Annotated in this window: 52 protein-coding genes (1 of these 52 only partly in view); 37 read left to right on the forward strand and 15 right to left on the reverse strand. The window is 61.3% G+C overall.

Annotated elements, in window-relative coordinates; all coding sequences use genetic code 11:
- Positions 1 to 216: 216 nt before the first annotated feature.
- The 8 genes from ACN0SC_RS07050 to ACN0SC_RS07085 all read left to right on the forward strand — a co-directional run bounded on the left by ACN0SC_RS07050 (position 217) and on the right by ACN0SC_RS07085 (position 10895).
- Positions 217 to 2439, forward strand: coding sequence for a choice-of-anchor F family protein (locus ACN0SC_RS07050; RefSeq protein ID WP_417248962.1), 2223 nt, complete (start codon positions 217 to 219; stop codon positions 2437 to 2439).
- Positions 2440 to 3021: 582 nt separating this feature from the next.
- Entirely contained in the window at positions 3022 to 3918 is an 897-nt protein-coding gene (locus ACN0SC_RS07055) for a hypothetical protein (RefSeq protein WP_417248963.1), read from the forward strand.
- Between the two features lie 203 nt (positions 3919 to 4121).
- The gene (locus tag ACN0SC_RS07060; protein WP_417248964.1) at positions 4122 to 5057 is read left to right on the forward strand and encodes a D-2-hydroxyacid dehydrogenase; all 936 of its coding nucleotides are present in this window, start codon (positions 4122 to 4124) and stop codon (positions 5055 to 5057) included.
- A gap of 241 nt (positions 5058 to 5298) precedes the next feature.
- On the forward strand, positions 5299 to 6246 hold the full coding sequence (locus tag ACN0SC_RS07065) for a hypothetical protein (protein WP_417248965.1): 948 nt from the start codon (positions 5299 to 5301) through the stop codon (positions 6244 to 6246).
- Between the two features lie 5 nt (positions 6247 to 6251).
- Positions 6252 to 7346, forward strand: a complete 1095-nt coding sequence (locus tag ACN0SC_RS07070; RefSeq protein ID WP_417249235.1) for a rhamnan synthesis F family protein — start codon at positions 6252 to 6254, stop codon at positions 7344 to 7346.
- 41 nt (positions 7347 to 7387) lie between these two features.
- Complete coding sequence (locus tag ACN0SC_RS07075; protein ID WP_417248966.1) at positions 7388 to 7870, forward strand: Lrp/AsnC family transcriptional regulator; 483 nt, start codon at positions 7388 to 7390, stop codon at positions 7868 to 7870.
- A 99-nt stretch (positions 7871 to 7969) separates the two neighbouring features.
- On the forward strand, positions 7970 to 9445 hold the full coding sequence (locus ACN0SC_RS07080; protein WP_417248967.1) for an NAD-dependent succinate-semialdehyde dehydrogenase: 1476 nt from the start codon (positions 7970 to 7972) through the stop codon (positions 9443 to 9445).
- A gap of 79 nt (positions 9446 to 9524) precedes the next feature.
- Positions 9525 to 10895, forward strand: coding sequence for an aspartate aminotransferase family protein (locus tag ACN0SC_RS07085; RefSeq protein ID WP_417248968.1), 1371 nt, complete (start codon positions 9525 to 9527; stop codon positions 10893 to 10895).
- 102 nt (positions 10896 to 10997) lie between these two features.
- Here ACN0SC_RS07085 and ACN0SC_RS07090 read toward each other — a convergent pair whose 3' ends face one another.
- The 5 genes from ACN0SC_RS07090 to ACN0SC_RS07110 all read right to left on the reverse strand — a co-directional run bounded on the left by ACN0SC_RS07090 (position 10998) and on the right by ACN0SC_RS07110 (position 16180).
- The gene (locus tag ACN0SC_RS07090; RefSeq protein ID WP_417248969.1) at positions 10998 to 11438 is read right to left on the reverse strand and encodes a universal stress protein; all 441 of its coding nucleotides are present in this window, start codon (positions 11436 to 11438) and stop codon (positions 10998 to 11000) included.
- A gap of 11 nt (positions 11439 to 11449) precedes the next feature.
- Positions 11450 to 12736, reverse strand: a complete 1287-nt coding sequence (locus tag ACN0SC_RS07095; RefSeq protein ID WP_417248970.1) for a TRAP transporter large permease — start codon at positions 12734 to 12736, stop codon at positions 11450 to 11452.
- A gap of 3 nt (positions 12737 to 12739) precedes the next feature.
- Positions 12740 to 13411, reverse strand: coding sequence for a TRAP transporter small permease (locus ACN0SC_RS07100; protein ID WP_417248971.1), 672 nt, complete (start codon positions 13409 to 13411; stop codon positions 12740 to 12742).
- 203 nt (positions 13412 to 13614) lie between these two features.
- A complete protein-coding gene (gene dctP, locus ACN0SC_RS07105) occupies positions 13615 to 14625 on the reverse strand; it encodes a TRAP transporter substrate-binding protein DctP (RefSeq protein ID WP_417248972.1) in 1011 nt (336 codons plus the stop codon).
- A 136-nt stretch (positions 14626 to 14761) separates the two neighbouring features.
- On the reverse strand, positions 14762 to 16180 hold the full coding sequence (locus ACN0SC_RS07110; RefSeq protein ID WP_417248973.1) for a PLP-dependent aminotransferase family protein: 1419 nt from the start codon (positions 16178 to 16180) through the stop codon (positions 14762 to 14764).
- Positions 16181 to 16227: 47 nt separating this feature from the next.
- Here ACN0SC_RS07110 and ACN0SC_RS07115 point away from each other — a divergent pair, with 47 nt between their 5' ends.
- Positions 16228 to 17208 carry an SDR family oxidoreductase gene (locus ACN0SC_RS07115; protein WP_417248974.1) on the forward strand — a complete coding sequence of 327 codons (981 nt, stop codon included), beginning with the start codon at positions 16228 to 16230 and terminating at the stop codon, positions 17206 to 17208.
- 3 nt (positions 17209 to 17211) lie between these two features.
- Here the strand turns inward: ACN0SC_RS07115 and ACN0SC_RS07120 are convergent, their stop codons facing one another.
- The 3 genes from ACN0SC_RS07120 to ACN0SC_RS07130 are packed head-to-tail and all read right to left on the reverse strand — an operon-like array spanning position 17212 to position 20292.
- Complete coding sequence (locus ACN0SC_RS07120; protein WP_417248975.1) at positions 17212 to 17922, reverse strand: GntR family transcriptional regulator; 711 nt, start codon at positions 17920 to 17922, stop codon at positions 17212 to 17214.
- Positions 17919 to 19091: an acetylornithine deacetylase gene (argE, locus tag ACN0SC_RS07125; RefSeq protein ID WP_417248976.1), complete on the reverse strand. Its 1173-nt coding sequence runs from the start codon at positions 19089 to 19091 to the stop codon at positions 17919 to 17921. The genes ACN0SC_RS07120 and argE overlap by 4 nt, the downstream gene beginning before the upstream one ends.
- 16 nt (positions 19092 to 19107) lie before the next feature.
- Complete coding sequence (locus ACN0SC_RS07130) at positions 19108 to 20292, reverse strand: M24 family metallopeptidase (RefSeq protein ID WP_417248977.1); 1185 nt, start codon at positions 20290 to 20292, stop codon at positions 19108 to 19110.
- Positions 20293 to 20716: 424 nt separating this feature from the next.
- On the opposite strand from ACN0SC_RS07130, the gene ACN0SC_RS07135 reads away from it, so the two are divergent.
- The 4 genes from ACN0SC_RS07135 to ACN0SC_RS07150 all read left to right on the forward strand — a co-directional run bounded on the left by ACN0SC_RS07135 (position 20717) and on the right by ACN0SC_RS07150 (position 25007).
- Positions 20717 to 21874 (forward strand): cytochrome-c peroxidase, encoded by a 1158-nt coding sequence (locus ACN0SC_RS07135; RefSeq protein ID WP_417248978.1) that lies wholly within the window; start codon positions 20717 to 20719, stop codon positions 21872 to 21874.
- A 189-nt stretch (positions 21875 to 22063) separates the two neighbouring features.
- Positions 22064 to 23245 carry a pyridoxal phosphate-dependent aminotransferase gene (locus ACN0SC_RS07140; RefSeq protein WP_417248979.1) on the forward strand — a complete coding sequence of 394 codons (1182 nt, stop codon included), beginning with the start codon at positions 22064 to 22066 and terminating at the stop codon, positions 23243 to 23245.
- A gap of 37 nt (positions 23246 to 23282) precedes the next feature.
- A complete protein-coding gene (locus ACN0SC_RS07145; protein ID WP_417248980.1) occupies positions 23283 to 24230 on the forward strand; it encodes a 2-hydroxyacid dehydrogenase in 948 nt (315 codons plus the stop codon).
- 12 nt (positions 24231 to 24242) lie between these two features.
- A complete protein-coding gene (locus ACN0SC_RS07150) occupies positions 24243 to 25007 on the forward strand; it encodes an HpcH/HpaI aldolase family protein (RefSeq protein WP_417248981.1) in 765 nt (254 codons plus the stop codon).
- A gap of 131 nt (positions 25008 to 25138) precedes the next feature.
- Here ACN0SC_RS07150 and ACN0SC_RS07155 read toward each other — a convergent pair whose 3' ends face one another.
- Positions 25139 to 26290, reverse strand: coding sequence for a fumarylacetoacetate hydrolase family protein (locus ACN0SC_RS07155; RefSeq protein ID WP_417248982.1), 1152 nt, complete (start codon positions 26288 to 26290; stop codon positions 25139 to 25141).
- A 329-nt stretch (positions 26291 to 26619) separates the two neighbouring features.
- Here ACN0SC_RS07155 and ACN0SC_RS07160 point away from each other — a divergent pair, with 329 nt between their 5' ends.
- Entirely contained in the window at positions 26620 to 28404 is a 1785-nt protein-coding gene (locus ACN0SC_RS07160) for an IlvD/Edd family dehydratase (protein ID WP_417248983.1), read from the forward strand.
- Positions 28405 to 28521: 117 nt separating this feature from the next.
- Entirely contained in the window at positions 28522 to 29259 is a 738-nt protein-coding gene (locus ACN0SC_RS07165; protein WP_417248984.1) for an SDR family oxidoreductase, read from the forward strand.
- A 61-nt stretch (positions 29260 to 29320) separates the two neighbouring features.
- On the opposite strand, the gene ACN0SC_RS07170 is transcribed toward ACN0SC_RS07165, so the two are convergent.
- Positions 29321 to 30850, reverse strand: a complete 1530-nt coding sequence (locus tag ACN0SC_RS07170) for a UxaA family hydrolase (RefSeq protein ID WP_417248985.1) — start codon at positions 30848 to 30850, stop codon at positions 29321 to 29323.
- Between the two features lie 167 nt (positions 30851 to 31017).
- Here ACN0SC_RS07170 and ACN0SC_RS07175 point away from each other — a divergent pair, with 167 nt between their 5' ends.
- The 16 genes from ACN0SC_RS07175 to ACN0SC_RS07250 all read left to right on the forward strand — a co-directional run bounded on the left by ACN0SC_RS07175 (position 31018) and on the right by ACN0SC_RS07250 (position 45492).
- A complete protein-coding gene (locus ACN0SC_RS07175; protein ID WP_417248986.1) occupies positions 31018 to 31737 on the forward strand; it encodes a GntR family transcriptional regulator in 720 nt (239 codons plus the stop codon).
- 163 nt (positions 31738 to 31900) lie between these two features.
- On the forward strand, positions 31901 to 32602 hold the full coding sequence (locus ACN0SC_RS07180; protein WP_417248987.1) for a TetR/AcrR family transcriptional regulator: 702 nt from the start codon (positions 31901 to 31903) through the stop codon (positions 32600 to 32602).
- Position 32603: 1 nt separating this feature from the next.
- Positions 32604 to 33578, forward strand: coding sequence for an HlyD family secretion protein (locus ACN0SC_RS07185; RefSeq protein ID WP_417248988.1), 975 nt, complete (start codon positions 32604 to 32606; stop codon positions 33576 to 33578).
- A gap of 1 nt (position 33579) precedes the next feature.
- Complete coding sequence (locus ACN0SC_RS07190; protein ID WP_417248989.1) at positions 33580 to 34530, forward strand: ABC transporter ATP-binding protein; 951 nt, start codon at positions 33580 to 33582, stop codon at positions 34528 to 34530.
- Positions 34527 to 35672, forward strand: coding sequence for an ABC transporter permease (locus tag ACN0SC_RS07195; RefSeq protein WP_417248990.1), 1146 nt, complete (start codon positions 34527 to 34529; stop codon positions 35670 to 35672). The genes ACN0SC_RS07190 and ACN0SC_RS07195 overlap by 4 nt, the downstream gene beginning before the upstream one ends.
- 171 nt (positions 35673 to 35843) lie before the next feature.
- Complete coding sequence (locus ACN0SC_RS07200; protein WP_417248991.1) at positions 35844 to 37121, forward strand: imelysin family protein; 1278 nt, start codon at positions 35844 to 35846, stop codon at positions 37119 to 37121.
- Between the two features lie 6 nt (positions 37122 to 37127).
- Positions 37128 to 38378: a di-heme oxidoredictase family protein gene (locus tag ACN0SC_RS07205; RefSeq protein WP_417249236.1), complete on the forward strand. Its 1251-nt coding sequence runs from the start codon at positions 37128 to 37130 to the stop codon at positions 38376 to 38378.
- A 5-nt stretch (positions 38379 to 38383) separates the two neighbouring features.
- Positions 38384 to 39451 carry an imelysin family protein gene (locus ACN0SC_RS07210; protein ID WP_417248992.1) on the forward strand — a complete coding sequence of 356 codons (1068 nt, stop codon included), beginning with the start codon at positions 38384 to 38386 and terminating at the stop codon, positions 39449 to 39451.
- Between the two features lie 4 nt (positions 39452 to 39455).
- On the forward strand, positions 39456 to 40565 hold the full coding sequence (locus tag ACN0SC_RS07215) for a DUF1513 domain-containing protein (RefSeq protein WP_417248993.1): 1110 nt from the start codon (positions 39456 to 39458) through the stop codon (positions 40563 to 40565).
- A 9-nt stretch (positions 40566 to 40574) separates the two neighbouring features.
- Entirely contained in the window at positions 40575 to 40844 is a 270-nt protein-coding gene (locus ACN0SC_RS07220; protein WP_417248994.1) for a hypothetical protein, read from the forward strand.
- Between the two features lie 259 nt (positions 40845 to 41103).
- Positions 41104 to 41724 carry an ATP-dependent Clp protease proteolytic subunit gene (locus ACN0SC_RS07225; protein WP_417248995.1) on the forward strand — a complete coding sequence of 207 codons (621 nt, stop codon included), beginning with the start codon at positions 41104 to 41106 and terminating at the stop codon, positions 41722 to 41724.
- 315 nt (positions 41725 to 42039) lie between these two features.
- Entirely contained in the window at positions 42040 to 43305 is a 1266-nt protein-coding gene (clpX, locus tag ACN0SC_RS07230; RefSeq protein WP_417248996.1) for an ATP-dependent Clp protease ATP-binding subunit ClpX, read from the forward strand.
- 248 nt (positions 43306 to 43553) lie between these two features.
- Positions 43554 to 43946, forward strand: a complete 393-nt coding sequence (locus ACN0SC_RS07235) for a RidA family protein (RefSeq protein ID WP_417248997.1) — start codon at positions 43554 to 43556, stop codon at positions 43944 to 43946.
- A gap of 123 nt (positions 43947 to 44069) precedes the next feature.
- Positions 44070 to 44453: an NADH:ubiquinone oxidoreductase subunit NDUFA12 gene (locus ACN0SC_RS07240; protein ID WP_417248998.1), complete on the forward strand. Its 384-nt coding sequence runs from the start codon at positions 44070 to 44072 to the stop codon at positions 44451 to 44453.
- A 29-nt stretch (positions 44454 to 44482) separates the two neighbouring features.
- The gene (gene mlaD / locus ACN0SC_RS07245; protein WP_417248999.1) at positions 44483 to 44935 is read left to right on the forward strand and encodes an outer membrane lipid asymmetry maintenance protein MlaD; all 453 of its coding nucleotides are present in this window, start codon (positions 44483 to 44485) and stop codon (positions 44933 to 44935) included.
- A gap of 5 nt (positions 44936 to 44940) precedes the next feature.
- Positions 44941 to 45492 (forward strand): DUF2155 domain-containing protein, encoded by a 552-nt coding sequence (locus ACN0SC_RS07250; RefSeq protein ID WP_417249000.1) that lies wholly within the window; start codon positions 44941 to 44943, stop codon positions 45490 to 45492.
- Here the strand turns inward: ACN0SC_RS07250 and aat are convergent.
- The 3 genes from aat to accB form a co-directional block, all read right to left on the reverse strand.
- Positions 45456 to 46100 carry a leucyl/phenylalanyl-tRNA--protein transferase gene (gene aat / locus ACN0SC_RS07255; RefSeq protein ID WP_417249001.1) on the reverse strand — a complete coding sequence of 215 codons (645 nt, stop codon included), beginning with the start codon at positions 46098 to 46100 and terminating at the stop codon, positions 45456 to 45458. The genes ACN0SC_RS07250 and aat overlap by 37 nt on opposite strands.
- A gap of 80 nt (positions 46101 to 46180) precedes the next feature.
- Positions 46181 to 47530 carry an acetyl-CoA carboxylase biotin carboxylase subunit gene (accC, locus tag ACN0SC_RS07260; protein ID WP_417249002.1) on the reverse strand — a complete coding sequence of 450 codons (1350 nt, stop codon included), beginning with the start codon at positions 47528 to 47530 and terminating at the stop codon, positions 46181 to 46183.
- Between the two features lie 12 nt (positions 47531 to 47542).
- A complete protein-coding gene (gene accB, locus ACN0SC_RS07265; protein WP_417249003.1) occupies positions 47543 to 48031 on the reverse strand; it encodes an acetyl-CoA carboxylase biotin carboxyl carrier protein in 489 nt (162 codons plus the stop codon).
- A 303-nt stretch (positions 48032 to 48334) separates the two neighbouring features.
- On the opposite strand from accB, the gene ACN0SC_RS07270 reads away from it, so the two are divergent.
- On the forward strand, positions 48335 to 49681 hold the full coding sequence (locus ACN0SC_RS07270) for an NAD(P)-dependent oxidoreductase (RefSeq protein WP_417249004.1): 1347 nt from the start codon (positions 48335 to 48337) through the stop codon (positions 49679 to 49681).
- Between the two features lie 3 nt (positions 49682 to 49684).
- Positions 49685 to 50983 (forward strand): NAD-dependent dihydropyrimidine dehydrogenase subunit PreA, encoded by a 1299-nt coding sequence (preA, locus tag ACN0SC_RS07275; RefSeq protein ID WP_417249005.1) that lies wholly within the window; start codon positions 49685 to 49687, stop codon positions 50981 to 50983.
- 283 nt (positions 50984 to 51266) lie between these two features.
- Here the strand turns inward: preA and ACN0SC_RS07280 are convergent, their stop codons facing one another.
- Together ACN0SC_RS07280 and ACN0SC_RS07285 are read right to left on the reverse strand one after the other, a co-directional pair.
- Positions 51267 to 51926 carry a hypothetical protein gene (locus ACN0SC_RS07280; protein WP_417249006.1) on the reverse strand — a complete coding sequence of 220 codons (660 nt, stop codon included), beginning with the start codon at positions 51924 to 51926 and terminating at the stop codon, positions 51267 to 51269.
- 125 nt (positions 51927 to 52051) lie between these two features.
- Positions 52052 to 52666, reverse strand: coding sequence for a TetR family transcriptional regulator C-terminal domain-containing protein (locus ACN0SC_RS07285; protein WP_417249007.1), 615 nt, complete (start codon positions 52664 to 52666; stop codon positions 52052 to 52054).
- 193 nt (positions 52667 to 52859) lie between these two features.
- On the opposite strand from ACN0SC_RS07285, the gene ACN0SC_RS07290 reads away from it, so the two are divergent.
- From ACN0SC_RS07290 to hydA, 4 genes are all read left to right on the forward strand, one after another.
- Positions 52860 to 53066: a hypothetical protein gene (locus ACN0SC_RS07290; protein ID WP_417249247.1), complete on the forward strand. Its 207-nt coding sequence runs from the start codon at positions 52860 to 52862 to the stop codon at positions 53064 to 53066.
- Positions 52990 to 54318, forward strand: a complete 1329-nt coding sequence (locus ACN0SC_RS07295) for an aspartate aminotransferase family protein (protein WP_417249008.1) — start codon at positions 52990 to 52992, stop codon at positions 54316 to 54318. The genes ACN0SC_RS07290 and ACN0SC_RS07295 overlap by 77 nt, the downstream gene beginning before the upstream one ends.
- 15 nt (positions 54319 to 54333) lie before the next feature.
- Complete coding sequence (locus ACN0SC_RS07300; RefSeq protein ID WP_417249009.1) at positions 54334 to 55581, forward strand: Zn-dependent hydrolase; 1248 nt, start codon at positions 54334 to 54336, stop codon at positions 55579 to 55581.
- A gap of 138 nt (positions 55582 to 55719) precedes the next feature.
- Positions 55720 to 56640 carry the 5' portion of a dihydropyrimidinase gene (gene hydA / locus ACN0SC_RS07305; protein ID WP_417249010.1) on the forward strand. 534 nt of this gene lie beyond the right edge of the window, so only the first 921 of its 1455 coding nucleotides appear in the window; the start codon lies at positions 55720 to 55722; its stop codon lies beyond the right edge, outside the window.

Raw genomic sequence — 56640 nt, forward strand, 5'->3', positions numbered from 1 at the left:
TTTTGCTCATTATGGATCGTCTCGTTCGTTATGCGATCCACCTTAAACAATGGTCCGAATTTACGCGACCACCTCTCGACAGTACTTCATAAAAGTCACGGCATGACTTGGATCATATCTCCTCGAGAAAACACATGATAACATTTGAATACGTAATCAGGTGATTGCGTTGTTTCCTGCGCCCCGCATTCGGGGCATTTCTCGGGGAGGGAAAATATGTCTCTTAAAACACTTAAACTTCAAAGCTGCGCACCGATTGCAATTTTTGCGCTGATGGCGACGCCGGCGTTTGCTGGCGCATTCGACGAAATTCCAGTGATTGGCGTCACGGGGGATGGCTATGTTTTTGCCGATCCTGCGGAAGGTATTCTTGAGCCGGGTATCAAGTCATTCACAGACGCACCTAATGTGACATACGAAAACACTTCCAGCCCGAACGGCATCGCCAATTGCCTTATGGCCAATAATCCCGCCCTTGAAGGATGCGATGCGGAGCGCGGCTCTGGCAAGCGGGTCAAGACCCGTCTCACAGGCGCAGATGGCATGGACATCAGCCTGAGCACGCAAAGCACCGGAGATATCACCGAGTATTACGTCTACGGCAAAACCTCGAACCTCACGGGCGCGCGGATGGTTGGCTATACCCTCGAACTGGGCACGGGGACGGGTGATGATTTCACCGCCTTTGATGCAAGCGACCCTGCCTATCAGGCCTTGTTCGATCTCCAATTTGACGGCGGAAAATTCAACCTGCCCGACGGGCTGTTCGGCAATGGCGGGAACGAAGGGGACACCGGCTTTTTTGATGGCGGCGATAAAGCCGTGATGAACACAGTTCAATTTGAAGACGCGCTCATCAAGCTTGGCGAGATGACCGGCAATGCCACGTATGACCAATTGTTCGGGAACGGTTTCCTTGATGACAGTCAGGTGCCTGACGGGTTCTTCTTTGATATGTCGAGCTTTGACGAAGAGGCAGATGAGCCTAAACTCGTTGCGTGGCATAACGTCAGCACCGGAGCGTGGGTTTATGGCACGCTGGGTCTTGCGGGGGACGAACTCGACGAGAAACTGCAAAACCTTGCCGATACGCTTGGCGTTGATCTCGGTAGCCTCGACTATATTCCTGGGGACGACGTTCCCGAAGAGATCGTCGCGCTCATGGAAAGCAATGACCTTTTGAGTGTCGATATCATCGAAGACCTGCGGAACATGAACCTGAACTTCATGATCAGTCTGGGCGATGTCGATGGCGATCAAGTGACCCTGCGCCTCGCGCCGATCTTCGCGGAAATTGTCGCGGATGCCGCCACCGAGTATCAGTTCAAAGTCGCAGGCATGCTGGATGGCGCCGCCCAAGTGCCCTATCTCGATATGGGAAATGCGGGAACCTATGAGGCCGCAGTCGAAGAGATTCTCGACATCGAGGATGACGCAGAGCGGCATGCTGCCTTGGAAAGCGTTGGTTTCAGTTTCTTGGGAAGCTACAGCTCACTGTCCTATGAACTGGGGAGCGCAATGACGGCGGCTCTACCCGAAGTGGGGACTGTGCGAGGCGCGTCAGGAGCTACCCTGTCCACGAAAGGCCTGCCCAACGGTTGGGCGATCGGAGAGGATGCCACTGGGTTTGTCTCCATACAGGGCGAAACAGCGAGCTATGATCGCACGACTGATGGCGCAGGCTATGACATTGACAGCTATTCCTTTGCCGCAGGTGCGGAATGGCGGCTAGATCCGACATTGGGCTTTGGTGTCATGATCGGCGCAGGCACGGGATCGGCTGATGCGCAGGGCGATTTGGGGTCTGTTGACACGGATGCGCTGTCCATCGCCGTATTTGGTCGGAAAGCCTTCGGGAATGGCGGCAGTATCAGCGCCATGCTCGGCTATCAGGACCTGTCCTTTGAAAGCACCCGCAATGTGATGGGCGAGATTGCAAAGGGCAAAACTGACGGCTCTCAGGTCTTCGCAGCCCTCAATGCGCAATACATGTTCCAAAGCGGTGCATTCACCTACGGTCCGCGCGCGTCGCTTGAGTATTACAAACAAAAGGTTGGCGGCTTCGATGAAACAGGTGCTGGTGCGTGGAACCTCTCCATTGGCGATCAAAGCGGTGAAGTCACCATCGCATCGGTCGGTATCGAGGGCTCGTACACCCTGCCGCAGTCCAGAGGGGAGACTGTTCTGACAGGCGCTCTGTCGCTGACGAATGCCTCGGGAGACGATCAGCTGATCGAGACAGGCTTTGTCGGCCTTCCCACGACATCTGTTCCCGTGGACGAGTTTGATGACCAATGGGTTGATCTTGAACTGGGTTTCTCCACCACGCTCGGTGCGACATCCACATCGAAGACAACCCTGCAGGGCGGCTATCGTGGGGCCTTCGGTGAGAACCATTCAAGCCATGCCCTTCAGGCCGTAATTCGGTTTGAATTCTAAGCCCGCCATGAAGTCGTAAAAGTAAAACAGCGCCTGAATTCAGGCGCTGTTTTGATTGCGAAACCACAAGCCTGTGGAGCCAGATCATAGACCAAGCATCTGGGAGAGGTTCTGGGTGATGCAGCCAGATTACACGCTTGGGGCGTTCAGCGTCGTGAATGACCGCGTAACTTATGCTGAGGGGCCAATGAATGCTGACCCTTGTTGACCAATGCCGTGACATGCACAAATGAGCGCTCTTAAATTCGGGGTGTTACTCCGCCGCAAAGCAGGTGTATTCCTCGCGCCATGTTGAACGCTCTTATTCTCGCAACGGTCACATTAACAGGGGCAGTATTGATCTGGCCTCGGCTCTCTAATGCGAGAAGCTGGCGGGCGACCGTCACCCCTTTGGCGTCGATAATTGGGAGCGGCTTTCTGGTTTTGGGGCCCATCCTTGATGTCAGCTTCGGAGGCTATGCTCCGCTCGTGATGATTGGCCTATGTGCGGTGGCGTATCTTTTTGGCAGTGCGATCAGATTCAACATTGCGGACATGGACCGGAAGCCACCTTCGTCGCGCGTTGTGAGTGCGCTTGAAACGATGTCGTCCTGTGTCCTTGCTTTCGCTTACGTGGTTTCCGTCGCTTACTATCTCAACCTGTTCGGGGCGTTTGGCGTGAGCTTGACGCAGCTGAACGACGCCTTTCACGCCAACATGCTGACCAGTTCGGTATTTCTGCTGATCCTGTTTACAGGCGTGACGCGCGGCTTTGCAGCGCTTGAGCGAATGGAGCAGGTTGCGGTTGGTTTGAAGCTCGCCATCATTGCAGGTCTCTTATGTGGCCTTTCAGTTCACTTCTACGACGTCTCCGCGCAACAGGAATTAAAGTTTGGCTCACCGCAGGTCACAGGTTGGGCGGGCCTCACACTTATGGCTGGTTTGATCGTCACCGTCCAAGGGTTCGAGACATCGCGCTATCTTGGCGCAACATATGACGCCGCCATGCGTGTCAGGTCCATGCGCATGGCCCAGTTACTGTCCACCGGCATTTACTGTCTGTATATTGTGTTGCTGTCCTACGCATTCGAGTCCGATCCTTTGTCTTTGGACGAAACCGCGATCATCGACCTGATGCAGATCGTTGCTCCAATCCTGCCACTGCTTTTGGTCGTGGCGGCATTGAGCGCCCAGTTCAGCGCCGCCATTGCGGATACAAATGGATCAGGCGGCTTGTTTGCCGAGGTGAGCAGGGGGCTTGTGTCCGAAAAGCTGGCCTATACCTTTCTGGTCGGTATCGGACTTTTGCTCACGTGGACGGCCAATATCTTCGAAATCATCAGCTATGCGTCGCGGGCCTTCGCCCTTTACTACGCGTTACAATCCGCCATTGCCGCGGTGCGGGCCGCACGGTCAGGCTATCCTGCGCGAACGACCCTCTTTACCCTTCTGGCTTTGCTCGGGGTCGCTATCGCAGCGTTTGGCACACCTGTCGAATGACAAGCAGGACGGGCTGCTTCGGGCGGGCATGACTTGCGCGAAGGTGTGAAATGCGTGGACGGCCGAGGTTGTGGATGTGCTCGTGCGCGAGGGCGATTATAGTTTTCTCGACAGGGCGGGCTTTCGATCTCAGGGCTGGCCCCTACGGATGCGAATGACTGTCGTGCGACGCTTGTTTTGGCCGATTGGGGAGGGCTATTGCCATGAAAATCGTATTTCTTGATCGTGCAACTCTTGCCGAGAGCGTGGCCTTGCGCAGACCCGCATTTGATCACACGTGGACCGACTATGCGCAAACCGCGCCCGATCAGGTGTTGGAGCGTCTCGGGGAGGCCGATATCGCCGTTGTGAACAAGGTGAAGCTGCCGCGCGACATCCTGTGCGCCCTACCCAAGTTGAAGATGATCGCCGTCACGGCCACGGGAACCGACAATGTCGATCTCGACACCTGCCGTGAGCGGGGCATCGAGGTCAGGAATGTTGCGGGCTATGCAAAGGATACCGTGGCGGAGCATACCTTTGCCCTCATTCTCGCCCTGCGTCGCGCCATTCCGGGCTATATGGCGGATGTCGCGAAGGGGGCTTGGCAGGCTTCGGGCCAGTTCTGCATCCACACCCACCCGATCAAAGAGCTGCGCGGGAGCAGGATCGCAATTGTCGGAAGTGGCGCGATTGGACAGGCGGTAGCCAATATCGCCCGTGCATTCGGTATGAAAGTTGCCTTTACGGGCCGCAAAGGGGCCACGCAGGTTCCTGAGGGGCGGATGCCCTTTGAGGAGGCGCTTGGTTGGTGCGACGTGCTCACCCTGCATTGCCCCTTGGAGCACTCGAATGTCGGGCTGCTCGGACGGGCCGAGTTCGAGAAAATGGACCGCGCGCCGATTGTCATCAACACCGCGCGGGGCGGATTGATTGTCGAAGACGACCTTGCCGCGGCGCTGCGCGAGGGGCTGATTTCTGGCGCGGGCGTCGATGCCGCATCCGCCGAACCGCCCGCCGCCGACCACCCCTTCATGACGCTCCTCGACAGGCCCGATTTCATCCTCACACCCCATGTCGCATGGGCGGGTGAGGCGGCGATGCAGACGGTTGCCGACAGCGTGATTGCATCAATCGAAGCCTTTGTGGAGGCTGGATAGCTTCAAGGTTTCATGAGGTTGAAAGAGATGGCGCGCGGGCTTGATCGCTGCGCTGTTTTCTGTGACCTTGCCTCCGGCGTTCTTTGGCCTATCCCCGTAGTCCGAAAAGAACGTTCTCAGTGCGATGTCCAGGGCAATAGCAATTGCATTGGCGTGAGGTGGCGTTAACCTTTGTCTGTTGCTGGGCGTTTGCGTGCCTTCGTAAGACTGTTTGAGACAAGGATACGGGGAGCGAAATCCGATGACGCCTATCATTTTCAACATTGATGTCGAGCCTGCGCAGCGATTGGTGAAGGGGAAACCTGACGATTGGGCGGGGTTTTCGGAGCTGGTTGCGCTGATGATGGAGCGACGGCGGGGCCTTGAGGACGCCAGCGGGGCACCTGTCTCCTTTAACTGGAATCTGCGCATGGACCCCCAAATCGAAATCGCCTACGGGCGGGCCGATTGGATATTCGCCAATTTCGAGCAGGAGATCGCGCAGATCCTTGATACGAATGATACGCTTGGCGTGCATATCCATACGTGGCGGCCCGTGCGCAAGTTTTTCCGCGATACATGGCTGGCCGAGTTTGCCGATGAAGAGTGGATTTCGCATTGTGTGCACCAGTCGCTCGACACCTTCCGTGCCAACGTCGGGCGTGCGCCGACCGCAATGTCTTTGGGGGACAGCTTCATGCACTCTTGCGCCATAGCGATCATGGAAGAGCACAACGTGCGCGCCGATTTCACCATGACGCCAGGACGCGCGCCGAAAGGGGCAAATGGCAAGGGCGAGTTGGCGAATGGCACCACGCCCGACTATCGCAACACGCCGCGATATCCGTTTAAACCTTCGGCCGCTGACTTTACCCGCGAGGGGCCGAGCAATTACGGGCTTTGGGAGTTTCCCATCACGGGTGGTGTGGTCGGAAAAACGCGCAAGGGTGAGGACCGCTATAATAAATTGCTGTTTGGCACCAACCCCGAGTGGGTCGATACCCTGATCACGCGGGCCCTCGCCGAAGGTGCGCCCGTCATAGCAGGCGACTGCCGGACCGATGTGCTGACCCATCCCAAGACCCGCGAGCGATTCCTCTGGGCGCTGGATTATCTGGAGGGCAAGGCTCGCACCGATGGGCTGACGTTCCTCAACTTGGCGCTCTTGTGTGACCGGCTCGATGAAAAGCCTCTTGAGGTTGCGCAGTGATCCCGATGTGGAAGCTGCGTCGCGAAGCCCTTCGTATCTGGCGACAGTTCACCTTCGCCTCGATGCACTTCGTTGAACAAGCGTGGTTTCGCCTCTATCGGGCACGGCACGGAGACGGGATTTGGCTGGATGGGGAGGGGCCTCAAACCGACAAGGTGGCGATCTTTCTGGTCTATCAACCCGATGGTCTCGGCGCGAGCGCGGGCATCACCTGTGCGCATCTGGCGGCCAAGGGATATTCGGTGCATCTGGTGTCCAACGCGCCGCTGTCCGAGAACGATCTCGACATGGTGCGCCCCCATTGCGCGCGCATCCTCCAGCGGCCAAACCACGGATATGATTTCGGCGGCTACCAGAAAGCGATCCTTGACCTCCTTGAGAGTGGCGTATCCCCGTCGCGTCTGTTGCTGCTTAACGACTCCATCTGGTTCCCGCTGTTCGGAGATTGCGATCTCCTCAATCGTCTTGAGGCGATGGAGGCCGATCTGGCGGGCCCCGTTTACTACGCACACCGCAGCCCCCATCTGCGGCATCTGCAATCCTACATGATGTTATTCTCGCGCAGGGCGGTGGAGAGCGCGGCCTTCGTGCACTTCTGGCGATGCTACAAGATGTCGAACAACAAGCTGCGCACGGTGCGCAATGGCGAGATGCGGCTGACCGAGGCCTGTGTAAGAGGCGGGCTAGCGATGTCGACCCTGCGCACCGCGCGCGAGGCCGCCGATCTAAGCAAGCTGTCGCCACAGGCGCGCGATGCCGTCGCCGCCTATGAGGGGCCGCGCGGGAAGTATAGTGACGACACGCCCGATGGTGCGGATGGGCCTCGCGTCGGGCGTTATATCCTGACCAATCATCCCTTGGTCAATCTGGAGCTGTTCAAGCTCGGTTTTGTCAAGAAAGACGGTGCCCCGAATTACCTGTGCCAGCGTTCCGCGCTTTTTGATCCGCCGTGTCGGGATATTCTTGCGCAGATGCTCCCCGAGATACGCGATGAAATCAAAGCGGACCTCGTGCGGCGGGGGCAGGGGGTGCGCCTGCCTCGAGACTCTGCCGAACGATCTGGCGCGGCTGGACTGCGCCGTGGCGTTTGGCGTGTCTGATTGGGGATGCAGGCGGTGGGATTTCCGCGTAAGCTCTTGAAATGATCAAACTCGACGCCCGCGATATCGATATTCTGCGCGTGCTTTCCCGCGAGGGGCGCGTCTCGAAAGCCCGTTTGGCCGAGGCCATCGGCCTGTCGCCCACGCCCGCGTGGCAGCGGTTCAAGAAGCTGGAGAAGGCGGGGCTGATCGAGGGGTATCGCGCCGAGATCAACCTGCGCAAACTTGGGCCGTCGGTTACGGTCTTTGTCGCGGCCGAACTGGCCGATCATACGCAGGCCTCATTCCAGACTTTTGAAGCCTCCCTTCAGGCGCATGAGGAGATCGTGGGCTGCTGGGCTTTGGGGGGCGGCTTCGACTATCTGTTGCAGATCGTCGCTCGCGATATCGACGCCTATCAGCGCCTGATCGACACGCTTTTGGACGCCCGCATCGGGATTGCGCGCTATTTCACCTACATCGTCACGAAGCAGGTCAAGGGCGGCCCGCTGCCCTTGGGATTGCTCCTAGACCAAATGGACTAGTGGTGCGCGGATTTTAGGCCGAATTGGCCGATCATCTGCGCGATTTGGTCTCTTTCTCCTGTCCTGTCTTGGCACAGTGGGGGTGAAAGGAGACTGCCCATGTTCGAGACCACCATGTCCGTGCGCCCCGATATCGAGGATAAAAGCCTGCTGCGTGCCTTCTCCTATGTGAATGGCAAATGGGTCGGCGGCAGCGATGGCGCGAGTGTGACCGTGAGCGATCCCGCCTCTGGTGCGCCATTGGGCGAGGTTGCAGCGATGAGTGCCGATCAGGCCCGCGAGGCTGTGGATGCGGCCGATGCAGCCTTCCCCGATTGGGCCGATACCCTGCCGCAAGAGCGCTCCGCGATCCTGCGCCGCTGGTTCGATCTGGTGATTGCGGCCAAGGAAGACTTGGCGCGGATCATGGTGCTGGAACAGGGCAAGCCGCTCTCCGAGGCGCGTGGCGAAATCGACTATGCCGCCTCCTTTCTTGAGTATTACGCCGAAGAGGCCAAACGACCCAATATCGAGGGCGTGACCTCGCATCTGGCCGATGCCGAGATGGAACTGTGGTATGAGCCGATGGGGGTTGTGGCGCTCATCACCCCGTGGAATTTTCCCTCCGCCATGCTGACGCGCAAGGCCGCCGCAGCACTTGCCGCGGGCTGCACCGTGGTCGCACACCCCTCGCAGGAGACGCCCTATAGCGCGCTGGCGCTGGCCGAACTGGCCGAGCGGGCGGGGGTGCCTGCGGGTGTGTTCAACGTCATCACGGGCGATGCGCCGACCATCGTGACGCCGTGGTGCGACGACAACCGCGTGCGCGCGCTTTCCTTCACTGGCTCGACCGAAGTGGGGCGGCTTCTCTATCGCCAGTCGGCGGAGACGGTGAAAAAGCTGGTGCTGGAACTTGGGGGACACGCGCCGGTTCTGGTCTTCAAAGGGGCCGATATCGACCGCGCCGTGGATGAGGTTATCAAGGCGAAGTTTGCCACCTCCGGACAGGATTGCCTCGGAGCCAACCGCATCTACGTCGAGCGGCCTGTCTATGACGACTTCTGTGCGAAATTCGTGGAGGCGACCAAGGCTCTGACCCTCGGCAACGGCATGGACGATCCCGACATCGGCCCGCTGATGAATGCGGGTGCCGTGGCCAAGCAGGTCGAGCAGGTCGAGGATGCTGTGGCCAAGGGCGCGCAGTTGGCCTGTGGCGGGGCTGTGTCCGATCTGGGGCCGCTGTTCTATCATCCGACCGTGCTGACAGATGTGCCCGATACGGCGAAGATCATGCGCGAGGAGACTTTCGGTCCTGTCGCCCCGATCACGCCCTTTGACAGCGAAGAGGAGGTCGTCGCGCGGGCCAATGACAGCGAATACGGCCTGATCGCTTACGTCCACACCCACGATCCGCGCCGCATCTACCGCCTGTCGCGGGCGCTGCAATACGGCATGGTTGCGGTTAACCGCACCAAGGTCACGGGCGCGCCGATCCCCTTTGGCGGGGTCAAGCAATCGGGCCTTGGCCGCGAGGGCGCACGCGCGGGGATGCAGGAGTTCATGGAGGTCAAATACGTCTGCCGCGACTGGGCCTGAGGTCCGACGCGTTGCCCGACAGATGTCCGACGGAAATCCGACAGTAATCCGACACACAACCGACAAGGAAAAACAGCATATGTTGACGAATGACCAACTCTCGAAATGGGACCGCGAAAACTTCTTTCACCCCTCCACCCATCTGGCGCAACACGCGCGGGGCGAGGCGCCCCAGCGTGTCGTGACGGGCGGCTCTGGTGTCCATATCGAGGATCGTGACGGCAACCGCCTGCTCGACGCATTCGCGGGGCTTTACTGTGTCAACGTCGGCTATGGCCAGACCGAGATCGCCGATGCCATCGCCGAGCAGGCGCGCGAGTTGGCATACTACCACGCCTACGTGGGTCACGGCACGGAAGCCTCCATCACGCTGGCCAAGATGATCCTCGACCGTGCGCCGGATCATATGTCGAAGGTCTACTTTGGCCTGTCAGGCTCGGACGCCAACGAGACCAACATCAAATTGGTATGGTATTACAACAACATACTCGGTCGCCCAGAGAAGAAGAAGATCATCTCCCGCTGGCGTGGCTATCACGGGTCGGGGTTGATGACGGGGTCGCTGACGGGGCTGGAGCTGTTCCACAAGAAGTTCGATCTGCCGCTGTCCCAAGTGGTCCACACCTCCGCGCCTTACTACTTCCGCCGCGAGGATGCCGCGCAATCCGAGGCCGATTTCGTCGCGCAATGTGTGGCCAATCTGGAGGCGACGATTGAGCGGGAAGGGGCCGATACGATTGCCGCGATGATCGGGGAGCCAGTGCTTGGTACAGGCGGGATCGTGCCGCCGCCTGCGGGCTATTGGAAGGCCATTCAGGCTGTTCTGGACAAGCACGACATTCTGCTCATTGCCGACGAAGTGGTGACGGGCTTCGGACGTCTGGGGTCGATGTTCGGCTCTGAACACTACGGCATCAAACCCGACCTCATCACCATCGCCAAAGGCCTGACCTCCGCCTATGCGCCGCTGTCTGGTTCCATCGTGTCGGAGAAGATGTGGAAGGTGCTGGAGCAGGGGACAGATGAGAACGGCCCCATCGGTCACGGCTGGACCTATTCGGCGCACCCGATCTGCGCCGCCGCCGGGGTGGCCAACCTCGAACTGATCGACAAGCTCGATCTGGTGACGAATGCGGGTGCGACAGGGAAGTATTTCCGCGACGGGTTGCAAGACGCCGTAGGTGGTCACGCCAATGTGGGCGAGGTGCGCGGCGAAGGTTTGATGGCGGCCGTGGAGTTTGTCGCCGACCGCGATGACCGTCGTTTCTTCGATGCTTCCGAGAAGGTGGGCTACCGGATCGCGGGGGCGCTTTTGGAGCGCGGCGTGATCGGGCGGGCCATGCCGCAGGGCGATATCCTCGGCTTTGCGCCGCCCTTCGTGATGACGCGCGAAGAGGCCGATACGGTGATCGAAGCGACCCGCGATGCCGTGACGGAAGTGCTCGGCTGACGCGAGAACGAAACCGCGAGAAAATTGAAGGGGGCGCCGTTGAGCGCCCCCTTCTTCCTGTTCACATTTGGGATGGTCAGGAATTCTGTTGCTTCGCGCGCCTTAGGTCACGAGGACGGGCATGGGCGCGATGCTTGTCACCTTGTGGCTCACAGAGCCCAGCATATAGCCCTCTTCGGAACCAAGTCCGCGCGAGCCAACCACGATCAGATCGCAGCCCTTTTCCTTGGCGAAAGCCACGATAGTACGTGCCGACTGGCCGCCCTTGATGAAGGCATGCACCTTTTCCACGCCCTTGTCGCGCGCATAGGCTTTGGCGGATTCGGCGGCTTCGCGGGAGACAGTGCGCATGGTGTCGTCGAGGTTCTCTGTCTTGAGATCCCCGCGCACCATCGACAGGGACGCCTCAAGGATCGAATGGTGGCGGTAGACCGTGATGACGTAAAGTTCCGCTCCTGCGAGCAGGGCCAGCGCAGTGGCCTTTTCAAGCGCCGCAAATGCGCCGTTGGAGCCGTCACAGGCGATCAGGATTTTGGTAAACATCGCGCGCCCTCCTATTTCGAGAATGCCAGATCACGCAGGAACAAGGCGATCTGCGGGAAGAAGATGAGCAACACCGCCACCGAGAGCAGCATGAAGATGAAGGGCGGGGTGCCTTTGACCACCTCTGCATAGGGGCGCTTGAACACGGCGATGGCGGTGAAGATGTCACAGCCGAAGGGTGGCGTGGCGCTGCCGATGGCGACTTGCAGGGTGATGATGGTGCCGACCAGAACGGGGTCGAGGCCGATGGCATTCACCACGGGGGCGAAGATCGGCACGAGGATCAGGATCACCACGATCGGATCGACGAACATACACCCGACAAAGAAGGCGATCGAGATCGTGAACAGCACCCCGTAAGCGCCCATCTCGTCGATGCCGATGGCACCGAGCACCTGTTGGGGTATCTGCGCAAAGGAGATCACGTAGGAGAAGGCCGCGCCGGCGCCCACGAGGATAAAGACAACGGCCGTGATCAGCCCCGTCGATTTCGCTGTGGCATAGAGCTGCTTGACGCTCATCTCGCGGAACACGCCCATTTCAAGGATCAACGCGTAGAGAACACAGGCGGCTGCGGCTTCGGTGGGGGAGAAGATCCCGCCATAGATGCCGCCGACGATGATGACGGGAAAGCCCAGTGGCCACAGCGCACGCTTCATCGCGCGGGCACGTTCTCCCCATGTGGCGCGCGGCTCGGTGGGGACGTTGTGGCGGATGGCGTAGATGTAGGAGTAGATGGAGAAGAGCATCAGGATCAGAAGCCCAGGCCCGATGCCCGCGATGAAGAGTTCGGAAATCGAGGTGCCTGAAACGACGCCGTAGATGATCATGCCGATGGAGGGCGGGATCAGGAAGGCGATGTCGGAAGCATTCACGATCAGCGCCAGAGCAAAGCTGTCCTTGTAGCCCGCCTTGAGCATACGGGGACGCAGGGGGCCACCGACGGCGACCACGGTGGCTTGGGTGGAGCCGGAGACCGCGCCGAAAAGCGTGCAGGCGGCGGCCGTTGAGACGGCCAGTCCGCCCTTGAGGTGGCCCACGAAAGACATCACGAGGTCAATGAGGCGGTTGGCCGATTGCCCGCGCGTCATGATATCGGCGGCGAAGATGAACATCGGTACCGCGATAAGGCTGGCGGGGCGGATGCCGCCAAGGATTTGCTGCACCATCGTGTCCAACTGGCCGAAGCCTTGGAACAGGGTGACGAAACCGATCAACGAACCCGCGATCAGCGGGATCATCATGGGAAATCCGAGAAGGAGAAGCACGATCATCGTGCCAAAGATTGCCATTGCCATGTCTCAGACCTCCTCTTCGCCAGTGTCGTCATAGCCCTCAAGGGTGCTTGTCGAGAGCCAGATATCTTTGTGAATCATGTTTTTGATTGCGGTCAGCGCGTATTGCAGCCCCGTGAGGAAGAACCCCAAGGGTGCCCAGACGATGATCCACCAAACAGGAATTTGCAGCGCGGGCATGAGGCGGCCGCGGCTCGCCTGTGTCATGACGTAATCGAGCGCATACCACGCCAGCATGAACATCGCGGCGGAGGTCACGAGCGAGATTACGATCATCAAAACCTTGCGCAGTGGGGGCGGAGTGGCGTCGAAAAAGGCGGACATGCGGATGTGGCGACCGTGACGCGCGGCGTAGGAAATACCTGCGAATGTGATCAGCACGATGAGTGCCTGATTGACCTCCTCGGAGAAGAAGATGCTCTTACCCACGATGAAGCGCCCAACCACGTTGGCCATGGTATTGAGCGCCATGAGCAACACGCCGAGCGCGAGCAGAACCGCTTCGATACGGGCGATGGCAACGTCGATTACGCCGAGAAATCCAGGCAGGCCAGACACATAGGCGGAATCGTCGATGTCATCGTCGGTGGCGGTCGGTGGAATGGCAGCGAGGCTGTCGGGGTCGAGCGCAGGATCATGCGCGGGATCGGGCGTTACGCCGTCATCTTCTGGCTTCATGGCCGCTGTCCTTTGAGCGTGTGCGTTCTTGTCACGGGACGGTGCGCGCGCCTGCGCACTGTCTCTTTTTCGGGGTCGGCCAAGGGAGGGTATGTGGTGCCCATTACCCAAGGCCGACGCCGTTGATTTTGGAGCGCGAGTGCGCGGGGCGGCGTGAGGGGTGGGGGCGCGATTGGCCCCGTTTCCCGTTTCGCCACCTGCGCTTACATGCCCTGCGCGGCGGCCAGATCTTCCTTGAGCTGGGTGAGGATGGCCTCGGCCTGATCCCCGCCGATCTCAAGGTAGGTGGCTTCCACCGAAGCTGCGGTTTCCTTGAACGGCGCGCGCTGTTCTTCGGTCAACGTGGTGATCGTGATCTCGGGCTTGGCTTCTTTCACCTTGGCCAGTGAGGCTTCGGTCAAACCGTCCTGATAGTCGATGATGTAATCGAAAGCGGTCGCGATGGCGTTTTCGACCAGTTCCTGATCCTCGGCGGACAGACCGTCGAAGAAGTCCTTGTTCGCCATCACAGCGGTGGTGAAGTTGTTGTGACCTGTGCGGGTGATGTGATCCGTCACCTCATACATCTTGGTGGACTCGATGTAGAAGCCCGGGTTTTCCTGACCTTGGATAATGCCGGTCTGAAGCGCGCCGTAGACTTCACCCCATGGCAGCGGCGTAGGCGTCGCGCCAAAGGCCTTGTAGCTTTCGACCAGAAGCGGGTTGGTCATGACGCGGAATTTCACCTCGTCAAGATCGGCAGGCCCCGTGATCGGCTCCTTGGTTGTCATCATGACCTCGCCCTCGGGGAACATGGTCAGAAGCTCAAGCCCCTGCTCGGCGTAGAGCGGCGGGAACATCTCGTTGATGGCTTTCGATTCCTTGAAGAAGGTTGCCAACGTCGCGGTGTCTTGGGGCAGCAGGTAGGGCACGAAGAAAACCTGTGCCTCTGGGATCGATGCGCCCGTAAAGCCCGGCGATTGGTCGACGAATTGCAGGATGCCCGATTGGGTCTGCTCAAGGATGCTGTCCGATTCGCCCAGGGTGCCAAAGGGGAAAAGCTGGACCTCGTGGTCGGAATTGGCTTCGATTTCGGCTTTGAACTTCTGGGCGAATTTACCCTGAACTTCTTCCATTGCTTCTTCGAATGCATAGCGCCATGTGTCGGCGCTGGCCGTCGTGGCCCCAAGCATAAGCGCAAGAGCACTGGCAGCGGTGAGCGTTTTATAGGTCATTTCAAACCCCCTGTGTTGGATTGCCCGTGACGCTCATCCAGTCGTCGCGGGCGTGGTTGCAGGCAGCGGTATTCTGGCCGCGTTAACTCTCTGCACACTTGAAGCGTGGGGTTGTCATGTCAATGACTACATTAAATCATGACAATTTGGATCGTGACAATTCGCTCTTTGGCACGTCGGAGGGGGATGGTGTGGGCAAAAAAGATGCGATGGTGCGCAAGCCTTGGGCCACGTCTGCGCGGCTCGGGCCGCCGAGGCAAATGCGCACGGCGGGCACGGGGTCGCTGACGGAGAATGTTGACCCAGCGGCAACGGCGACATTGTTTTTCAGGGCAAGATCGAGCATTGCCTCTTCGCGCATTCCATCAGGCAGGGGAAGCCAGCGGTGCAACCCGTGCAATGTGCCCAGTGCCGCCGCCCCAAGCTCGCGCATCGCCATCCTGTTGCGCGCGGCGAGTTCGGCGCGCTGTGCGGCGATCACCGTGTCTGCTGTGCCGCTGTCGATCCAGTCGGTTGCGATCTCCGCCATCATCGGTGTGGCCGTCCACGAGACCGTCAGGTGACGGTCGCGGGTGCGTTGCGCATGGGATTTAGGCATCACCAGAAAGCCGAGCCGCAGTCCGGGAGAGAGGCATTTGCTCATCCCTGTGAGGTAGAAGGACCGATCGGGGGCGAAGCTTGTCACGGGCGGCGGGCGGCGCGGGGCCAGCGGGCCGAAGGGGTCGCTTTCGATGATCACGATCCCCGCTTCCTCGGCAGCTTTTGCTAGGGCGGCACGGCGGTCGCGGGGCATGATATAGGCGTGGGGCCCCGATGCGGTTGGCAGGAGATAGACGGCTTTCATCGTGCCTTTGGCGGCCTTCGCGGCCTCGACCAGCGCTTCAGGGATCATCCCTTGGTCGTCCTCTTCGATCCCTTGAAGGCGCAGCATCAGATGGCGCGCAACGGGTTTGAGCGGGTGGCCCGTGGCGCTCTGCGTGGCGATCACATCTCCTGGTGTGGCAGCCGCCGAGAGTGCGACGAACATCGCGGGTGTCACGCCATTGGTCAGCAGGATGCGGTCGGCAGGCACCACCATCCCGCAACGCGCCACCCAGTTCGATGCCATCCCGCCATAGCGTGCGGCGACCTGCGCGGGGCGCAGCGCATACATCGCCTCGGGCGGCAGTTTCTCGGCCACGCGGACCAGCGAATTGCGCCACGCCTGTTCGATCTCAGGCAGGCGCACGGGCGACATATTGGACATGTCGATGGGCGCTTTTCGGTGGCCATCTGTGTCACGATGCCATGGCACATCCGCAGGCCCGCCTTGTCGCGCCTTAACGAATGTGCCGCGCCCGACTTCGCCCGTAATCAGGTCTTCGCGGATCAACTCCTCATAGGCACGGCTGACGGTCTGGACCGAGAGATTGAGTTTCCACGCCAGTTCGCGGTGCGTCGGCAGCTGCGTTCCCGCACTAAGCGCGCCCGATGCAATCGCGGCAGAAATGCCCTGCGCCAGTGAGCGATAGGCGGGGCGTGTGATATCGTCGGGAGTGAGAGGCCAATGGGACATGATGCTGCCAGCCTAGATGTTGGGTCGCGCATGTCTAGGGGTGGCCAATGGGTGCGTGCGAAATCCTGCCCTTCGCCGTGACTGTGGTGGCGGTGGCAGCGATTGCGTCCTACATAGGGCATCTGGCGGGATGTCCCGCACTGGAGGCCCGCCGATCCTTCGCGGCATTCCGCACGGGTTCATCGCCCGAAATGGTGACGGCAGTGCGGGAATTCGGTAGGATCGTGACACGGGTCGCACATCGAAATCGGAGACACTTCATGGAATTGACAGGCAAAACCATTGTCATCACGGGCGCGAGCCGTGGCATCGGCGAGGCGGCGGCACGCCATTTTGCGAGCCACGGCGGCACGGTCGTTCTTGCAGCGCGTTCGGGCGGGCGGATCGAGGAGATCGCGCAGGAGATCAAGGCGGAAGGTGGCGAGGCCATGGCCATCCCTTGCGACGTGGCCGATGCGCAGGCGGTTCAGGCGATGGTGGATGCGGCGGTCTCGCGCACGGGACGGCTCGACATTCTGATCAACAACGCGGGGCTCATCGACCCGATTGCCCGCATCGGCGAGAGCGATATCGAGGCGTGGGGCAAGGTGATCGATGTTAACGTCAAGGGCGTCTACCACGGGCTGCGCTACGCGATCCCCGTTATGGTGAAACAGGGTGCAGGCACGATTATCAACATCTCTTCGGGGGCGGCTACGGGTGCGCTTGAGGGATGGAGCCACTATTGCGCGTCGAAGGCGGCGGTGCTGTCATTGACCAAGGTGGCCGACGCCGAATACCGCGAACACGGTATCCGCGTGTGCGGCCTCTCGCCGGGAACGGTGGCAACCCAGATGCAAAAGGAAATCCGCGCATCGGGCATCAATCCTGTGAGCCAGATCGACTGGTCGCAGCACATTCCGCCCGAATGGGTGGCCAAGGGACTGGCGTGGCTGGCGACCGAAGGGGCGGACGGCTATCTCGGCACGGATTTCTCGCTCAAGACGCCTGAGGGCCGCGCCGCTGTCGGACTGCCGTCTGCGGGTTGACCTTTACGCGAGATGCGGCTGGAGCCGCTGGAAACTCATGGAGATATGTGCACGTTGCAAATCCGCGGCGGCCTGTAGGTCGCCCACGGAGAGGGCGGCGCGCACATCGACCAATTCACGGTGAAAAAGCGCAAACTCCATGTCGAGGTCGAGTTTGGCGGCAATAGCGGCGGCGAGCCAAATACGCTTGGTCTGGTAGTAGAGTTGCGCGTTGATCCTGCGCAGGGGCAGGTTTCCGATAAGCCCGTTGAGATGCTCGAAGGTGTCGATATCCAGACGGGTGAAGGCGCGCGGGTCATGGGCGGATTGCACTTCCCTTGCGCGGGCGATCAGCGTGTCGAGCCTGTCCAGAAAGGCGGGCGTCGGGGGTAGGGGATCGAGCCGCCCTGATAGCGAGATCAACTCCAGCCGAAGGTGGTAGACCTGCGTCAACTCCCCCCGATCCAGATCGGTAACAATGGTGCCGACTCCATGCAACGAGCGTACCAACCCCTCATCCTCCAACCGCGCCAGAACGCGCCTAAGCGGCGTGCGGGAGGTGCCGAATTCCTCGGCCAGTTCGGTCTCTGAAAGCCGCATCGTGGGGGGGTAATCGAGCAGGCAAATGCGTTCGCGGATCACATGATGCATCGCGTCATGACGGTCGCGCGCGGACGGTGTGTCGCCCGTGCTGCCCTTTGCCATTTCGCTGTATGTCGTACGATCCTTGCTCATGCTGTCCCGTTTCCTGCCAGTTTCGGGCACAGGCCTTCTAGCATGGTCAGGCAGTGCTGTAACTGGGAGGTGGCGATGAATTCGTCGGGTTTGTGCGCTTGTTCAATGGAGCCTGGGCCACAGACCACGACATCCATTCCGAGGTTCTGGTAGATGCCCGCTTCCGTGCCGAAAGAGACCAGTTCGGGATCATCGTCCCCCGTCAACTCCATCAGGATGTCGCGCGCTTCGTTCTCGCTGGTGGGCTCGAACCCGTCGACCTCGCCGATTACCTCCGTGACGATCCGCGCGTCTGGGCAGGTCGCGTGCATTTCGGGCAGGAGGTGTTCGTGGACGTAGCGGCGCATTTCCTCGCGCACGAAGGCCCCGTCGCTGTTCTGCACTGGCCGCATTTCCCATTGCACTTCCGCGTGGTCGGCGATCACGTTATGGGCCACGCCCCCGCTAAGACGCCCCGTGTTGATCGTTGTGTAGGGGGGGACGAAGCGGCTGTTCGTGGGCGCGCGGGCCATGAGGGGGCGGCGCAATTCCATCAGGCGCGAGACGTAGCGCACGGCAAACTCAACCGCGTTCACCCCGTTGTCTGGCGTTGAACCATGACCTGCCAGCCCCTCGAACCGTGTTGTGTATTCGCAGCAGCCCTTGTGCCCCTCGATTACCCGCATCATCGTCGGTTCGCCGATAATCGCGACCGCAGGCTTGAGGCCGCGTGAGGAGAGGACATCGGCAAGGTTGGCCGCGCCGACGCATCCCACTTCCTCGTCATGGGTGAAAGCGAAGTGGAGCGGACGGTCGCGCACCGCGTTGGCAAGCAGCGGGGCCATGGCGACCGTGGCCGCGATAAATCCCTTCATGTCACAGGTGCCGCGTCCGTAGAGCAGCCCGTCGCGTTCAACCATCTCGAAGGGATCATTGGTCCATTCCTCGCCCTGCGCGGGCACCACATCAGTGTGCCCTGACAGGACAATACCGCCGTCGGTCTTGGGTCCGATTGTGGCGAAGAGATTTCCCTTCGTGCCGCTTTCGTCGTGGAAAATCTCCACCTCTGCACCGGCATGTTCCAGCCAGCCGCCAAGGTTATCAAGCAGCGCGAGGTTGCTCTCGGAGGAGACGGTGGGGAAGGCGATCAACTCGCGCAGGAGTTCCACGGTGTCGATGAGTTTGGTCATGGTCTCGATCTTTCCCTTAATCCTTCACGAAGAGTTGGCGTGGCACGGAACACAGCAGTTCGGGACCGCCATCCTCGGTGATCACGATGCTCTCGGTGGTCTCCAACCCCCAGCCGTCCATCCAAAGCCCAGGCATGAAGTGGAAACACATGCCCGGCTTCAGGATGGTCTCGTCGGTGGTGCGCAGCGATACCGTGCGTTCGCCCCAGTCGGGCGGGTAGCTCAAGCCGATGGGATAGCCGCAACGCGCCCCGCGATTGTATCCCGCCGCTTCCAGCGTTTCGGCCAGAGCAATCGCCACATCCGCCGCGCGATTGCCCGCGCGTGCCTGTTCCAGAGCCTTGTCCATTCCTTCGAGCAGCACCTCGTTGGCAGTGGCGATCTCCTCGGGTGGGGTGCCGAAAAACACCGTACGGCACAGCGGTGCGTGGTAGCGGCGGAAACAGCCCGACAGTTCGAAGAACGTGCCTTCACCGTGTTTGAGCTCGGTGCCGTTCCACGTCAGATGCGGCGCGGTGGCATCAGGCCCCGAGGGAAGCATAGGCACGATGGCGGGGTAGTCGCCCCAATTGTCGCCCGCGCCACGGATCAGCGCATCGTAGATCTCGGCCACCAGCGCGTTTTTCGCCAAGCCCGGTTCGGCAAGGTCCAGCGCGCGGGTCACAGCGGCGTCCGTTATGGTCGCGGCGCGGCGCATGAATTCCAGTTCCTCATTGGATTTCACCAGCCTTTGCCAGTTCACCAATGCTGTGGCGTCGACCACTTCAGCCTTTGTAAGCTGGCCGCAGAAAACCGCGTGCGCCTTGGCCGAATAATAGTAGTTCTCCATCTCGACGCCGACGCGGCCCGTATCGATCCCGCGCTCGGCCAGTTCTCCCGCGAGGTGTTCCATCGGGTGATACTCGGTCGATTGCACGAAGAAGTCGGGGTAGCCCACGATGTCCTCGGGTTTCATCCAGACCGTGCGCATCGCTCCGTTGGCATCCATCGCACGGCCCCACCACAGCGGCGCGCCCTCGTGGCTGAGGATTACGGCCTGATGGGTGTAGAAAGACCACCCGTCATAGCCCGTGAGCCATGCGATGTTGGAGGGATCGGTGACGATCAGGACATCAAGGCCCTGCTTGTCCATTGCAGCGCGGGTCAGGTCGACGCGCCGATTGTACTCAAGAGCGCTAAAGGGGGCGCGGAAACTGTCCACAGGGCACACTCCTTTCGGCCACTCGCTGGGCCGTTGTATACAAATATGAAGAAACACCACGCCGATGACCGATTTTGCTGCGATAACCGCCCTCCTCGGAGAGTTGTTACGCGGTGTTGTGCACATCATAGGAGAGGTGAAATCTTTCCCCGTCAATCGAAATTTTCACCGCGCGATAAAATTTGCTGTCAGACAGGACGCTTGTTGCCTGAATTTTCAGCGCATAGGGCGGCGGAAATCTCCGTGTGGGGAGGGGGGAGTGGCGTGTGGTGATCGAAAGGCGGCGCAATTGGTCGCAGGCAAACCTGACTATTTTACTTTGCCATTTGTCGGGCCGTGTCCTATAGCCACGGGTGAAACGCGCAGGTCGCTATGTTCATGGCGCAGGCCCCCAAGTGAATGGCCTGAGAAGGAGCGGATTTCTATGGCGAATACAGGTTGGGCATCGCGGACGTTTGGTGTGGCTCTGGGCGCAGTTTGCGTGTCCGTGGGCGTGGTTGGGAGCGCGGGGGCGCAAGACAGTTTCACTCCGCTAGAAACCCTTGGCGAGGCACTTTTTCACGACGTGAACCTGTCGCAAAGCCGCAGCCAGTCTTGCGCCACCTGTCATGATCCCGAAAGCGGCTTTGCCGATCCGCGCGGCATGGCGTCGCCCAGCCATGATTTCGAAGCTATCGGGACGCGCAATGCGCCAACCGCGAGCTACGCCGCGCTCTCTCCCGACTTCCACCGCAATGCGGACGGTCAATGGGTTGGGGGGCAATTTCTCGACGGGCGCGCAATCACGCTTGAGGAGCAGGCAGGCGGCCCGCCAGTCAATCCCGTTGAAATGGCGATGGCGGATGAGGCGACGGTTGTTGCACGCCTTGAAGAGAACCCCGCCTATGTCACCGCCTTCCACGAACTCTTCGGCGCGGATGTTTTCGATGCGGCGGATAGGGCCTATGAGGCGATGACACAGGCGCTCGCCGCCTACGAGCGCACTGAGGTTTTCGCGCCCTTCGACAGCAAATACGACCGCTATCTGGCGGGGGAGGCGGAGTTGTCGCGCGAGGAGCAGTTGGGCGAGGCGCTGTTTTTCTCGCCGCAGTTCACCAACTGTCACCTGTGTCACCAGATCAACACCCGCCCTGGTGCGCCGCGTGAGACCTTCACCAACTACGAGTATTTCAACATCGGCGTGCCCGTGAATCCCGATTTGCGCGCGATGAACGGCACGGAGGGCGCGCCCGCTGATGCGGGGCTGGCCGAGAACCCTCTGGCGCAGGGCGACGAAAACCAGGGCAGGTTCAAGGTGCCGACCCTGCGCAATGTCGCGGTGACGGGGCCTTATATGCACAACGGTGTTTTCGAGGACTTGCGCACTGTGGTGCTGTTCTACAACCGCTACAACACCAATGCCGACGCCGCGCAGATCAATCCCGAGACGGGTGAGCCATGGGGCGCGATCCCGTATGAGCACACCCTCGCCAATGAGGAGTTGACCGAGGGGGACGCGCTGAGCGACCGCGAGATCGATGCGCTTGTGGCCTTTATGAAAACACTGACCGACGCGCGCTACGAGTATCTTCTCGACGAATAATGTGGGGCCCAAAGGCCCTGTCTGCATGGGCCACTCCCGCAGCGGCGCAAAACCCCTGTTCGTGCGGAGGTGGGCATTCCCTGCTTCCCTCCGTGCTGCCTCTGGTATACCAGATAATGCGAGAATTCGGCCCGCCGCCTGTGAGACGGAGCGGGCGTGACGCTGATATTGGCGTGCGGGAGAGGCAAGATGGCAGACACGACAACCACCCTGAAATTCGCGCAAAGCCTGTCACGGTTGGGCACCGAAAGCGCCTTTGTCGTGTTGGCGCGCGCGGGGCAACTGGCCGCCGAAGGTCGCGATATTATCAACCTCGGTATCGGCCAGCCAGACTTCTCCACGCCCGACCATATTGTCGAGGCGGGGATCAAGGCGCTGCGTGACGGGCATCACGGTTACACACCCGCCAATGGCATCCCCGCGCTGCGCGAGGCCGTTGCCGCCGATCTCAACCGTCGCCATGGTGTCGAGGTGAACCCCGATCACGTGGTTGTCGTGCCCGGCGGCAAGCCGACGATGTTCTTCGCGGTGATGATGTTCGGCGAGGCGGGAGCGGAGATCATGTATCCCAATCCTGGTTTTCCAATCTACGAGAGCGTTATCAAGTATTCGGGGGCAACGGCGGTGCCCTATGCGCTTGAGGAGAAAAACGGTTTTGCCTTTTCCGCCGAGGATGTTCTGTCGAAGATCACCGAGCGCACGCGGCTTATCATCATCAACTCGCCCGCCAACCCTACAGGCGGCGTGACGCCGAAGGAGGAAATCGACAAGCTGGTTAAGGGGTTGCTCGATCATCCTCATGTGGCGCTGATGTCCGACGAGATTTATAGCCAGATGCTCTACGGCGGGCGCGAGCATGTCTCGCTCTTGCAATATCCCGAAATCCGCGACCGCCTGATCATGCTCGACGGTTGGTCGAAAACCTACGCGATGACGGGTTGGCGGTTGGGCTACGCGGTCTGGCCCGAGGCGGCGGTGGACCATGTGACACGCCTTTGCATCAACGATCATTCCTGTGTGAATGCGGCGACGCAATATGCGGGGCTGGCCGCGCTTACGGGGCCACAGGATGCGGTGCGCGATATGGTGGCGCAGTTCGACAAGCGGCGCGAGGCCATCGTAGGTCTGCTCAACGACCTGCCGGGCGTGCGCTGCGCCGATGCGGGTGGGGCTTTTTATGCCTTCCCCAATATCGAAGGCACGGGGCTGACGTCGATGGAGGCGCAGAACCGTTTCCTTGACGAGGCAGGCGTGGCCACGGTGGCAGGCACGTCCTTTGGCGCGTGGGGCGAGGGCTATCTGCGCTTCTCCTACGCCAATTCGCTGGAAAATATCGAAGAGGCCATTTCACGCATCGCAAAGCTTTTGTGAACAAGCGCAGGGCAAACAGATAGAGGGAGGAGAGATCATGGGTGAGGCAAAGATCGTCGTGATGGGAGCAAATGTGACCGATGCAGAATGCGCGGGTCTCGCGCAGATTGCGGACTGTCACTATCTGAAATCGCTTTCGGAACTGGAGGAGATGTCACAACAGGCGCTTGCGGCGGTGACCGTTCTGGCCGTCAAAGGGCACAATCCTCTTACGGGCGACACGATGGATCACTTTCCCAATCTCGGCCTGATAGCGAATTTCGGTGTCGGCTACGATTCCATCGACGTTGATGCGGCAAGTGCCCGCGGGATCAAGGTGACAAACACCCCTGACGTGCTCAACGATGACGTGGCCGATACGGCTGTGGGCATGATGCTGGCGCAGGCGCGGGAACTGGTCAAAGGCGACCATTGGGTGCGCAGCGGAAAATGGGCGAAAGAGGGGTCCATGCCGCTCAATCGCAAGATGACGGGCGGCACGGTGGGCATCGTTGGTCTGGGCCGGATCGGGCGCGAGATCGCCAACCGTCTGGCCGCGTTCAAGATGGAAATCCACTATCACTCGCGCTCCGATAAAGAGACACCAGGCTGGACCTACCACGCCGATGTGGTCGATCTGGCGCGGGCAGTGGACTGGCTGGTGGTGGCGCTCGTGGGCGGGGCGGAAACGGAGAAATATGTCTCTGCGGAGGCCATTGCCGCGCTAGGCGAAAACGGTGTGGTGATCAATATCTCGCGCGGCACCACCGTGGACGAAGGCGCGCTTCTCGATGCGCTGGAGGCGGGAAAGATCGCGGGGGCGGGGCTCGACGTTTTCGTAGGTGAGCCCGATGTCGACCCGCGTTTCTTCGCGCTCGACAACGTTTGCCTTCAGCCGCACCAAGGGTCGGCCACCCACGCCACACGCCGCGCCATGGCGGATTTGCAGCGGGCCAATGTCGCGGCCTTCCTCAAGGGTGACGCGCTTCTGACCCCCGTGAACTAAGGAAACCGAACGATGGAAATTCCGAAAAATACTTTCAAATCCGCGCTTTTGGCGGGGGAGCAGCAAGTCGGCCTGTGGAACATCATCCGCGACCCTTATGTGGTGCAGATGTTGGCAGGGCTAGGGTATGACTGGCTCTTGATCGACTGCGAACACGCTCCGCGCGACCTCGACAATGTGCTGACGTGCCTTCAGGCGATGCAAGGAATGCCGACCTCACCCGTGGTGCGCGTGACTGAAAACGACACCGCCGAGATCAAACGCGTTCTGGATGTGGGCGCGCAGAGCATTCTTGTTCCCTACGTTCAGAGCGTCGAAGAGGCCGAGAAGGCCGCCGCCGCCGTGGCCTATCCGCCCAAAGGTGTGCGTGGCATGAGCGGCATGACGCGGGCCAATGCTTTCGGTGCAGTGGACGGCTATTTCCAGAAGGCACGCGACGAGATCTGCCTGATGGTGCAAGTAGAGACCAAACAGGCGCTTGATGATCTGGAGGCGATTGCCGCCGTGGACGGGATCGACGGCGTGTTCATCGGGCCTGCGGATTTGGGCGCGTCGATGGGGCATGTGGGGGATATGATGCATCCTGACGTGGTGGCCGCGGTCGAGGACGGGCTGTCGCGCACCCGTGCGGCGGGTCTGCCTGCGGGGTTCATCGCCACCAATGACGAGATGCTCGAAAAGGCCGTTGCCGCTGGCAGCCTCTTCACCGCCGTAGATGTGGACAGTATCGTGTTGCAACGCGGCGCCCGTGCCCGCCTTGACCGGTGGAAGCGCTAACGCGCCGCAGTCGCCTTTTCGTGGTGCGGCTACGCGCTGGCGACTATCCGGCCACGGCTGTCATCGTATCGATTATCTGACCGATGATGCAGATGTTCATATCCGGTCCTCCCTGATCTTGTCGCAGTGCTCTAAATCAGACCGCGCGCGGCAAGGTTGCGCATGAGTGCGCTGGTGCCGAAGGTCCACGGCGGGCATTCGGTTGACAGGCGCACGGTGTTGGTGAGCGTGCCGAGTTTCGGCTCGGAGATCGTCACCACATCCCCGATCTTGTGGGTGAAGCCTTGCCCCTTGGTGTCGCGGTCCTGAATGGGGGCAAAAAGCGTGCCGAGGAAGAGGAAGAACCCGTCGGGATATTGGTGGTGCGGCCCGCAGGTTTGGGCCGCGAGGTCGGCGGGTTTGCGCGAGATTTTGGTCATCGAACTGTGACCGTCGAGCACGAAACCGTCCTCGCCTGTGACCTTCAGGGTCAGTTCCGCGCGTTCCACGTCCGCCATGCCATAGGTGTCGTCAAAGAGCCGCAGGAACGGGCCGATGGCGCAAGAGGCGTTGTTGTCCTTTGCCTTGCCCAGAAGCAACGCCGAGCGCCCCTCGACATCGCGCAGGTTCACGTCATTGCCGAGCGTCGCGCCCTTGATCTGTCTGCGGGAGTTGACCGCTATGACGATCTCGGGTTCGGGGTTGTTCCATTTCGACACGGGATGCAGCCCGACCGCCGCGCCACAACCCACGGACGAGAGAGGTTGCCCTTTGGTAAAAACCTCCGCGTCGGGGCCGATGCCCACTTCGAGATATTGGCTCCAAAGCCCCTCCGCTTGCAGCACGGATTTGACCTGCATTGCCTGCTCGGAACCTGGTTCGATGCCATTGAGACTGTCCCCGATCCGAGCAGCAACACGGGCGCGGATTTCCTCGGCGCGCTCGGCATCGCCCGCCGCCTGTTCCTCGATCACACGCTCGACCATGGATTCCGCGAAAGTCACGCCGCAGGCCTTCACCGCCTGAAGGTCGCAGGGCGCAAGCAGGCGCATGTCCTCATCACCCGCGTCGGGTGTGGAGGCGGCGTTGAACTCGTCGAGCGTGCCGATCGCCTTGCCCTTGGCACCGCGCACCCATTCTACCGCGTCATCGCGTTCCAACAGGTCGCGCATGGTGGGCACCTCGGCACAGGTAATGTCGACCACCGTGTCGCCGCGCAGGGTGACAAGGCTTGGTCCAGCGGCTTTGCGCCAGATGCGTCCCACGAAGGTGCCGTTCGGATCGGGATTGGTCAGTGAGGTCATTGGGCGGGGTTTCCTGTCGGTGCGTGTGCGTATTTTTCAAAATGGTATACCATTTTATCGGTGCGGGGAAAGCCAGTAATCTCAATGCTCCACGACCTGCAAATTTACATGCGTCCATGGCAGGAAATCATATGCGGATGGCGCGTGCAGATGTGGGTGCAAAGGGACAGGCGCGAGGGCAAAGGGGATGTGAGGCGATTTGGTATACCAAATTTCACTTGCGCTCGGTATACCTCATGCGATCATCGTCACGCAGGGCGGGGCCGCGAGAATCGGTCCCATGCCATGCCAGCGATATTTGAAAACCCTATGCCTCTGGGGAGGAGCGCATGTCTCACGATACCCGTGCCAATAAACGGTTCCGCAGTCAGGAATGGTTCGACAATCCCAACAATCCGGGAATGACCGCGCTCTATATCGAGCGGTATCAGAACCAAGAATACACGCGTGAGGAGTTGCAGGGCGGCAAGCCTGTTATCGGCATCGCCAACACGGGCTCGGACATTTCGCCCTGTAACAAGATCCACGTGTTTCTCATGGACAGGATCAAAGCGGGTATCCGCGCGGGCGGGGGTATACCGATGGAATTTCCCGTCCATCCCATTCAGGAGACGGGGAAACGGCCTACGGCTGCTCTGGATCGTAACCTTGCCTATCTCTCGCTGGTCGAGGTTCTGCACGGCTACCCCATCGACGGGGTGGTGCTGACGACGGGCTGTGACAAGACCACGCCAGCACAGCTCATGGGGGCGGCGACGGTGGATATCCCCGCGATTGCGCTCAACGGCGGGCCGATGCTCGACGGGTGGTGGAAAGGTGAACGCGCGGGCTCTGGCACGATCATCTGGGAGAGTCGCCGCCTTCTGGCCGAGGGGGCGATCGACTACGACGAATTCATGGAGCGCGTCTGCTCGTCTGCGCCCTCACTGGGGCATTGCAACACCATGGGCACTGCCTCGACGATGAACGCGATGGCCGAGGCTCTGGGCATGTCTCTGACGGGGAATTCAGCGATCCCCGCGCCTTTCCGCGAGCGTATGGCGATGGCCTATGAGACGGGCAAGCGGATCGTCGAGATGGTCTATGAAGATCTCAAGCCCTCCGACATTCTGACTCGAGAAGCCTTTAAAAACGCAATAAAAGTCAATGCCGCCATCGGTGGATCGACCAACGCGCCGCCGCATCTTCAGGCGATTGCACGTCATGCGGGCGTGCCGCTTGATGTTAAGGATTGGGAGACCGTGGGCTTCGAAATTCCGCTCATGGTGAACATGCAGCCAGCGGGCGTTTATCTCGGCGAGAGCTTCTTCCGTGCGGGCGGCGTGCCTGCGGTGATGGGGGAGTTGATGAAGGCGGGGCATATCCATCAGGGTGCGATGACCGCGACGGGGAAAACCATGGGTGAGAACCTCGCTACATGGGGCACTCTGGACGCTGATGTCATCACCACTTTCGACAAGCCGCTGCGTCCCAATGCGGGGTTCAAGGTGCTCTCTGGCAACCTCTTCGACAGCGCGCTGATGAAGACCTCGGTGATCTCGAAAGACTTCCAAGAACGCTTCCTCAACGAGCCGGGTAACGAGAATGTCTTCGAAGCTCGGGCGGTGGTTTTTGAAGGCCCCGAACACTACCACGCGGAGATCAACAACCCTGATCTGGAGATCGACGAGCACACGATCCTCTTCATTCGCGGGGTCGGGTGTGTTGGCTATCCAGGCTCCGCAGAAGTGGTGAACATGCAGCCGTCAGATGCGCTAATCCGTCAGGGAATCAATCACTTACCCACCGTGGGTGACGGGCGTCAGTCGGGCACATCCGAGAGCCCCTCGATCCTCAATGCCTCGCCCGAGAGCGTTGTGGGCGGCGGTCTGGCCTATCTCGAAACGGGCGACATGGTGCGGCTTGATCTCAACACCTCGACGATGAACGCGCTGGTCCCAGAAGAGGAGTGGCAGGCCCGCATCGACGCATGGGAGCCGCCTGTGATTGAGCATCAAACCCCGTGGCAGGAAATCTACCGCAAGCACGTCGGGCAACTGGCCGATGGCGGGTGTCTTGAACTGGCCACGAGCTACCACAAGATCCGCGAGAACCTGCCGCGCGACAACCACTGACCACGACTCTGCGGGGATGCAAAAGGCCCGTCGGATATGTGTCGGACATCTGTCGGGCACTTGTCGGGCACGCGCACCCCGTAGATATGCAGCGAGATAACGTAAGAGGAGACCCTCATGAGCAAGACGATCATCATCACGGGCGGCGCGCGCGGGATTGGCAAGGCGACGGCGGAGCAATTTCTGGCCGAGGGCTGGCGCGTGGGTATCGTGGGGCGCACAGAGGCCAACGTGGCGGAGATGGCCGACAGCCACGAGAACGCGCTGGCGCTGCCTGCCGATGTGACTGATCACAGGCAGATCGACGCGGCCTTCGCTCGCGCCTTTGATACTTGGGGGCGGATTGACGCGCTCTTCAACAACGCAGGCGTGTCGCTCAAGGGCGCGACACCCGACGAGATCGACGTAGACGACTGGCGCCAGCTTTTCGATATCAACGTCACGGGGTCGTTCATCTGCGCACGGGCGGCCTTTGCGACCATGCGTAAGCAAGACCCGCAGGGCGGGCGGATCATCAACAACGGGTCGGTCTCGGCCTATGTTCCGCGCTGGGGATCGGCGGCCTATACGGCATCGAAACACGCGATCACGGGTCTGACGCGCTCGCTCTCGCTGGACGGGCGGCCTTTCAACATCGCCTGTGGTCAGATCGACATCGGCAATGCGCTCACCGATATGGTGCAAGCGATGACGCAGGGCGTGCCGCAGGCGGACGGGCATATCGAGGTGGAGCCTGTGATGGATGTGAAACACGTCGCCGACAGCGTGCTGCACATGGCATCACTTCCCTTGGGGGCGAATGTGCAGTTCATGACGGTGATGGCCAGCGCCATGCCCTATATCGGGCGCGGGTAGGCGACGACCCTCTCCGCCGCGAACCCTTTGTGTCATGGATGGGGTGTCATCGCTGCGCGGATTACATCACCGCGCCGACATGCCACGGCACGAATTCGTAATCGCCAAGGCCGATCACTTCGGACTTCGTTTTCTCGCCTGACGCCATGCGCAACCACATCTCGTAGATTTCGCGGCCCACCTCCTCGACGCTCTTGCCATCGGAGATGATGGTGCCTGCGTTGAGGTCCATGTCCTCTTCGAGACGGGTGAACATCTCGGTGTTGGTGGCGACTTTCATCGACGGGACGGGTTTCGCGCCGAAGGCCGATCCGCGCCCCGTGGTAAAGCACACAAGGTTGCAGCCCGAGGCGATCTGACCTGTGACCGATGCGGGGTCGTAACCCGGGCTGTCCATGAAGGTGAAGCCCTTCGCGGTGACGGGTTCGGCGTATTTGTAGACGCCGTTGAGCGGTGTCGTGCCACCCTTGGCTGCCGCGCCAAGTGACTTCTCAAGGATGGTGGTCAGCCCGCCCTTCTTGTTGCCCGGCGAGGGGTTGTTGTCCATCGAGCCGCCCGCGCGTTCGGTGTAGTCCTCCCACCATTTGATCAGGTCGAGGAGTTTCTCTCCGATTTCTGGCGTGGCGGCGCGCGCGGTCAGCAGGTGTTCTGCGCCGTAGATTTCGGGCGTTTCGGCCAGCACGCCCGTGCCGCCTTGGGCCACGAGCAGGTCGCAGGCATAGCCCACGGCGGGGTTGGCGGTGATCCCCGACCACGCGTCCGAGCCACCGCATTGCAGCGCGACCATGAGCTCAGAGGCGGGCACTTCCTCGCGGGTGGCCTTGTTGACCTCAGGAAGCATGGCTTCGATCTTCTTGATGCCGAGGGCCACGGTCTTTTGCAGGCCGCCCACGTCCTGAATGTTCATGGATTGGAAAAACGGGCCAGGGGTGAGGCCGTAGGATTCGATCAGCCAGTCGATCTGCATCATCTCGCAGCCAAGACCCGCCATCAGCACGCCGCCCACATTCGGGTTCTTGGCGTAGCCCCAAAGCGTGCGTTGCAGGAACTCGAACCCTGTCCCGTCACCGCCCATGGCGCAGCCCGTGCCGTGGACGAAGGCGGTGACGCCATCGACATTGGGGTAGGGCGCGAGGCGTTCGGGGGTGAAGTGGCTGGCAATCATCCGCGCGGCGGTGGCCGAGCAGTTCACCGAGGTCAGGACGGCGATATAGTTGCGCGTCCCGACGCGGCCTGTGGGGCGTTTGTAGCCCATGAAGGTGTCTTGTGTGGTCGCGGGGGCAACGGGGCGCAGGTTGGTGCCGAACTCGTATTGCGCGTCCACGTTGCGAAATTCGAGGTTGTGGGTGTGGATATGCGCCCCCATTGCGATGTCGCAGGCGGCATAGCCAATGGTCTGGGCGTATTTGATGACCGCCTCGCCCTTGGCGATGTCGCGGGTGGCGATCTTGTGTCCGCGCGGGATGGCTTCCAACGCACCACATTCGCCCGCGGCCAAGGCGCGTTTGGCTGTGACCACGTTGTCAGCTTCGGCAAGGCGCACGGTGTCGGTGTAGTCGGGCAACTGGGTCGGGGCGGTGAGGGTGGTCATGTGGCTTTGATCCTTGCGGGTATACTCTTCTGGCGCGGCGCTCGTTCGAAGCTGTGGCGACACTTTTCGACTTCTGGTATACCAAAGCCCGAGAGGATGACCTAGCGGAGCGGCGAAAAAATGCGGGTTCCCGCAAGAGGTCATTTCGGGCTAAAGAGTGGTTGATTATGAATGGCTTCGACGAAAATCCTCATGCGGATTCCCTTGCCGCGCAGCTCGCCCGTCATCTGCGGCGGGACATTCTTCGTGGCAAGTTGAAGCCCGGAGACACGATCAAGGAACGCGACAATGCCGCCGAACTCGGCGTGAGTCGCACTCCGATGCGTGAGGCCATCCGAATTCTCGCGCAGGAGGGGCTGGTAATTCTGCGCCCCGCGCGCTCGCCCGTTGTGGCCAATCCAAGCTACCGTGACGTGGCCGATCAGGTTCGGGTGCTTTTGTCGCTCGAAAAGCTCTCCGCCGAACTGGCCTGCACTGCCGCGAGCGATGCGGAACTCGACGAACTGGCCGCGATCCGCGACTTCATGGCCGAGCATTTCGACACGATGGACCCGCTGGATATGTTCGAGCGGGATATGGAGTTTCACGCCACCATCGCGCGGATCACCCACAACAAGGCCCTCATCGAGTTGCATACGTGGATCATGCAGCGGCTGTGGCGCACGCGCTATCTCAGCGCGATCCAGCGGCGCAACCGTGATCGGGTTATCAGCCAGCACAGCGCCGTTCTTGACGCCCTGCGCACCCGTGATCCGCAAGCCGCAGTGGCCGCAATCGAGGCGCATCTCGGGAGTCTCGGTGACGATATCGGTCTGGCCTTTGAGGATGAGCGCGAGGGTGGGGCGGATGCGTCCACTGACGATGGCACGGATGATCTGACCGCGTGACTCGTGGGGCGCGGGGGACGCCGCCAAACCTCTGATTTCTGTCTGTCTCATTGGTGCAGCGAGATGCCGTGCGGTGGCGGTTTGATCCATGTCACTTACTAACTGACCAGTCATTTAGTAAGGTGGAGGGGAAATGATTCCCGTTCCCATCATGCGAGGCGACATGACCGAACCGAACGCCCCAGATCAGCCCCCGCCGCAAACAGAGGCCGCGCCGAAGTTCCGCAGGCGCAAGGAGGCACGTCCCGACGAGCTGCTCGACGCGGCGCTGGCTCTGTTCACGGAGAAGGGTTTCGACCGCACCCGCGTGGAGGACATTGCGCGGCGGGCGGGGGTCTCCAAGGGCGCGGTCTATCTCTACTTCCCGTCGAAAGATGCGATGATCGAGGCGCTGGTGGATCGCGCTGTGGGCGGTGTGGCGCAGAGCGTTGCGGCGCGGCTCAATGATTTTAACGGCGATCCGCGCGTGCTTTTGCGCAGCCTTTTGCCCATGGTGGCGGCAAAGCTTGCCGATCCCAAGGTGATCGCCGTGCCGCGTCTGGTGGTGCAGGAGGCGGGCGGGCATCCGCGACTGGCCGCGATTTACCGTGCGCGGGTGATCGACCATGTGCTGCCCGCCGCGCGGGGCATGTTCGCGCGGGCGGTGGAGGCGGGGCATATCCGCGCGATTGATCCCGATCTCGCGCTGCGCCTTGTCATGGGGCCTTTGGCGCTGCACGCGATCATGGATCAGGTGTTTGATATTCATGCCAGCGGCGGGACAGATTTCGCCGCGGTTTTCGATGGTCTTCTCGACATTCTCGACGCGGGGCTTGATCCCGCCTTGCCGCCTGTCGGCGGCGCAACTCCGCGAAAGGAGAGCTGATATGTTGGCGCTTACCTTGCCCGAATGGCTGATTCCGATCATCGCTGCGGTCTATCCAGGCATCAATCCGCCGCCCGCCTATGTCTATGACGGCTATGTGGAGGCGGATTTCGTCTATGCCGCTGCTTCGGCCACGGGGCGGATCGAGGCGCTGGAGGTGGTCGAGGGGCAGGATGTGCAGGCCGATGCGCTCCTCTTCACCCTCGACGATGGCAAGCAGCGTGCGGCCCTGCGTGCGGCGGAGGCGGAACTGGCACGGGCGCAGGCGGAGTTGGAAAACCTCTCCACGGGCGCGCGGGAGGCGGAGGCCGATGTGACCCGCGCGGCACTGGAACAGGCGCGGGTGGCCGAAGGGATTGCGCAGACGCGGCTGACCCGTTCGGAGGCGCTTTTGGAGCGTGGCTCGATGGCGCAGGCGCAGGTGGATGACCAGCGCGCCGCCCTTGATGAGGCCAAGGCGCAGGTCGCGCGGCTGGAGGCGGAACTGGCGGTGCAGGAGTTGCCCGCCCGCGATGCGCAGCGCGTGGCCGCCGAGGCCGCTGTGAGTGCCGCCCGTGCGCAGGTCGATCTGGCGCGGGAGACACTGGCCGATCGCAAGGTCTTCGCCCCTGTCGCGGGCCGTGTGGAGCGGGTGTTTTATGATGCTGGCGAGGTTGCGGGTGCGGGTTCACCCGTGGTCTCCCTGCTGCAACCCGATGCGATGACCGCGCTTTTCTTCGTGCCTGAGGGGGAACGCGCGGATCTGGCCGTGGGGGCGCAGGTGGCGCTCTCTTGCGACGGATGCCTTGAGGGAATCACGGCTCATATCACGCGGTTGGCTTCCGATCCGCAATATGCCCCGCCGATCCTCTACACCCGCGAGGCGCGCGACCGTCTGGTGTTCCGTGTCGAGGCGCGGGTCGAGGAGGCGGCGAGCGCGGGGCTCTTGCCCGGGCAGCCTGTGACGGTGGACGCGCGTACTGCGGTCGGTGAGTGACATGGGCGCGCAGGACGATATCGCCATCTCGGTGCGCGGGCTGACCAAGGAATTTGACGGGCGCCGCGTGGTGGACGGATTCGACATGGAGGTCAAACGCGGCGCGATCTACGGGTTTCTCGGTCCCAACGGTTCGGGCAAGACCACAACGATCCGCATGATGTGCGGGCTGCTCACGGCGGACGGGGGTGAGGGGCAATGCCTTGGCTTCGACATCCGCCGCCAGTCGCGCGAGATCAAGAAACGGGTGGGCTATATGACCCAGAGGTTCTCGCTCTACGAAGACCTCACCATCCGTGAGAATCTCGATTTCACCGCGCGGATGTTCGGGATGCCCAAGCGGCGCGAGCGCGTGCGCGAGGCGATTGCAGATCTTGGTCTGTCGGGGCGCGAGGGGCAGTTGGCGGGCACGCTGTCGGGCGGGTGGAAGCAACGTCTGGCGCTGGCGTCCTGCATGATCCACGCGCCGCAACTGCTGCTGCTCGACGAGCCGACGGCGGGGGTTGATCCCAAGGCGCGGCGTGATTTCTGGGACGAGATACGGCGGTTGTCGGCGCGCGGGGTGACGGTGCTGGTGTCCACGCATTACATGGACGAGGCGGTGCAATGCGACCACATCGCCTATATCGCCTATGGCAAAAAGCTGATCGACGGGGTGGCCTCCGAAATCCCGCAGACCCTTGGCCTGTCCACCTACGTGGTCACAGGCGGGGAGTTGACGCCCTTGGAAGAGCGGCTCAAGGCGGACGGGCGCGCGGGGCAGGTGATCCGTTTCGGCGACAAGCTGCATGTCTCGGGCACGGACCGTGCCGCGCTGGTGGCGCTGGCGCAGGAGGAGGGGCGGCGCAAGACCCATGTCTGGACGGAACGGGACGCAGGGCTGGAGGAGGCCTTCATCTATCTCATGGCAGGGGCGTCGGATAACTTCGGCGCGCAGGAGGGGGCATCATGAGCCGCCTGTCCGATCTTTTCTCATGGGCGCGGTTCCGCGCGGTGCTGGTCAAGGAATTCATCCAGATGAAGCGCGACCGCGTGACTTTCGCGATGATGATCGGCGTGCCCGTGATGCAGCTTTTGCTGTTTGGCTATGCCATCGATACCGACCCGCACAACCTGCCCACGCTGGTGGAGATGCGCGACGAAAGCCCCGTGGCGCGCGCGCTTCTGGCGGGGATGGAGACTTCCGATTACTTTGATTTCGTTGGCATTTCGCAATCGGCGGATGAGAGCCTTCTGGCGCTTAAGGACGGCACGGCAACGGTGGTGGTGACGATCCCCGCAGGCTTTGCCCGCGACGCGATGCGGGGCAGGGTGCCGCAATTGCTCCTCACCGTGGACGCCTCCGATCCTGTCGCCGCCGCAGGGGCCATCGGCGCGATTGACGGCGTGGTCGAGACGGCCATGGCGCAGAGCCTGACGGGGCCTTTGTCCTTTGCCGCGCCTGTGCCGCCGCCGTTTGAAGTGGTGATCCATCGTGCCTTCAACCCCGAGGGGGAGACATCGGTGAACATTGTGCCAGGCCTTCTGGCGGTGATCCTGTCGATGACCATGGTGATGATCACCGCCGTTGCCATCGTGCGCGAGACGGAGCGGGGGACGATGGAGAGCCTGATCGCCACACCTGCGCGCGCCTCCGAGGTGATGCTGGGCAAGATCCTGCCTTACGTCTTCATGGGCTATGTACAGACGGCGGTGTTCCTGATCGCGGCGCGGGCGCTTTTCGACGTGCCTTTCGCGGGGGATTTCAGTGCCTTCTTCATCGGGTTCAACCTCTATATCCTCGTCAATCTCGCGCTCGGTTTTCTGGTCTCGACACTGGCGCGCAGCCAGATGCAGGCGATGCAGATTTCCTTCTTCACCATCCTGCCCGTGATCCTCCTGTCGGGCTTCATGTTCCCCTTCGCCGCCATGCCCGCATGGGCGCAGACGCTCGGCACGGCGATCCCTGCGACGCATTTCCTGCGGCTCGTGCGCAAGGTGATGGTCAAGGGCGCGGGGGTGGCGGAAGTGTTGCCTGACATCGGGGCGATCTGCGTGATCTTGGTGGTGATTACGGCGGTGGCGCTCAAACGCTATCGGCAGACGCTTGATTGATCGGCCTTAAATCCGAGTGAAAAAATCGGGATTGACATGCCTGATTGAAAAAGTCAGTTATTGCGCCATCGCTCCGACGCAGGGTCCAAGAGGCTGCGCCGATCAAATACATGGTCCCGACGCGCGGTCACTGAACGCACCAGCGCGCGGGCAGACACGAGGACAGAACCAATGTCGCAACGCACACGCCTTGCCGCGCTTTCTACCGCAACCGCTCTTTCCGCGACGCTCGCCGCGGGGGCCGCTTTTGCTGGTCCCGCCGAAGTTGTCGAGACCTACGCCGATATCGGTCACGCTGCCTATGAAGACAGCCTGATCACCGCGCGCGCCCTGCACGATGCGGTTGAAGCCTTCCTCGCCGATCCATCGCCCGTCACCCATGCCGCCGCGAAAGAGGCGTGGCTGCGCGCCCGCGTGCCCTACCAGCAAACCGAAGCCTTCCGTTTCGGCAATCCGATTGTGGATGACTGGGAAGGCAAGGTGAACGCATGGCCGCTCGACGAGGGGTTGATCGACTATGTGGACGCCTCCTATGGCGGTCCGACCGACGAGAACGAACTGGCTGCGCTGAACGTGATCGCCACCCCCGAATTGCCGCTTTCGGGTGGCACGGTGGACGCCACCGACATCACGCCCGAACTTCTGGGTGAGGTGCTGCACGAGGCGGACGGCGTCGAAGCGAATGTCGCCACGGGCTACCACGCCATCGAATTCCTGCTTTGGGGCCAAGACCTTAATGGCACCGACCACGGTGCGGGCACACGCTCCTACACCGACTATCTGGCGGGTGACGATTGCACCAATGACAACTGCGACCGTCGCGCCGACTACCTGCGTGCAGCTAGCGAGCTTCTGGTGAGCGATCTTGAAGAAATGGTTGCCAACTGGGCCGAAGGTGGTGCGGCACGCGAGGCTGTGACCGTCGATCCCGACGCGGGCATCACCGCGATGCTGACCGGCCTCGGTTCGCTGTCCTACGGTGAGCTTGCAGGCGAGCGCATGAAGCTCGGCGTGATGCTCAACGATCCAGAGGAAGAGCATGATTGCTTCTCCGACAACACCCACAACTCGCATTTCTACGACGGTCTGGGGATGCGCAATGTCTACACGGGCAGCTACACCCGCGTGTCGGGCGAAGTGGTGTCGGGCGAGAGCTTGAACGACCTCCTCGAAGCTTCCGATCCCGCGCTTGCTGCAACGCTGTCGAATGCCTTTGATACCTCTGTTGCCAAACTCGCGCAGATCAAGGCGGCTGCCGAAGGTGGTTTCTCCTACGACCAGATGCTTGCGCGCGGCAATGAGGGGGGCGAGGCCCTGATCATGGGCGCGGTGGATGCGCTGGTGGCGCAGACCCGCGAGATCGAACGTGCGGTTACCGTGCTTGATCTGGCCGCTCTTGAGGTTGAAGGCTCCGACAGCCTCGACAATCCCGACGCGGTTTTCGAGTAACCCGTGATGTCGCAAGTGGTGCGACGGTTGAGACCTGCGCCCGCAGGGGGGGAAACCCTCCTGCGGGCCAGTCGTTTTGCGGCTCTTGCTGCGGCGCTCGTGGTGTCGCTGCCTGATCCTTCGACCGCTGATCCCGATCCGCTCGACGCGGTTCTGGGCGAGGCGCTGTTTGAAAAGCTCTGGGTGGCCTCGCCATCCTCGACCAAGGCCTCTGACGGGCTGGGACCGCTCTACAACGCGCGGGCCTGTGCGGGGTGCCATGCGGAGAACGGGCGGGGCGTGCGGCCTGCGGCGGGTGTCTCGGATGCGCTGATCGCTTCCTTTCCCGACCCTGACCCCATCTATGGCGCACAGGTCCAGACCCGCGCGGTGCAGGGGCAGGCGGCGGAGGCTGCGCTGTCCGTGCAATACGCGGATCGGGTAGTTGGTGGTGTGACGCTGCGCGACCCGTCATATGAGTTGCGCGATGCCGCCTATGGTCCCGTGAGCGCGGAGTTTTCCGTGCGTCTTGCCCCGCCGCTTGCCGCGATGCAGGCGATGGAGGCGGTGCCAGAGGCAGCCATTCTGGCGTGGGCCGATCCCGATGATGCCGACGGGGACGGGATTTCGGGACGGGTGCAGAGGGCTGCGGACGGGCGCGTGGGGCGCTTCGGTTATCGCGCCGCTCACCCCGATCTGCGCGATCAAAGCGCCACGGCCTTTCATCGCGATCTCGGCCTGTCCTCGCCCGTGCATCAGGCGGGCGCGGGGGATTGCACCGAGACGCAGGCCGCTTGTCGCGCCTTGCCACATGGTGACGGGGATGCGCGGGTCTTTGAAGTGGACGAGACGGTGCTTGATCTCGTTGTGGCCTATCTTGAAAGCCTCGCGCCTGAAGCGGGGAATGCGCAGTCGGATGTGTTGCCCGTTTTTTCCGATGCAGGTTGTGCAGCCTGTCACAAGCCGCGGGAGGCGGGTGCTGGCGGGACGCTCAATCCTTTCACCGACATGCTGCTGCACGACATGGGCGAGGGCTTGGCCGAACCTGTGGGCGAAGGCGTGGCATCGGGTCGCGAGTGGCGCACGGCACCGCTTCTGGGCTTGCACAAGACAGTGGCGCGGGGGGATAAGGCGGCCTATCTGCATGACGGCCGCGCGCGCACGTTGCGCGAGGCGATTGCATGGCACGGCGGTGAGGCATCTGCGGCGCGTGATGCGTTCTTCGCGCTGGATGGTGCGGATCAGGATGCGCTTATCGACTATCTGGAAGGGCTTTAATTGCAATGTCTTATCTTTCGAACTTCATGTTTTGCGTGACCCTTGGTCTGGCCCCCGTCATGGGGTTGCCCTCGGCGGCTTTGGCGCAGGAAACGGGGACGCAAGACACGCAGGAAGCGGCGCAGTCGGCGGCGGTGGCGCGTGTGGTTGCCGACTACCTGCCGCCCGCGCTCGACGGGTTTGTGACGGCAAGTGAGGCGCTGGAGCGCGCGGTGGCGCAGGAGTGCGCGGGCCCCGCGACCCAAGCCGCCTTCCATGATGCCTTTGACGCATGGCTCGCGGTTCAGCCGCTCACGCTGGCAGGGTTTGATCACGGAACAACAGGTACGGCGATTTCCTTCTGGCCCGACAAGAAGGGCGCGATCCCGCGCACCTTGGCGGGGCTCATTGCCGATGAAGATCCCGTCATTGCGGATGCGGCGGCCTTTGCCGAAGTCTCCATCGCTGCACGTGGTTTGTTTGCCATGGAGATGCTGCTTTTCGATCCGCAGTTCGCGCCGCTGGAGGCGGGCAGCTATGCCTGTGACCTGCTCGATGCACAGGCGCGCGACCTGATGCGGATGGCGCAGGAGATGCGTGCGATCTGGTTCGATGCGGGCGGCTATGCGGATGCGTTGACGGAAGCGGGTGGTCCGAATGCGACGCTCTTCTTCTCCCCGCGCGAGGCGGCGCAGGCGCTCTATACCGTTCTGACCGCCACGCTCACCCACGACCGCGACCAGCGTCTGGGGCGTCCCATGGGCACCTTTGAGCGCCCCCGTCCGATCCGTGCCGAGGCGCGGCGGTCGGAGCGGGCGGCGGCGAACCTGACGGGCTCGCTTGCGGCGATGGAGCGTCTGACGGCGGCCTTGTCGGATGGAGCGGCGGTTGAGACGAAAGCGGCGCTGGACCGTGCCATCGCGCAGATCGAGGCGTTGGACGATGCTGATTTCTCCGATGCGGATGATCTTGGCCAGCGGTTTGAAATGGAAGTCGCGCAGCAATCAATCTCCACGGCGATGCACAATGCGGCCAACGAGATCGGCACGCGGCTCGGTGTGTCGGCGGGATTCAATGCAGGAGACGGAGACTGATCCGATGGCGGTAAAAGCATCGAGACGGGGATTTCTTGCCGGAGCCTTGGCCGCAAGTCTCGTGCCACGGCTGACATGGGCGGATGCGGGTGGACCTGCAATGCTTGGCGCGGCGCGGGATGCGGGCGGCAATTACGGGCTGTTCGGTCTGTCCGAACAAGGTGACGTGACCTTCCGAATTGACCTGCCCGCGCGTGGCCATGCCGCCGCCGCCCATCCTCTGCGCCCCGAAGCGGTGGCCTTTGCCCGCCGCCCAGGCACCTTTGCCATGGTGCTCGATTGTGTGTCGGGCGCGGTCCTTAGTCGCCTCGAAGCGCCCGAGGGGCACCACTTCATGGGGCATGGGGTGTTCGTGGCGGATGGCGATGTCCTCCTGACAACAGAAAACAATTTCGCCGAGCGCAAGGGTGTGATCGGCCTTTGGGACCGCCGTAGGGACTATGCGCGGATCGGATCGCACGATGTCGGCGGCATCGGCCCCCATGACGTGCAGCAACTCTCCGATGGGCGGCTGGTCGTGGCGGTCGGGGGCATCTTCACCCATCCCGATGCGGGCGAAGGGCGTGAGAAGCTCAACCTCGACACGATGCAACCGTCCCTGACCTATCTGGACGCGGATTTTGCAATCTCAGAGGTGGTCGCGCTTGATCAAAGCCTGCATCACAATTCGATCCGCCACCTCGCGGTCGCAGATGACGATACGGTCGGATTCGCGATGCAATGGGAAGGCGACGAGAGCGCCGCGCCGCCGCTGCTTGGCCTGCATGGGGCAGGCGGGATGAGGCTGGCCGAAGTGCCTCTTCAGGAAGAGGGGCGGATGCACAACTACGCAGGCTCCATTGCCTTTTCGGGCGACGGTCAGGCCATCGCCATCACTTCGCCCAAAGGTGGACGGGTGCAGGCCTTTGATCGCACGGGGCGGTTCCTGCGATCCTTCCAACGCTCCGACATCTGTGGCCTTGCGCCGATGGGACGCGGGTGGATCGGCTCTGACGGATTCGGCACGCTGGTCGCGCTTGATCCTGAGGGCGCGGGAGCGGGCATGTCGCTTGTCGGTCGCGCGGATGGGCTGGCGTGGGACAATCACCTTGTACCCCTGCCGCGCCTCGTGTGATATGCGCCCATGAACAAGTTTTTCGACGTCCGCACCCCGTTTATGAAGCCGCTCTGGCGACGTATCCTTTTCACCACTTTCACCGTTGGGTGGGGGTTCTTCGAACTGGCGAACGGGGCGACGATGTTCGGCCTGATTTTCCTCGCGGCGGGGGGATTCCTGATCCGCGAGCTGTTTATCAAGTTCGATGAGGATGAGTGGGACGCGGAATTTGCCGCGCGCGATGCAGCCGAGGGCAGGGTGCCTGCGGCGAAAAACGACGGCGACAGCGAGAGCTGACACGTGCAAGCTACGAAGGTTCTTCGCGGCTTCGGCCATGTTCCCGTGGACGGTCCGCGCGCCGCAAGCGCGCTTTACACTTTTCTGTGCACAAGCGGCGCATTCGGGGTTGTGGCTGGTGGCAAGACGCTATTCATTCAGTTTTAGTAGAATTGTCGCGGAAGCGCCGCCCTCCCTTGCAGCCGCTTTCGTCCGAAACTAAGATTCGAGTAACATTTACGCGCTAATCATCGCAAAGACAGCAAGAGGCAGGCCACAGATGAGAGACCCGATTGATACCTACATGAACACACTTGTGCCCATGGTCGTCGAGCAGACGAGCCGTGGCGAGCGTGCTTTCGACATTTTCTCGCGCCTGCTCAAGGAGCGCATCATCTTCCTCAACGGGCCCGTGCATGACGGCATGTCGAGCCTGATCTGTGCGCAGCTTCTCTTTCTTGAGGCCGAGAATCCTAAGAAAGAGATCGCGATGTACATCAACAGCCCCGGTGGCGTTGTGACCTCTGGTCTTTCGATCTATGACACCATGCAATACATCCGCCCCAAAGTATCGACCCTCGTGATGGGTCAGGCCGCCTCGATGGGCTCGCTGCTGCTGACCGCGGGTGAGAAGGGGATGCGTTTCGCGCTGCCCAATTCGCGCATCATGGTCCACCAGCCCTCTGGCGGCTATCAGGGTCAGGCGACCGACATCATGATCCACGCTCAGGAGACGCAGAAGCTCAAGGACCGTCTCAACGGCATTTATGTCAAGCACACGGGCCGCAAGATGAAAGAGATCGTCGATGCTCTGGAGCGTGACAACTTCATGTCCGCAGATGAGGCAAAAGACTTCGGCCTGATCGACGACATTCTCGAGCATCGTGCTCCCGAGGAGTAGTAAAACAAGGGCGCGTGTGTAGGTCGCGTGAGGATTTGCGGGCACGGGTGGCGGCATTCATCTTCGGAGGTTTTTGCCATTGTGCCCGAAAATTCGCTGACCTACACTCGGTCCCGAAACCACGGCGCGGCGGTCTGATTTCAGGCGGCCGCATCGGGGACCAGACGACGAATTGGCCTCCCGCACGGGGGCTTGCCTTTCGGTTCGATGCGCCGCCTGCGCCCGCGCCAAAGGCCCACGACATCCCGGACGGGCACCAGACGGTTCCGCTCAGGGAAACACCAGACGAAGGCCGCGCGCCGTTAGGGGAAAGACATGTCGAACACGACCGGTGGAGACAGCAAGAACACGCTCTATTGCTCCTTTTGCGGCAAGAGCCAGCACGAGGTGCGCAAACTGATCGCGGGGCCGACCGTCTTCATCTGTGACGAATGTGTCGAGCTTTGCATGGACATCATTCGCGAGGAGACGAAATCCTCTGGCCTGAAGTCCTCCGAGGGCGTGCCCACGCCGAAAGAGATTTGCAGCGTGCTGGATGATTACGTGATCGGTCAGGCGACCGCGAAACGTGTCCTCTCGGTCGCGGTGCATAACCACTACAAACGTCTCAACCACGCCTCATCCGGCGCGGGAGATATCGAGCTGGCGAAGTCCAACATCCTGCTGATCGGCCCGACGGGCTGCGGTAAGACGCTTTTGGCTCAGACACTTGCCCGCATTCTCGATGTGCCATTTACCATGGCTGATGCGACCACGCTTACGGAAGCGGGCTACGTGGGTGAGGATGTCGAGAATATCATCCTGAAACTGCTTCAGGCGTCCGAATACAACGTCGAACGTGCGCAGCGCGGCATCGTCTATATCGACGAGGTCGACAAGATTACGCGCAAATCCGACAACCCTTCGATCACCCGCGATGTGTCGGGCGAGGGGGTGCAGCAGGCGTTGCTCAAGATCATGGAAGGCACCGTCGCCTCCGTGCCGCCACAAGGCGGGCGCAAGCATCCGCAGCAGGAATTCCTGCAAGTGGACACGACCAACATCCTCTTCATCTGTGGCGGCGCATTTGCGGGCCTTGATAAGATCATCGCGCAGCGCGGCAAAGGTTCGGCCATCGGCTTCGGTGCGGACGTGAAGGACGAAGAATCGCGCGGCGTCGGAGACCTGTTCAAAGAGCTGGAACCCGAAGATCTTCTGAAATTCGGTCTGATTCCCGAATTCGTCGGCCGTTTGCCCGTGCTGGCGACGCTAGAGGATCTCGATGAAGACGCGCTGGTGACGATTCTTTCCGAGCCGAAAAACGCTCTGGTCAAACAATACCAGCGCCTGTTCGAACTCGAATCCGCAACCCTGACCTTCACCGAAGAGGCCCTGACCGCCATCGCCAAACGCGCCATTGAGCGCAAGACGGGCGCGCGCGGGCTGCGTTCCATCCTTGAGGACATCCTACTCGACACGATGTTCGAACTTCCAGGAATGGAGAATGTGACCGAGGTTGTGGTCAACGAGGAAGCCGTTAATTCGGATGCCAAGCCGCTGATCATTTTCTCGGAAGAGGAAAAGGAAGCCTCCGCAGGGTAATCCCTCCGGTTGGCTCACCGGACCGCCCAGATTTCGGACGGTGCGCCACTGGATCGCGAAAGTTTTACGCCGCCCGCGCAGGATTTGGTTCCGCGCGGGCGGTTTTGCGTTTTGCGGGTCGGAAGAAAGGCGTCATCCCGTTTCCGCGCAATGGCCTTGCGTGCCCAAGCCTTGTCAACGCGTCCGTACGGCGACAGAGTTGCGCCATCGGAGTGCAAGGCGCTCGCGACAAATCGAAAGGACACCCCATGACCGACCAACGCCGCCGTATTTCGTCGGGTTCCCCGTTTGAGGCGCAGATTGGGTATGCCCGCGCCGTGGTTGATGGGGATTGGATTTTCGTATCTGGCACAACGGGCTACTACTACGTGACCATGGAAATGCCGCAGGATGTCGTCGCGCAATGCCGCAACACGCTCGACACGATTGCGGGGGCGCTGGACGAGGCGGGGGCGTCGCTTTCGGACGTTGTTCGGGTGCGTTACATCTTGCCCGACGCATCCGATTTCGAGGCGTGTTGGCCCGTGCTGCACGAGGCTTTCGGCGCAGCGCGTCCTGCCGCGACCATGATTCAGGCGGGCCTGCTCGATCCCGCAATGAAAATCGAGATTGAGGTGACAGCCCGCCGCGCCGCCGCATAAGGGCAGGGCGTGAGGTGCTGATCACTGGCAACTTGCCGCGGACCCTCGTTTTTCAGGGTCAAACGTCTGGACCTCGCCGCCCGATTGGTTCATAGAATGTCCAAACGTTTTGGAGGATGATCCATGGGTATCCTGAATACCGTTCTGCGCGCAGTTGTTTGGTGGAAGGGCCAGACCATTGGCACGCAACTTTTCACATGGCGCCACGGCATCAAGGTCGGTGAAGACAGCCAGGGCAACCTCTTTTACCGCAATGAGGCCGATACTCGTCGCTGGGTGATCTACAATGGTGAGGTCGAAGCTTCGCGCATTGATCCCAATTGGCACGGTTGGCTGCATCGCACCTTCGACAACCATCCGGGTCATGAACCGCTCGTGCATAAAGAGTGGGAAAAACCGCACGTCGAGAACCTGACGGGCACCGCTGCGGCCTACGCGCCAGCAGGGTCGATCCGCCAGCCCCATCCCGTGGAACGTCGCGACTATGAGGCGTGGCAGCCCGAATAAGGGCGCGGGGCCGAAAGGAACCGTATCGAATGGCCGAGAATCCGACAGAGGTAGCCGTAGGCGCGGGCGTTTTGGCGCTCGCTTTGGGCTTTCTAGTATTCGCTGGACAGGCAACGGGATTTGGCCAGCGTGCCGAGAATGCCTATGAATTGACCGCGTCCTTCCGCACGGCGGAGGGCATTGGCGTGGGCACGGATGTGCGCCTCGCAGGGGTCAAGATTGGCACCGTGACTGCGATGGACCTCAACCCCGAAACCTTCCGTGCGGAAGCAGCGCTGTCACTCGACGGGAGCTACGTTTTGCCTGACGACACGGCGGCGCTGATCTCGTCCGAGGGTCTCTTGGGCGGCAACTACGTCGAACTTGTGCCGGGTGGCTCGATGTTCAATTTCGAGGACGGTCAGGTGATTGCAGATACGCAAGGGGCGGTGAGCCTCGTGCAATTGCTGATGCGTTTCGTGTCGGGAACGGGGGACGAGTGATGCGGATGCGCGTGATTTTGGCGGCTGCGCTTGTGTTGGCCGCGCCATCCTTCGCCCAGACGGTCGAGAGTGATGACGAGTTCGATACGGGCCTCGGCGCGATTGTGGTCCAGCCGCTCGACGACACCATTGGGTTCGACAACAGCACCATTGGTGAGGGCGTGGGCACGGGGCTGTCGCTCGAAGATCTGCAATCCATTCCTGACGATGGCGGCTTCCAGCGCGATCTGCGCGATGTCACCACCGAGACGCAGGAAAAGGTCGCCTCCGCCGCGAGCGCCACGATCCGTGTGCTCGACAAGCTCACGGGCCGTTCCGCGGACCTGACCTTGACGCGCGGCACGCCGCAAAGCTGGGGCTATCTGACGGCCGAGTTGCGCGACTGCCGCTATCCTGAGGGCAACCCTGCGGGCGACGCCTATACCTATCTCACGATCCGCGTGGAGAACATGGACGAGCCCGCGTTCGAGGGATGGATGATCGCTTCCTCGCCCGCGCTGAACGCCATGGACCACGCGCGTTACGATGTGTGGCCGCTGGCCTGTAACACGTCCTGAGGCGAGGGTAGCTCCTCGGTTCTCCCAAACTCCGCCTGTTTTTGAAGAGCTTGTGCGAGCCGCGCATGATAGGCCGTGCGCGGGATTTCCTCGCCGCCCAGTGAGGCAAGATGCGGGGTGATGAACTGCGTGTCGAAAAGCGTGAAGCCCTTGGCGCGCAGGTGCGTCGTGAGATAGGCCAGCGCGACTTTCGAGGCGTTGGTGGCATAGGAGAACATGCTCTCGCCGAAAAAGGCGCTCCCCAATGCGATGCCGTAGCTCCCTCCGACCAGTCGCTCTCCCTCCCAGACCTCGATGGAATGGGCGAATCCCTCGTCGTGTAGCGTGCCGTATAGCTCATGGATAGTGCGGTTGATCCACGTGGTTTCGCGGTCGGCACAGCCGCGCATGACGGCGCGGAAGTCACGATTGAGGGTGATGGTGAAGGTCTCGCGCCGGATCACGCGGGCCAGCGAGCGGGAGATGTGAAAACCGTCGAGCGGCAGCACTCCGCGATCATGCGGGTCGAGCCAGAAAATCTCCTCGGACTCCGCGCTGTCAGCCATCGGGAAAACCCCGTTGGCATAGGCGGTCAGTAATAGATCTGGTGTCAGGTCGACGTGGTTCATGGGCAATAGGATGGGGGGAGTTCGGGCAAAAGAAAAGACCCGCCGTGGGGCGGGTCTTATGTTGGCTTTGCGTGGCGGGATCAGCTCGGCAGGTTGGCGTCGAGCCATTTCTCCAGCCAGTGGATATTGTAATCCCCTGTGAATATGTCCTTCTCGGCCAGCAGCGCGTGGAAGAGCGGCACGGTGGTATCCACCCCGTCCACGATCAACTCGCCAAGCGCGCGGTGCAGGCGGGCCAGAGCTTCCTCGCGGTCGCGGCCATGCACGATCAGTTTCCCGATCAGGCTGTCGTAGTAGGGCGGGATCGTATAGCCCGTGTAGAGCGCGCTATCCATGCGCACGCCAAGGCCACCAGGTGCGTGATACTGGGTGATCGTACCAGGGCAGGGGGCGAAATTCGGCAGTTTCTCCGCGTTGATCCGCACCTCAATGGCGTGACCGTCGAGGATCAGATCGTCTTGGGTAAAGGAGAGCTTTTCGCCCGCCGCGACACGGATTTGCTCGCGCACGAGGTCTTGGCGGAAGATCGCCTCGGTCACAGGGTGTTCCACTTGAAGGCGCGTGTTCATCTCGATGAAGAAGAACTCGCCGTCCTCGTAGAGAAACTCGATCGTGCCTGCGCCCTTGTAGCCCATCTCCGCGATCGCATTGGCGCAGATGCCGCCGATACGCGCACGTTCCTCAGGGGTGATGCAGGGGCCGGGGGCCTCCTCGAACACCTTCTGGTGGCGGCGCTGGAGCGAGCAGTCGCGCTCGGCAAGGTGGACACCGCCGCCCTGTCCGTCGCCAAAGACCTGAACTTCGATGTGACGCGGCTTCTGGAGATATTTCTCCATATAGACCTCGTCATTGCCAAAGGCTGCTTTCGCCTCGGAACGCGCGGTGCGGAAGGCGTTCTCGATCACGCTTTCGTTCTCGGCAACCTTCATCCCGCGCCCGCCGCCGCCGGCGGTGGCTTTGATGATGACGGGGTAGCCCATTTCGGCGGCCATCTTCTTGGCTGCATCAACATCGGGCACGCCGCCTGCGGAGCCAGGCACCACGGGAATGCCGAGCTTTTCGGCGGTTTCCTTGGCGGTGATTTTGTCACCCATCTGGCGAATGTGTTCAGCGGAAGGACCGATAAAGGTAAGGCCGTGATCTTCGACGATCTGCACAAAGGCGGCGTTTTCCGACAGGAAGCCGTATCCCGGATGGATCGCTTGCGCGCCCGTAATCTCGCAGGCCGCGATGATCGCGGGGAAGGAGAGGTAGGATTGCGCGGAGGGATTGGGGCCAATGCACACGGCCTCGTCGGCCATACGCACATGCATCGCGTCGGCGTCGGCCTCGGAATGGACCGCCACAGAAGCGATGCCCATTTCACGGCAGGCGCGGATCACGCGAAGGGCGATCTCGCCACGGTTGGCAATCAGGATTTTGTCGAACATCGGGGGCGCCCCTTATTCGATGATCATCAGAGGCGCGCCGAATTCGACGGGAGCACCGTCGTCGACAAGGATACGCTTGATGGTGCCGGATTTGGGCGAGGGGATGTGGTTCATCGTTTTCATCGCCTCAATGATCATGAGGGTCTGACCCTCGGAAACCTTGTCGCCCACTTTCACGAAAGGATCTGCGCCAGGCTCGGCGGCGAGGTAGGCGGTGCCGACCATGGGTGATGGAACGGCATTGGGATCGGATGCAGGATCGGCGGGAGCCGCTTCGGCCGCAGGGGCGGGTGATGCTGCTGCGGGCACGGGGGCTGCGGCGGCCACTGGGGCGGGTGCGGCGACGGTCTGCACAACGTCCTTGGCTTTCGAGACGCGCACATTCAGGCGGTCGTTCTCACCGTATTCGCGTTTCACTTCCAGCTCGGTCAGGTCGTTGGCGTCCAGAAGTTCGGCCAGCGCCTGAATGAATGCCACATCTGCGTTGTTCGTTTTCGTCATCGGTTCCAACTTTATTTGTGCCGCCCGTCTGTGGTGCGGGTGTTGAACGTTTCTAGCGCTTATACGTTACGTCGCGGTGCGTGAAAACCCGCGATTGAGGTGCGAAAGGCGCTGCGTCGTGCCCGAAATGCCCAATGCTTGGGCGATCGCGACGCAATATTTGGCCTCAGAGGGGCAAAAAGAGAGAAAATTTCGCCGATCCACATTTTTACCACTTGATAAAAAATCGCCATTCCTGCCAATCTGAAGCCAATAATCAAACGCATGGAAACAAATGCGCTAAACCAAGGGAGTGCGAACGTCATGACGACGACTGTCTTCACCAAGGGAATCGCTGCGGGGCGTTTGGCCGCCGATGCGCTGACCGAAAACTTCGGGGATTTGCATCCGCCGCTAGAAGCGCATGAGGCGCTTGTTGCTGCGGATCGCTGTTATTTCTGCCACGATGCACCATGTATGACGGCCTGTCCGACGTCGATCGACGTGCCGTTGTTCATTCGCCAGATTGCAACGGGCACGCCGGAAGCGGCGGCCAAGACCATTCTGGAGGCCAATATTCTGGGCGGCATGTGCGCCCGTGTGTGTCCCACTGAGACGCTATGCGAAGAGGTCTGTGTGCGCGAGGTGGCCGAAGGTAAACCTGTCGAGATCGGGCGGCTTCAACGCTACGCCACTGATACGGTCATGGCGGCAGATGTGCATCCGTTCGAGCGCGCCGCGCCTACGGGCAAGACAGTCGCGGTTGTCGGTGCGGGGCCTGCGGGTCTGTCGGCGGCGCACCGCCTCGCGATGAAGGGGCATGATGTCACCATCTTTGACGCACGTCCTAAAGCGGGCGGCCTCAACGAATACGGCATCGCTTCTTATAAAGCGCCCGACCGTTTCGCGCAGGCGGAAGTGGACTGGCTGTTGAAAATCGGCGGGATCACCGTCGAGCACGGCAAGAAGCTCGGCGCGGAGATTGCGCTGGATACGCTCAAGGCGGAGTTCGACGCGGTATTTCTGGCCATCGGTCTGGCGGGGGTGAACGCGCTGCGTTTGCCGAACACGGACCTTGAGGGCATTCGGAACGCCGTGGATTTTATCGCGGATTTGCGTCAGGCGGACGATTTGTCTTCCCTTCCGGTCGGGCGCAATGTGGTGGTGATCGGCGGCGGCATGACCGCGGTCGACGCCGCCGTTCAAAGCAAGCTTCTGGGCGCGCAGAACGTGACGATGGCCTATCGCCGCGGTGCGGATCGCATGAGCGCTTCGGTTTATGAACAGGAGTTGGCCGCCACCAAGGGTGTGCATATCCTGACCCATGCAAGTCCTTCGGGCTTTGTCGCGGGTGACAATGGCGCGGTTTCGGCCGTGACTTTCGATCTGACCATCGAGACTGAGAACGGTCTGGAAAGCTCGGGCGAGACGGTGACGGTGGAGGCCGATCAGGTGCTTCTCGCTATCGGTCAGACGCTTGATGGTGCGCCCGATGGCGTTGCTCTGGAGCGTGGCAAGATCGCCGTGGACACATTCGGGCGCACGTCGATGGACGGTGTTTGGGCTGGGGGCGATTGCGCCTCTGGCGGCGAGGATCTCACCGTGACGGCCGTTGCCGAAGGGCGCGATGCGGCCGAAGATATTCATGCAGTATTGATGGGGGAGGGCTGAACCATGGCCGATCTGACGAGCAATTTTTGTGGAATCAAAAGCCCCAATCCGTTCTGGCTGGCCTCTGCGCCGCCGACCGATAAGGAATACAACGTCCGCCGTGCGTTTGAGGCGGGCTGGGGCGGTGTTGTCTGGAAAACGCTGGGTGAGGAAGGCCCGCCCGTGGTCAACGTCAACGGCCCGCGTTACGGCGCGATCCACGGCGCGGACCGTCGCCTGCTTGGTCTTAACAACATCGAGTTGATCACCGATCGTCCTTTGGAGGTCAACCTCGCGGAGATGACGCGGGTCAAGAAGGACTACCCCGACCGCGCGCTGATCGCCTCCGTGATGGTGCCCTGCGATGCCGATAGCTGGAAGTCGATCATTCCGCGCATTGCCGAAACGGGCTGCGACGGGTTCGAGCTGAACTTCGGTTGTCCGCACGGCATGGCCGAGCGCGGCATGGGGTCGGCTGTCGGGCAGGTGCCCGAGTATATCGAGATGGTGACGCGCTGGTGTAAGGAGGCGACCGACCTGCCGGTGATCGTCAAGCTCACGCCGAACATCACCAATATCCTCTACCCTGCGGAAGCGGCGAAGCGGGGCGGGGCGGATGCGGTCTCGTTGATCAACACGATCAACTCGATCACCTCCGTCGATCTCGACCTCTTCGCGCCCATGCCAACGATTGACGGCAAGGGCACCCACGGCGGCTATTGCGGCCCTGCGGTCAAACCGATTGCCATGAATATGGTGGCCGAGATCGCGCGGAATGCGGAAACGGCGGGTCTGCCGATTTCGGGCATTGGCGGCGTGACCACATGGCGCGATGCGGCGGAGTTCATGGCGCTTGGCGCGGGCAATGTTCAGGTCTGCACCGCGGTGATGACCTACGGGTTCAAGATCGTCGAGGAGATGATTTCGGGCCTGAGCCAGTATCTCGACGAGAAAGAGATCACGCTTGACCAACTGGTGGGCAAGGCCACACCGAACGTCACCGACTGGCAGTATCTCAACCTCAACCACGTCACCAAGGCAGTGATCAATCAGGACGATTGCATCAAGTGCGGGCGTTGCTACGCGGCCTGTGAGGACACGTCGCACCAAGCTATCGAGATGAGCGCGGATCGGGTGTTCACGGTGAAGGATGACGAATGCGTTGCCTGTAACCTTTGCGTCAACGTCTGTCCTGTTGAGGACTGCATCACCATGAGAACGCTGGACAAAGGCGAGTTGGATGAGCGCACGGGCGAGACGGTTGGCGACTATGCCAACTGGACCACGCACCCCAACAATGTTGCGGCGGGTGCAGCCGAGTAGGGCGCACATCTTTTCGACATGACAATCGGGGCGGTTCCTTCGGGAGCCGCCCTTTTTGCTTCTTATCTATGCGGTTGGCTGTGTTCGGGAGATGGAAAAGTGTGCGCAGGGGGTTGGGCCCTGTCGCGGCGTTGTGGCGCACAAGGGGGTGGACGCCCGCTTGAGGGCGGGTCGCGCAAGACGTCGGACACGGATGACCATTGCGCCAAGATGTCTCTCGCGGCGCGGGCGTGGTGTCATGTCGGAAATGAAGCCCTCGCCGTCCTGGCCGAGGGGGAATGGATCAGCCGTTTGTCTCGTAGGGTGTCGGCTGGTGCGCGGCGGGACCACTCGGAGCCGCCGCAGGATCGGTCGGTTGTGCCTGTGCCGTCGGCGCGTCACTGCGCTGCGGGTCGGGCGTGGGGGTCTCGATCTGCGCTGATTTGGTCGCCGTTGCGGGCGCGGTTGCATCCTGTCCCTGTGCGGTGCGGGATGGGTCGGAACGGGACGCGGCACTGGCGGCCTCGCTGGCCTCAGGTGCGCGCGGCGCGATGGCAGCCTCGTCAGCCTGTCGGGTGCGGCGCGCTTCGACCTTGGCGATCACATTGCGCAGGTCGCGTTCAACCTCAAGCACACTTGCCTGAAAGGCGGGGGTCGGCCCGGCAATGACATTCTCGTCATTGCGCGCGTCTTTTCGCGTGTTGCGGTCGTCTGTGCTTTCCTCGGGCGCATAAGCGGCGCGTTGTTCGCTGGTCGCTTGGGCCTCACGCGCGGCTGCGGTGTCGCCTTTTGCGATGCTTTCCGAGCCATTCTGGCCGCGAAGGTCTTGATCCCTCGTAAAAGTTGCCGAGCCGTCATTCTCCGCTCTGGAGACTTCGGGCACGGCTGGCCTCGGATTTTCGGGTGGTTGCCATATGGCGAGTTGCCCACCTCCAAAGCCCTGCATACCAATGATATCGGACATGCTAAGCTCCTTGGTTCGAAAGGAGCCCCCACGACTTCGTTTATAAAGCGTTACGGTTGACGAGGGGTTAATATCCCCGCCTTTTTTTGCTCGTGGTTAACAGGTGGTCACGCGTGCGTCGTCGCTTAAGGCGTGAGCATCCGGCGATACATTTGTTCGAGGAAGACATGGGCATCCGAGAATCGCCTGTTCTCGTCGTCAGGCAGAATCGCGTGAATCTGTGCATCGTAATCGGCGTAGTGCTGTGTCGAGGCCCAGATCGAGAAAATCAGATGGTAGGGATCGACCGGACGAATACGCCCTTCTGCGATCCAGCCTGCGATCACGGCGGTTTTCTCGTCGACTAGCTCTTTCAGTTCGCCTTCGATCTTGTCCATGATATTTGGCGCGCCTTGCACGATCTCGTTGGCAAACAGGCGGCTTTCACGGGGAAATTCGCGCGCCATATCGAGTTTGCGCAACACGTAATCCATGATCTCCTCGACTGGATCGCCCGTCGCATCCATCTGGCGCAGGGGTTCGAGCCACGCCACCATCAGGTTGTCGATCAAAGCGCGATGGATGGCCACTTTAGACGGGAAATAATAGAGCAGATTGGGCTTTGACAGGCCCGCCTCGCTGGCGATCTGGTCCAGAGTCGCACCACGGAAACCGTTGCGCGAGAAGACCTCGAGGGCCGCGTCCAGAATGGTTTGCGTATTTCGTATCTGGATTCGTGTGCGGGGAGTTGTCCCTGGCATTGCTCTGTTGATTCCTGTCGTTTGCGCGCGGATAGTTCTGGGTATCATAGCCCCTTCGTGGAAAATAATGCTACCACGAAGAGGGTGAAGCGGGCTGTCCGTCTGTTCGGAAGCCCGTGGCGACCTGTGCGTGATGAATGCATAGATTTTCAGCAAACGGGTGAAGACTGTGCGGCGGGTATGGTCGCGGCTCTTGACCAAATGGTCAAATGAAGCGCAGGGTATTGTTGTGACGGCGCTTCTTGCCGCCATGCCGGCCTTGGGCGGTCGCCATTGCCCGCGAGGCTGCGCGCAACAAGAACACGAAGAACAACAGGTGAGAGATGGCTATGGATGGGGATACACGCCCGAACGATTTGTCGGCGTTCTGGATGCCGTTCACGGCAAACCGTCAATTTAAGAAAAATCCGCGGATGTTTGTTTCCGCCGATCGAATGCACTACCGCACCGATGACGGGCGCGATGTGCTTGATGGAACGGCGGGGCTTTGGTGCTGTAACGCGGGCCACAATCGGCCCAAGATCATCGAGGCAATCCAGTCGCAAGCGGCGGAACTGGATTATGCGCCCGCCTTCCAGATGGGGCATCCCAAGGCGTTCGAGCTTGCGACCAAGCTGGTCGATATGGCGCCCGAGCCCTTTAGCCATGCCTTCTTCACCAACTCGGGCTCCGAGAGTGTCGAGACCGCGCTTAAGATCGCGCTGGCCTATCACCGTGTGCGCGGCGAGGGGACACGGACGCGCCTGATCGGACGGGAGCGGGGCTATCACGGTGTGAACTTCGGCGGGATTTCCGTCGGTGGCATCGTCAACAACCGCAAATTCTTCGGCTCGCTGCTGACGGGGGTGGATCATCTGCCGCATACGCACCTGCCTGAGAAGAACGCCTTTACCAAGGGCCAGCCCGAGCATGGCGCGGATCTGGCCGACGAGTTGGAACGCATTGTCGCCCTGCACGGGCCAGAGACCATCGCGGCGGTTATCGTCGAGCCGATGGCGGGCTCCACGGGCGTGCTTATCCCGCCGAAAGGCTATCTCAAACGCCTGCGCGAGCTTTGCACCAAACACGGTATCCTGCTGATTTTTGACGAGGTGATCACGGGGTTTGGGCGGCTTGGGTCGTCCTTTGCTGCCGCGCATTTCGACGTGATGCCCGACCTGATTACCTGCGCCAAGGGGTTGACCAACGGGGTCATCCCAATGGGCGCGGTTCTGGCCACGTCGCAAATCCACGATGCGTTTATGCAGGGCCCCGAGGAAGCTATCGAGCTGTTCCACGGTTATACCTATTCGGGCAACCCGATTGCCGCCGCCGCAGGTGTGGCGACGCTGGAAACCTACCGCGAGGAAGGGCTTTTCGAGCGCGCCGCCGAATTAGCACCCTATTGGGAAGAGGCGGTGCATTCGCTCAAAGGCTTGCCTCACGTCATCGACATCCGCAACATGGGGCTGATCGCGGGCATTGAATTGGAACCGATCGCGGGCCAGCCTACGAAACGTGCCTTCTCTGCCTTCCTCAAGGCCTATGAGAAGGGTGTATTGATCCGTACGACGGGCGATATCATCGCAATGTCCCCGCCGCTGATTATTGAAAAAGAGCATATTGACACGCTGGTCGGCACGTTAGCCGATGTGATCCGCGAATTGGACTAAGAGAGGACTAAGCAGATGGCCGCAGGAGAGAATATCAAGATCAACGGTGCCCGCCTTTGGGACAGCCTTATGGAAATGGCCAAGGTCGGACCGGGCGTCGCGGGCGGCAACAACCGTCAGACGGTGACCGATGAGGATGCCGAGGGCCGCGCGCTGTTCAAGTCGTGGTGCGAGGCCGCAGGGATGACCATGGGCGTTGACACCATGGGCAACATGTTCGCCACCCGAGCGGGCGAAGATCCCGACGCGCTACCCGTCTACATGGGCAGCCACCTCGACACCCAGCCTACGGGCGGGAAATTCGACGGGGTTCTGGGCGTGCTTGGCGCGTTGGAAGCTGTACGCACGATGAACGATCTGGGGATCAAGACGAAACACCCGATTGTCGTGACCAACTGGACCAACGAAGAGGGGACGCGCTTTGCTCCCGCCATGTTGGCTTCGGGCGTGTTCACGGGCCGCCATACGCAAGAGTGGGCCTACGACCGCGAGGATGCCGAGGGCAAGAAATTCGGCGACGAACTCAAGCGGATCGGCTGGGTCGGTGACGAAGAGGTCGGCGCGCGCAAGATGCACGCGATGTTCGAGCTTCACATCGAACAGGGGCCGATTCTGGAGGCCGAGGGCAAGGAAATCGGTGTTGTCACCCACGGTCAGGGTCTGCGCTGGATCGAATGCACGGTCACGGGCAAGGACAGCCACACAGGCTCCACGCCCATGCACATGCGCAAGAACGCGGGCCGTGGTCTGGCACTTCTCACCGAGTTGGTCCACGAGATCGCGATGAAGAACCAGCCAGGTGCCGTGGGCGCCATCGGTCACATCGATGTCTACCCCAATTCGCGCAACGTGATCCCTGGCAAGGTGGTGTTCACGGTTGATTTCCGCTCGCACCTTCCCGACGTGATGCACGGGATGGAGGCAGAGTTCTGCGAACGTGCGCCGAAGATCTGTGAAGAGATCGGGGTGTCTTTCGAGAGCTTCGTATCGGGTCAGTTCGAGCCGCCTGCCTTTGACGAGACCCTCGTGGGCGCGGTGCGTAATGCGGCCGAGAGACTTGGCTACAGCCATATGGATATCATTTCGGGCGCAGGGCATGATGCCTGCTGGATCAATGATGTTGCACCGACCGCGATGATCATGTGTCCTTGTGTGGACGGGTTGAGCCACAACGAGGCCGAGGAAATCAGCCCCGAATGGGCTGCGGCAGGTGCGGATGTGCTCCTGCATGCGGTTCTGGAAACGGCGGAGGTCGTCAGCTAGGCCAAACGGGCGAGGGGGCGTCCCCTTGCGCAAAGATCCCTATGCGGGGAACATTCGCTTCGTCGCAGGGGGACATTGAAGAACACAAGAAGGGCAGCGCCGCGATAGATGGCTGCGCCCACCGACAAGGAGAAGACCATGAGTAAAGTGATCAAGGGCGGCACAATTGTCACCGCCGATCTGACCTATGAGGCGGATGTAAAGATCGAGGACGGCGTTATCGTCGAAATCGGGCCTGGCCTCACGGGTGACGAGGTGCTGGACGCATCGGGCTGCTACGTCATGCCTGGCGGGATTGATCCGCACACGCACCTTGAAATGCCGTTCATGGGCACCTTCTCCGCTGATGACTTCGCCTCTGGCACGCGCGCGGCGCTTGCGGGCGGGACGACGATGGTCGTAGATTTCTGCCTTCCCGGACCGGGCGAGAGCCTTCTGGATGCGCTCAAGGTCTGGGACAACAAGTCGGCGCAGGCCTCCTGCGACTACTCCTTCCACATGGCGATCACATGGTGGGGCGAGCAGGTCTTTGACGAGATGAAAATCGTCACGGAAGAAAAAGGCATCAACAGTTTCAAACACTTCCTCGCCTATAAAGGCGCGTTGATGGTCAATGATGACGAACTTTACGCCTCCTTCAAACGCTGTGCCGAACTGGGGGCAACGCCTCTGGTCCACGCCGAGAATGGCGATGTGGTTGCGGAACTGACCGCGACGTTGCTGGCCGAGGGCAACAACGGTCCCGAGGCCCATGCCTACTCCCGCCCGCCGCAGGTCGAGGGTGAGGCCACCAACCGCGCGATCATGATCGCCGATATGGCGGGCGCGCCGCTTTACGTGGTGCATACCTCCTGCGAGGAGAGCCACGAGGCGATCCGCCGCGCGAAACTGGCGGGCAAGCGTGTTTGGGGCGAGCCGCTTATCCAGCATCTTGTGCTCGACGAGAGCGAATATTTCAACGAGGACTGGGATCATGCCGCCCGCCGCGTGATGTCGCCGCCCTTCCGCAACAAGCAGCATCAGGACAGCCTCTGGGCGGGTCTGGCGTCGGGCACATTG

Source organism: Celeribacter sp. (genome assembly GCF_048261515.1).
GTDB lineage: Bacteria > Pseudomonadota > Alphaproteobacteria > Rhodobacterales > Rhodobacteraceae > Celeribacter.

What these genes read in the sequence shown, in the direction of transcription:
- ACN0SC_RS07175 (WP_417248986.1), top strand. Translation starts at nt 31,018, where the DNA reads ATGAATGGCTTCGACGAAAATCCTCATGCGGATTCCCTTGCCGCGCAG.
- ACN0SC_RS07210 (WP_417248992.1), top strand. Translation starts at nt 38,384, where the DNA reads ATGTCTTATCTTTCGAACTTCATGTTTTGCGTGACCCTTGGTCTGGCC.
- ACN0SC_RS07055 (WP_417248963.1), top strand. Translation starts at nt 3,022, where the DNA reads ATGTCGTCCTGTGTCCTTGCTTTCGCTTACGTGGTTTCCGTCGCTTAC.
- aat (WP_417249001.1), bottom strand. Translation starts at nt 46,100, where the DNA reads ATGAACCACGTCGACCTGACACCAGATCTATTACTGACCGCCTATGCC.
- ACN0SC_RS07170 (WP_417248985.1), bottom strand. Translation starts at nt 30,850, where the DNA reads ATGACCACCCTCACCGCCCCGACCCAGTTGCCCGACTACACCGACACC.
- ACN0SC_RS07140 (WP_417248979.1), top strand. Translation starts at nt 22,064, where the DNA reads ATGGCAGACACGACAACCACCCTGAAATTCGCGCAAAGCCTGTCACGG.
- ACN0SC_RS07200 (WP_417248991.1), top strand. Translation starts at nt 35,844, where the DNA reads ATGTCGCAACGCACACGCCTTGCCGCGCTTTCTACCGCAACCGCTCTT.
- ACN0SC_RS07080 (WP_417248967.1), top strand. Translation starts at nt 7,970, where the DNA reads ATGTTCGAGACCACCATGTCCGTGCGCCCCGATATCGAGGATAAAAGC.
- ACN0SC_RS07280 (WP_417249006.1), bottom strand. Translation starts at nt 51,926, where the DNA reads ATGTCCGATATCATTGGTATGCAGGGCTTTGGAGGTGGGCAACTCGCC.
- ACN0SC_RS07240 (WP_417248998.1), top strand. Translation starts at nt 44,070, where the DNA reads ATGGGTATCCTGAATACCGTTCTGCGCGCAGTTGTTTGGTGGAAGGGC.
- ACN0SC_RS07065 (WP_417248965.1), top strand. Translation starts at nt 5,299, where the DNA reads ATGACGCCTATCATTTTCAACATTGATGTCGAGCCTGCGCAGCGATTG.
- preA (WP_417249005.1), top strand. Translation starts at nt 49,685, where the DNA reads ATGGCCGATCTGACGAGCAATTTTTGTGGAATCAAAAGCCCCAATCCG.
- ACN0SC_RS07235 (WP_417248997.1), top strand. Translation starts at nt 43,554, where the DNA reads ATGACCGACCAACGCCGCCGTATTTCGTCGGGTTCCCCGTTTGAGGCG.
- ACN0SC_RS07150 (WP_417248981.1), top strand. Translation starts at nt 24,243, where the DNA reads ATGGAAATTCCGAAAAATACTTTCAAATCCGCGCTTTTGGCGGGGGAG.
- clpX (WP_417248996.1), top strand. Translation starts at nt 42,040, where the DNA reads ATGTCGAACACGACCGGTGGAGACAGCAAGAACACGCTCTATTGCTCC.
- ACN0SC_RS07205 (WP_417249236.1), top strand. Translation starts at nt 37,128, where the DNA reads ATGTCGCAAGTGGTGCGACGGTTGAGACCTGCGCCCGCAGGGGGGGAA.
- ACN0SC_RS07115 (WP_417248974.1), top strand. Translation starts at nt 16,228, where the DNA reads ATGGGTGCGTGCGAAATCCTGCCCTTCGCCGTGACTGTGGTGGCGGTG.
- ACN0SC_RS07195 (WP_417248990.1), top strand. Translation starts at nt 34,527, where the DNA reads ATGAGCCGCCTGTCCGATCTTTTCTCATGGGCGCGGTTCCGCGCGGTG.
- ACN0SC_RS07220 (WP_417248994.1), top strand. Translation starts at nt 40,575, where the DNA reads ATGAACAAGTTTTTCGACGTCCGCACCCCGTTTATGAAGCCGCTCTGG.
- ACN0SC_RS07180 (WP_417248987.1), top strand. Translation starts at nt 31,901, where the DNA reads ATGACCGAACCGAACGCCCCAGATCAGCCCCCGCCGCAAACAGAGGCC.
- ACN0SC_RS07060 (WP_417248964.1), top strand. Translation starts at nt 4,122, where the DNA reads ATGAAAATCGTATTTCTTGATCGTGCAACTCTTGCCGAGAGCGTGGCC.
- mlaD (WP_417248999.1), top strand. Translation starts at nt 44,483, where the DNA reads ATGGCCGAGAATCCGACAGAGGTAGCCGTAGGCGCGGGCGTTTTGGCG.
- argE (WP_417248976.1), bottom strand. Translation starts at nt 19,091, where the DNA reads ATGACCAAACTCATCGACACCGTGGAACTCCTGCGCGAGTTGATCGCC.
- ACN0SC_RS07300 (WP_417249009.1), top strand. Translation starts at nt 54,334, where the DNA reads ATGGCCGCAGGAGAGAATATCAAGATCAACGGTGCCCGCCTTTGGGAC.
- ACN0SC_RS07225 (WP_417248995.1), top strand. Translation starts at nt 41,104, where the DNA reads ATGAGAGACCCGATTGATACCTACATGAACACACTTGTGCCCATGGTC.
- ACN0SC_RS07285 (WP_417249007.1), bottom strand. Translation starts at nt 52,666, where the DNA reads ATGCCAGGGACAACTCCCCGCACACGAATCCAGATACGAAATACGCAA.
- accC (WP_417249002.1), bottom strand. Translation starts at nt 47,530, where the DNA reads ATGTTCGACAAAATCCTGATTGCCAACCGTGGCGAGATCGCCCTTCGC.
- ACN0SC_RS07085 (WP_417248968.1), top strand. Translation starts at nt 9,525, where the DNA reads ATGTTGACGAATGACCAACTCTCGAAATGGGACCGCGAAAACTTCTTT.
- ACN0SC_RS07120 (WP_417248975.1), bottom strand. Translation starts at nt 17,922, where the DNA reads ATGAGCAAGGATCGTACGACATACAGCGAAATGGCAAAGGGCAGCACG.
- ACN0SC_RS07110 (WP_417248973.1), bottom strand. Translation starts at nt 16,180, where the DNA reads ATGTCCCATTGGCCTCTCACTCCCGACGATATCACACGCCCCGCCTAT.
- ACN0SC_RS07095 (WP_417248970.1), bottom strand. Translation starts at nt 12,736, where the DNA reads ATGGCAATGGCAATCTTTGGCACGATGATCGTGCTTCTCCTTCTCGGA.
- ACN0SC_RS07270 (WP_417249004.1), top strand. Translation starts at nt 48,335, where the DNA reads ATGACGACGACTGTCTTCACCAAGGGAATCGCTGCGGGGCGTTTGGCC.
- ACN0SC_RS07135 (WP_417248978.1), top strand. Translation starts at nt 20,717, where the DNA reads ATGGCGAATACAGGTTGGGCATCGCGGACGTTTGGTGTGGCTCTGGGC.
- ACN0SC_RS07250 (WP_417249000.1), top strand. Translation starts at nt 44,941, where the DNA reads ATGCGCGTGATTTTGGCGGCTGCGCTTGTGTTGGCCGCGCCATCCTTC.
- ACN0SC_RS07075 (WP_417248966.1), top strand. Translation starts at nt 7,388, where the DNA reads ATGATCAAACTCGACGCCCGCGATATCGATATTCTGCGCGTGCTTTCC.
- ACN0SC_RS07070 (WP_417249235.1), top strand. Translation starts at nt 6,252, where the DNA reads ATGTGGAAGCTGCGTCGCGAAGCCCTTCGTATCTGGCGACAGTTCACC.
- ACN0SC_RS07165 (WP_417248984.1), top strand. Translation starts at nt 28,522, where the DNA reads ATGAGCAAGACGATCATCATCACGGGCGGCGCGCGCGGGATTGGCAAG.
- dctP (WP_417248972.1), bottom strand. Translation starts at nt 14,625, where the DNA reads ATGACCTATAAAACGCTCACCGCTGCCAGTGCTCTTGCGCTTATGCTT.
- ACN0SC_RS07050 (WP_417248962.1), top strand. Translation starts at nt 217, where the DNA reads ATGTCTCTTAAAACACTTAAACTTCAAAGCTGCGCACCGATTGCAATT.
- ACN0SC_RS07295 (WP_417249008.1), top strand. Translation starts at nt 52,990, where the DNA reads ATGGCTATGGATGGGGATACACGCCCGAACGATTTGTCGGCGTTCTGG.
- ACN0SC_RS07100 (WP_417248971.1), bottom strand. Translation starts at nt 13,411, where the DNA reads ATGAAGCCAGAAGATGACGGCGTAACGCCCGATCCCGCGCATGATCCT.
- ACN0SC_RS07145 (WP_417248980.1), top strand. Translation starts at nt 23,283, where the DNA reads ATGGGTGAGGCAAAGATCGTCGTGATGGGAGCAAATGTGACCGATGCA.
- ACN0SC_RS07160 (WP_417248983.1), top strand. Translation starts at nt 26,620, where the DNA reads ATGTCTCACGATACCCGTGCCAATAAACGGTTCCGCAGTCAGGAATGG.
- ACN0SC_RS07185 (WP_417248988.1), top strand. Translation starts at nt 32,604, where the DNA reads ATGTTGGCGCTTACCTTGCCCGAATGGCTGATTCCGATCATCGCTGCG.
- ACN0SC_RS07215 (WP_417248993.1), top strand. Translation starts at nt 39,456, where the DNA reads ATGGCGGTAAAAGCATCGAGACGGGGATTTCTTGCCGGAGCCTTGGCC.
- accB (WP_417249003.1), bottom strand. Translation starts at nt 48,031, where the DNA reads ATGACGAAAACGAACAACGCAGATGTGGCATTCATTCAGGCGCTGGCC.
- ACN0SC_RS07190 (WP_417248989.1), top strand. Translation starts at nt 33,580, where the DNA reads ATGGGCGCGCAGGACGATATCGCCATCTCGGTGCGCGGGCTGACCAAG.
- ACN0SC_RS07155 (WP_417248982.1), bottom strand. Translation starts at nt 26,290, where the DNA reads ATGACCTCACTGACCAATCCCGATCCGAACGGCACCTTCGTGGGACGC.
- ACN0SC_RS07090 (WP_417248969.1), bottom strand. Translation starts at nt 11,438, where the DNA reads ATGTTTACCAAAATCCTGATCGCCTGTGACGGCTCCAACGGCGCATTT.